Origin of the sequence: Cystobacter fuscus (assembly GCF_044360685.1) — a bacterium.
GTDB lineage: Bacteria > Myxococcota > Myxococcia > Myxococcales > Myxococcaceae > Cystobacter > Cystobacter fuscus_C.
In genome coordinates this window covers 3,048,398-3,105,796 of record NZ_CP043491.1, presented here as the reverse complement: position 1 = coordinate 3,105,796, position 57,399 = coordinate 3,048,398, and the positions used below count along the sequence as shown (strand labels likewise).

Annotated in this window: 46 protein-coding genes (1 of these 46 running past the window's edge); 28 read left to right on the top strand and 18 right to left on the bottom strand. The window is 68.0% G+C overall.

Annotated elements, in window-relative coordinates:
- Both F0U63_RS12820 and F0U63_RS12815 read left to right on the top strand, forming a co-directional pair.
- Positions 1 to 144, top strand: partial view of a M28 family peptidase gene (locus F0U63_RS12820; protein ID WP_395846177.1) — the 3' end only. 1,572 nt of this gene lie to the left of the window's left edge; the window shows 144 of its 1,716 coding nt (coding positions 1,573-1,716); the start codon falls outside the window, past its left edge; it ends in the stop codon at positions 142 to 144.
- A 375-nt stretch (positions 145 to 519) separates the two neighbouring features.
- Positions 520 to 1,839, top strand: a complete 1,320-nt coding sequence (locus F0U63_RS12815; protein ID WP_395846176.1) for a twin-arginine translocation signal domain-containing protein — start codon at positions 520 to 522, stop codon at positions 1,837 to 1,839.
- A 384-nt stretch (positions 1,840 to 2,223) separates the two neighbouring features.
- Here F0U63_RS12815 and F0U63_RS12810 read toward each other — a convergent pair whose 3' ends face one another.
- Entirely contained in the window at positions 2,224 to 2,700 is a 477-nt protein-coding gene (locus F0U63_RS12810) for a MarR family winged helix-turn-helix transcriptional regulator (RefSeq protein ID WP_395846175.1), read from the bottom strand.
- A 198-nt stretch (positions 2,701 to 2,898) separates the two neighbouring features.
- On the opposite strand from F0U63_RS12810, the gene F0U63_RS12805 reads away from it, so the two are divergent.
- A complete protein-coding gene (locus F0U63_RS12805) occupies positions 2,899 to 3,648 on the top strand; it encodes an SDR family NAD(P)-dependent oxidoreductase (protein ID WP_395846174.1) in 750 nt (249 codons plus the stop codon).
- A gap of 136 nt (positions 3,649 to 3,784) precedes the next feature.
- Positions 3,785 to 4,402, top strand: a complete 618-nt coding sequence (locus F0U63_RS12800; protein ID WP_395846173.1) for a GyrI-like domain-containing protein — start codon at positions 3,785 to 3,787, stop codon at positions 4,400 to 4,402.
- On the opposite strand, the gene F0U63_RS12795 is transcribed toward F0U63_RS12800, so the two are convergent.
- Positions 4,338 to 4,640, bottom strand: a complete 303-nt coding sequence (locus F0U63_RS12795) for a LysR family transcriptional regulator (protein ID WP_395846172.1) — start codon at positions 4,638 to 4,640, stop codon at positions 4,338 to 4,340. The genes F0U63_RS12800 and F0U63_RS12795 overlap by 65 nt on opposite strands.
- Positions 4,641 to 4,754: 114 nt before the next feature.
- On the opposite strand from F0U63_RS12795, the gene F0U63_RS12790 reads away from it, so the two are divergent.
- The 3 genes from F0U63_RS12790 (at position 4,755) to F0U63_RS12780 (ending at position 6,881) form a co-directional block, all read left to right on the top strand.
- Positions 4,755 to 5,372, top strand: coding sequence for an FMN-dependent NADH-azoreductase (locus tag F0U63_RS12790; protein WP_395846171.1), 618 nt, complete (start codon positions 4,755 to 4,757; stop codon positions 5,370 to 5,372).
- Between the two features lie 100 nt (positions 5,373 to 5,472).
- Entirely contained in the window at positions 5,473 to 6,381 is a 909-nt protein-coding gene (locus tag F0U63_RS12785) for a protocatechuate 3,4-dioxygenase (RefSeq protein WP_395846170.1), read from the top strand.
- 149 nt (positions 6,382 to 6,530) lie between these two features.
- On the top strand, positions 6,531 to 6,881 hold the full coding sequence (locus tag F0U63_RS12780) for a hypothetical protein (protein ID WP_395846169.1): 351 nt from the start codon (positions 6,531 to 6,533) through the stop codon (positions 6,879 to 6,881).
- Positions 6,882 to 6,968: 87 nt separating this feature from the next.
- Here F0U63_RS12780 and F0U63_RS12775 read toward each other — a convergent pair whose 3' ends face one another.
- The 3 genes from F0U63_RS12775 to F0U63_RS12765 form a co-directional block, all read right to left on the bottom strand.
- On the bottom strand, positions 6,969 to 8,648 hold the full coding sequence (locus F0U63_RS12775) for a hypothetical protein (RefSeq protein WP_395846168.1): 1,680 nt from the start codon (positions 8,646 to 8,648) through the stop codon (positions 6,969 to 6,971).
- Positions 8,649 to 8,750: 102 nt separating this feature from the next.
- Complete coding sequence (locus F0U63_RS12770) at positions 8,751 to 9,923, bottom strand: tetratricopeptide repeat protein (protein ID WP_395846167.1); 1,173 nt, start codon at positions 9,921 to 9,923, stop codon at positions 8,751 to 8,753.
- Between the two features lie 30 nt (positions 9,924 to 9,953).
- A complete protein-coding gene (locus F0U63_RS12765) occupies positions 9,954 to 10,685 on the bottom strand; it encodes a hypothetical protein (RefSeq protein WP_395846166.1) in 732 nt (243 codons plus the stop codon).
- A gap of 415 nt (positions 10,686 to 11,100) precedes the next feature.
- Here F0U63_RS12765 and F0U63_RS12760 point away from each other — a divergent pair, with 415 nt between their 5' ends.
- Together F0U63_RS12760 and F0U63_RS12755 are read left to right on the top strand one after the other, a co-directional pair.
- The gene (locus tag F0U63_RS12760) at positions 11,101 to 11,280 is read left to right on the top strand and encodes a hypothetical protein (protein WP_395846165.1); all 180 of its coding nucleotides are present in this window, start codon (positions 11,101 to 11,103) and stop codon (positions 11,278 to 11,280) included.
- Between the two features lie 163 nt (positions 11,281 to 11,443).
- The gene (locus F0U63_RS12755; RefSeq protein ID WP_395846164.1) at positions 11,444 to 11,914 is read left to right on the top strand and encodes an SAM-dependent methyltransferase; all 471 of its coding nucleotides are present in this window, start codon (positions 11,444 to 11,446) and stop codon (positions 11,912 to 11,914) included.
- Positions 11,915 to 12,116: 202 nt separating this feature from the next.
- Here F0U63_RS12755 and F0U63_RS12750 read toward each other — a convergent pair whose 3' ends face one another.
- From F0U63_RS12750 to F0U63_RS12725, 6 genes are all read right to left on the bottom strand, one after another.
- Entirely contained in the window at positions 12,117 to 12,638 is a 522-nt protein-coding gene (locus F0U63_RS12750; protein ID WP_395846163.1) for an SRPBCC family protein, read from the bottom strand.
- Between the two features lie 195 nt (positions 12,639 to 12,833).
- On the bottom strand, positions 12,834 to 13,337 hold the full coding sequence (locus tag F0U63_RS12745) for a DUF2243 domain-containing protein (protein WP_395846162.1): 504 nt from the start codon (positions 13,335 to 13,337) through the stop codon (positions 12,834 to 12,836).
- The gene (locus F0U63_RS12740) at positions 13,327 to 13,515 is read right to left on the bottom strand and encodes a hypothetical protein (RefSeq protein WP_395846161.1); all 189 of its coding nucleotides are present in this window, start codon (positions 13,513 to 13,515) and stop codon (positions 13,327 to 13,329) included. The genes F0U63_RS12745 and F0U63_RS12740 overlap by 11 nt, the downstream gene beginning before the upstream one ends.
- 125 nt (positions 13,516 to 13,640) lie before the next feature.
- On the bottom strand, positions 13,641 to 16,004 hold the full coding sequence (gene pbpC, locus F0U63_RS12735) for a penicillin-binding protein 1C (protein ID WP_395846160.1): 2,364 nt from the start codon (positions 16,002 to 16,004) through the stop codon (positions 13,641 to 13,643).
- A complete protein-coding gene (locus F0U63_RS12730; RefSeq protein WP_395846159.1) occupies positions 16,004 to 21,706 on the bottom strand; it encodes an MG2 domain-containing protein in 5,703 nt (1,900 codons plus the stop codon). Before F0U63_RS12730 ends, pbpC begins: the two co-directional genes overlap by 1 nt.
- A gap of 237 nt (positions 21,707 to 21,943) precedes the next feature.
- On the bottom strand, positions 21,944 to 22,924 hold the full coding sequence (locus F0U63_RS12725) for a GlxA family transcriptional regulator (RefSeq protein ID WP_395846158.1): 981 nt from the start codon (positions 22,922 to 22,924) through the stop codon (positions 21,944 to 21,946).
- 131 nt (positions 22,925 to 23,055) lie between these two features.
- Between F0U63_RS12725 and F0U63_RS12720 the strand changes: the two genes are divergently transcribed.
- From F0U63_RS12720 to F0U63_RS12695, 6 genes are all read left to right on the top strand, one after another.
- Positions 23,056 to 23,775 (top strand): RNA methyltransferase, encoded by a 720-nt coding sequence (locus tag F0U63_RS12720; RefSeq protein WP_395846157.1) that lies wholly within the window; start codon positions 23,056 to 23,058, stop codon positions 23,773 to 23,775.
- A 146-nt stretch (positions 23,776 to 23,921) separates the two neighbouring features.
- Complete coding sequence (locus F0U63_RS12715) at positions 23,922 to 24,134, top strand: hypothetical protein (RefSeq protein ID WP_395846156.1); 213 nt, start codon at positions 23,922 to 23,924, stop codon at positions 24,132 to 24,134.
- Positions 24,135 to 24,178: 44 nt separating this feature from the next.
- Complete coding sequence (locus tag F0U63_RS12710) at positions 24,179 to 24,994, top strand: pseudouridine synthase (protein ID WP_395846155.1); 816 nt, start codon at positions 24,179 to 24,181, stop codon at positions 24,992 to 24,994.
- Positions 24,995 to 25,272: 278 nt separating this feature from the next.
- Complete coding sequence (fusA, locus tag F0U63_RS12705) at positions 25,273 to 27,387, top strand: elongation factor G (protein WP_395846154.1); 2,115 nt, start codon at positions 25,273 to 25,275, stop codon at positions 27,385 to 27,387.
- A gap of 151 nt (positions 27,388 to 27,538) precedes the next feature.
- Positions 27,539 to 29,005, top strand: coding sequence for a DEAD/DEAH box helicase (locus tag F0U63_RS12700; RefSeq protein WP_395846153.1), 1,467 nt, complete (start codon positions 27,539 to 27,541; stop codon positions 29,003 to 29,005).
- Between the two features lie 40 nt (positions 29,006 to 29,045).
- Positions 29,046 to 30,974 (top strand): ABC-F family ATP-binding cassette domain-containing protein, encoded by a 1,929-nt coding sequence (locus F0U63_RS12695; protein WP_395846152.1) that lies wholly within the window; start codon positions 29,046 to 29,048, stop codon positions 30,972 to 30,974.
- A gap of 594 nt (positions 30,975 to 31,568) precedes the next feature.
- Here F0U63_RS12695 and F0U63_RS12690 read toward each other — a convergent pair.
- The gene (locus F0U63_RS12690; protein WP_395846151.1) at positions 31,569 to 32,963 is read right to left on the bottom strand and encodes a serine/threonine protein kinase; all 1,395 of its coding nucleotides are present in this window, start codon (positions 32,961 to 32,963) and stop codon (positions 31,569 to 31,571) included.
- Positions 32,964 to 33,117: 154 nt separating this feature from the next.
- Here F0U63_RS12690 and F0U63_RS12685 point away from each other — a divergent pair, with 154 nt between their 5' ends.
- Positions 33,118 to 33,516: a hypothetical protein gene (locus tag F0U63_RS12685; RefSeq protein ID WP_395846150.1), complete on the top strand. Its 399-nt coding sequence runs from the start codon at positions 33,118 to 33,120 to the stop codon at positions 33,514 to 33,516.
- A 194-nt stretch (positions 33,517 to 33,710) separates the two neighbouring features.
- On the opposite strand, the gene F0U63_RS12680 is transcribed toward F0U63_RS12685, so the two are convergent.
- Both F0U63_RS12680 and mak read right to left on the bottom strand, forming a co-directional pair.
- The gene (locus F0U63_RS12680) at positions 33,711 to 34,163 is read right to left on the bottom strand and encodes a hypothetical protein (RefSeq protein WP_395846149.1); all 453 of its coding nucleotides are present in this window, start codon (positions 34,161 to 34,163) and stop codon (positions 33,711 to 33,713) included.
- Positions 34,164 to 34,361: 198 nt separating this feature from the next.
- Positions 34,362 to 35,276, bottom strand: coding sequence for a fructokinase (gene mak, locus F0U63_RS12675; protein ID WP_395846148.1), 915 nt, complete (start codon positions 35,274 to 35,276; stop codon positions 34,362 to 34,364).
- A 234-nt stretch (positions 35,277 to 35,510) separates the two neighbouring features.
- On the opposite strand from mak, the gene F0U63_RS12670 reads away from it, so the two are divergent.
- The 4 genes from F0U63_RS12670 to F0U63_RS12655 all read left to right on the top strand — a co-directional run bounded on the left by F0U63_RS12670 (position 35,511) and on the right by F0U63_RS12655 (position 40,492).
- Positions 35,511 to 36,449 (top strand): efflux RND transporter periplasmic adaptor subunit, encoded by a 939-nt coding sequence (locus F0U63_RS12670; protein ID WP_395846147.1) that lies wholly within the window; start codon positions 35,511 to 35,513, stop codon positions 36,447 to 36,449.
- Between the two features lie 2 nt (positions 36,450 to 36,451).
- A complete protein-coding gene (locus tag F0U63_RS12665) occupies positions 36,452 to 37,399 on the top strand; it encodes an efflux RND transporter periplasmic adaptor subunit (protein ID WP_395846146.1) in 948 nt (315 codons plus the stop codon).
- Positions 37,389 to 39,617, top strand: coding sequence for a peptidase domain-containing ABC transporter (locus F0U63_RS12660; RefSeq protein WP_395846145.1), 2,229 nt, complete (start codon positions 37,389 to 37,391; stop codon positions 39,615 to 39,617). The genes F0U63_RS12665 and F0U63_RS12660 overlap by 11 nt, the downstream gene beginning before the upstream one ends.
- A 113-nt stretch (positions 39,618 to 39,730) precedes the next feature.
- On the top strand, positions 39,731 to 40,492 hold the full coding sequence (locus F0U63_RS12655; RefSeq protein WP_395846144.1) for an SDR family oxidoreductase: 762 nt from the start codon (positions 39,731 to 39,733) through the stop codon (positions 40,490 to 40,492).
- A gap of 50 nt (positions 40,493 to 40,542) precedes the next feature.
- Here F0U63_RS12655 and F0U63_RS12650 read toward each other — a convergent pair whose 3' ends face one another.
- Positions 40,543 to 40,761, bottom strand: coding sequence for a hypothetical protein (locus tag F0U63_RS12650; RefSeq protein ID WP_395846143.1), 219 nt, complete (start codon positions 40,759 to 40,761; stop codon positions 40,543 to 40,545).
- A gap of 287 nt (positions 40,762 to 41,048) precedes the next feature.
- Here F0U63_RS12650 and F0U63_RS12645 point away from each other — a divergent pair, with 287 nt between their 5' ends.
- From F0U63_RS12645 to F0U63_RS12635, 3 genes are read left to right on the top strand one after another with little or no spacing between them, the layout of a single operon-like run.
- Positions 41,049 to 43,364, top strand: coding sequence for a family 2 encapsulin nanocompartment cargo protein terpene cyclase (locus F0U63_RS12645; protein WP_395846142.1), 2,316 nt, complete (start codon positions 41,049 to 41,051; stop codon positions 43,362 to 43,364).
- Positions 43,365 to 43,367: 3 nt separating this feature from the next.
- Positions 43,368 to 44,777, top strand: coding sequence for a family 2B encapsulin nanocompartment shell protein (locus F0U63_RS12640; protein ID WP_395846141.1), 1,410 nt, complete (start codon positions 43,368 to 43,370; stop codon positions 44,775 to 44,777).
- Between the two features lie 41 nt (positions 44,778 to 44,818).
- Entirely contained in the window at positions 44,819 to 46,228 is a 1,410-nt protein-coding gene (locus tag F0U63_RS12635) for a family 2B encapsulin nanocompartment shell protein (RefSeq protein WP_395846140.1), read from the top strand.
- A gap of 64 nt (positions 46,229 to 46,292) precedes the next feature.
- On the opposite strand, the gene F0U63_RS12630 is transcribed toward F0U63_RS12635, so the two are convergent.
- Positions 46,293 to 46,841 (bottom strand): TetR/AcrR family transcriptional regulator, encoded by a 549-nt coding sequence (locus tag F0U63_RS12630; RefSeq protein WP_395846139.1) that lies wholly within the window; start codon positions 46,839 to 46,841, stop codon positions 46,293 to 46,295.
- Positions 46,842 to 47,092: 251 nt separating this feature from the next.
- Between F0U63_RS12630 and F0U63_RS12625 the strand changes: the two genes are divergently transcribed.
- The 3 genes from F0U63_RS12625 to F0U63_RS12615 all read left to right on the top strand — a co-directional run bounded on the left by F0U63_RS12625 (position 47,093) and on the right by F0U63_RS12615 (position 51,540).
- Positions 47,093 to 48,403: a glycosyltransferase gene (locus tag F0U63_RS12625; protein ID WP_395846138.1), complete on the top strand. Its 1,311-nt coding sequence runs from the start codon at positions 47,093 to 47,095 to the stop codon at positions 48,401 to 48,403.
- Between the two features lie 24 nt (positions 48,404 to 48,427).
- Positions 48,428 to 50,167, top strand: coding sequence for an MDR family MFS transporter (locus F0U63_RS12620; protein WP_395846137.1), 1,740 nt, complete (start codon positions 48,428 to 48,430; stop codon positions 50,165 to 50,167).
- A gap of 71 nt (positions 50,168 to 50,238) precedes the next feature.
- Positions 50,239 to 51,540, top strand: a complete 1,302-nt coding sequence (locus F0U63_RS12615; protein ID WP_395846136.1) for a UDP-glucose dehydrogenase family protein — start codon at positions 50,239 to 50,241, stop codon at positions 51,538 to 51,540.
- A gap of 12 nt (positions 51,541 to 51,552) precedes the next feature.
- Here F0U63_RS12615 and F0U63_RS12610 read toward each other — a convergent pair whose 3' ends face one another.
- Positions 51,553 to 52,560 (bottom strand): hypothetical protein, encoded by a 1,008-nt coding sequence (locus F0U63_RS12610; protein ID WP_395846135.1) that lies wholly within the window; start codon positions 52,558 to 52,560, stop codon positions 51,553 to 51,555.
- 318 nt (positions 52,561 to 52,878) lie between these two features.
- Here F0U63_RS12610 and F0U63_RS12605 point away from each other — a divergent pair, with 318 nt between their 5' ends.
- The gene (locus F0U63_RS12605) at positions 52,879 to 54,501 is read left to right on the top strand and encodes an ABC-F family ATP-binding cassette domain-containing protein (protein ID WP_395846134.1); all 1,623 of its coding nucleotides are present in this window, start codon (positions 52,879 to 52,881) and stop codon (positions 54,499 to 54,501) included.
- Between the two features lie 27 nt (positions 54,502 to 54,528).
- On the opposite strand, the gene F0U63_RS12600 is transcribed toward F0U63_RS12605, so the two are convergent.
- On the bottom strand, positions 54,529 to 55,899 hold the full coding sequence (locus F0U63_RS12600; protein WP_395846133.1) for an FAD-binding oxidoreductase: 1,371 nt from the start codon (positions 55,897 to 55,899) through the stop codon (positions 54,529 to 54,531).
- Positions 55,900 to 55,943: 44 nt separating this feature from the next.
- On the opposite strand from F0U63_RS12600, the gene hflX reads away from it, so the two are divergent.
- On the top strand, positions 55,944 to 57,380 hold the full coding sequence (hflX, locus tag F0U63_RS12595; RefSeq protein ID WP_395846132.1) for a GTPase HflX: 1,437 nt from the start codon (positions 55,944 to 55,946) through the stop codon (positions 57,378 to 57,380).
- Positions 57,381 to 57,399: the final 19 nt, after the last annotated feature.

Sequence of the window (57,399 nt, the reverse complement as noted above, 5' to 3'; positions counted from 1 at the left end):
CTCTCCGCACCGGCATACCTGTACGACGCGGTCGACACGCTCGACAAGGTGGCGCAGGACCAGTTACAACCGACGGCCATCCTGGCGGCTGATCTGCTGGATAGCCTCGACACCATCCCGAGAGACAAGCTCGGTCGCGACTAGCTTTGTACCCGGGCGCAGGTAGACCTCACCAACAGAACGCGTGTTACCTCTTTGACATCACGATTGTTCTGTTGAGCAATCTCATCCGAAATGGCATGAAGCGTAAGCGCTCGCGCTGCCTGTTCAGTCGCCCGGGCGATCCAGGAAGGCAGTACGTCCAACTCGTACGTGATCGGCCAGAAGCTGGTCAACGAATGCGCTCCCTCATCTAACGGCTCCGAGGGCGAGTGGACTCAACCCGCCTTGCGGTGGTTGGGCAAAGCCGGACACGAACCGGCTTTGCCCGAATTGCTCGCGCCGCTACGGCACCTTGACACCGTACCGCGCGAGAAGCTTGGTCGCGACGAGTAATTCACCTCTTAACCGGAGATAGTCATGGAGAATCAGAGCTTAAAAAGCCGGCGTGAATTTCTCAGAATGTCCGGGACGGCGGCGCTTGCTGGCGCGGCAGGCAGCTTGCTATTCGGCTGTGCCAGTAAATCTACTCCTGTTTCTAGCCAACTCGCACCATTGCCAATAGCCGCCAAGGCCGGAGGTAAGAACGTGCGCACCGTTCGAGGGCTGATGGCTGCGGAACACCTGGGAATCACAGACATGCACGAGCATGTACTGCGAGACAAAATCATGGGTACCGCAGAAGCACTGATGACGTTCGACGCCGAGACCCTGAAGAAGCTGGCACCACTTTCCGACCCGGATGAGGTCCCGGAACGCTTCTTCCCGGAGAAAGGCAACCCCATATCCCTGCAAAACAGATACTACCTGACGCATTACTACGCCAACGCCAAAGACCAGTTCCTGCTCGACGAAAAGATGATGCTCGGAGAGCTCCGTGACTACGCCGCGTTGGGAGGCAAGTCCATTCTGGACTGCAGTCCAACCTACGAGCGCGGCACGCCTACAACGGTACGCAGGATGTCGGCGGAGACCGGGGTCAACATCATCATGAGTACAGGAATCAATTCCAACATGATGCTGCCGGCGAAATTCAAGAAGATGAACGTCAAAGAACTGACGAACTTCTTCGAAAAGGAAATATTCGTCGGAATCGACGACACCGATGTTTGCTGCGGCAACATCAAGCTGCTGGCCGATAGTATCCACTATGGAACAAAAGCAACGGAGGATCAGCCGCTTCTACATGGTTTGGAAGCAGCCGCCAGTGTGTGTCGTAACTCTGGTGTCCCGGTCACCGTGCACGCCTTCATGCTCGGAGACAAGACCTTCGAAGAGTTCTTGGAGATAGCAATCAAGTTCGGCATGCCCAAGGACAAGATGGTTCTGTCGCACTTTTCCAGCAACTTGTTCCCATTGATGTACAAGACTCTCATGAAGAATCCCGAATTATTCGCGCCCAAGTTCGACATGGGGTACTGGGCGATGGATCGGGGCTTCGTGCTGTCGTTCGACCTGTTCGGCGCTGGTGCTGCATGGGCCGAAACGCGAGAGGGAATGGTTCCCGAATACGATCCTATCTCCCTCGCCGCCATTTACCAGTATGTGAAGGCTGGCTACGGCGACCGGCTAGTCATAGGAACCGATCTTTGGATGCGCAGCCAAAGCCGAAAAAACGGCGGGGCAGGCATTGCTCACATGCTCAACTTCGTAGTCCCGATGCTCCTTGAGAATGGCCTTACCCAGAAAGAAGTGGATCAGATTCTGATTCACACCCCAGCGCGACTGCTTGCGTGCTGATGTAAGCGGCCACCCCTCACGAGGGGTGGCTTGCTAGATCTGGGGAAGGTGTCAAAGGACTCGTACAGCTATTACTTCGTTACGTCCAGGTGCATCCAGGGACGGCTGCTGCTGCGCCCCAGCGCGGAGGTGAACGAGGTGGTAGTGGGGAGGTTGGTGGACTGGAGTGGAGGATTCTGGGAGCGGCGCTACTCAGCGGAGCCAGTGCTGGACGACACGGCGCTAGTGGAGCGGTTGCACTACGTCCTGGCCCATGGGGTGAAAGAGGGCCTGGTGGAGAGAAGTGCCGAGTGGCCGGGACTCACGTGTCTACCGCAACTGCTGGGGCAGGCTCAGAGTCCAGGAAAAAGGGTGAGCGCGCCACCTCGACGGGGCGCGTCGACGTCATTCCTCGAGGTCGGACTCCCGCCCGTCCTTCTTGTCGATGTTGTCGAGAACCGCCTCCGCCACATCGGCCAGGACGTCCAGTTGCCGTGGGCTGAGCACGTCGAAGAACACCTCCCGGATGTCCTGAAGGTGGCGCGGGGCCGCGGCCTGGATGATCTCGCGCCCCGCCTCGGTGAGAGCGACCACGCTCCCGCGGCTATCGTCTTGGCAGGCCTGCCGCTCGATGAGGCCGCGGGTGGCCATTCGCGACACCTGATGGATGAGCCGCGTTTTCTCCCAGCGCAGCAGATCGCGCAGCTCGAACACTCGGAGCCGGCCGTCGGGTTGTTGGAAGAGCCCGAACAAGACCGCGAAATCGGCCCAGGAGAGCCCGCTGTCCTGCATGAGCTGTCGGCTGATGTGACGGCGCAGGTCGTCCTGCATCCTGAGCAGCCCCGACCATGCGCGTCGCTCACGTTCGTCAAGCTCCTTCATTCAGGTTGCCCTCCACTGTTGCCGCGCCCACGCGCATGAGCGCCTCGAGATTCACGATACGCGGGCCCCACCGATGGCGACGGGCCTCCGATGCCTCGCGAGCTGCGCGAACCACGCCGTGCACTTTTGACAAGCGGATACGAGTGACAAAGCATATAACCAGGAGGGTGACATATCACCTATCAGAAAGGAAACACCATGGGAAAGGTAGAAGGGCGCACGGCCATCGTCACGGGCGGAGGCAAGGGGATGGGCGCGGCCACGGTGCGCCTCCTCGCCGCGGAGGGCGCCAACGTGATCGCGGCCGATGTCGACATCGCGAGCGCCGAGAAGCTCGCCAGCGAACTCGGCCCGAAGGTGACCGCCGCCACTCTCGACGTCAGGTCGCCGGAGTCCTGGTCAGCCGTGGTCGACGGCGCCGAACGGCGCTTCGGTACGGTCGACATCCTCGTCAACAACGCCGGGATCGCCGACCCTGGCGAGCTGAAGGACTGGGATCTCGCACGGATGCAGCGGATGCTGGACGTCAACCTCATCGGTGTGTTCAACGGTGTTCAGGCCGTCGCACCGGGAATGCGGAAGCTCAAGCGGGGTTCGATCGTCAACATCGGCTCGGTGGGCGGATTCCAGGGCATCCCGCGGATGTCCGGCTACGTCGTCGCCAAATGGGGCGTCCGCGGACTCACGAAGACCGCGGCGCTGGAACTCGGCCCCTACGGGATTCGCGTCAACGCGGTGCACCCCGGGCAGACCAGGACGCCCATGACCGCCGACGTCGTGTTCGACACCAGCGGCATCGCCCTCGGCCGTGTCGGTGAGCCCGAGGACATCGCGCGCGCCGTGCTCTTCTTCGCTTCCGACGACTCCAGTTTCGTCACCGGTGCGGAGCTCGCCGTCGACGGCGGTCAGCTCGCGGGCCCGGCTGACTACTCAGGGCTGCCCAGGTAGTGGACGCTCTGCCCATGAGGTGCACACCCATCGTTCCCGGCCTGGGGCCGGCGTCTACTCGAGGCCGACGATGAAGCGATCGAGCTCCACCTCGTCGGCCTCGTCGAGCAAGCCGTCGGCATCGCGAGGCTCCGACATGTCCGAGCAGAAGATCGATTTCAAGAAGACGCTCGATTCCTATCAGGCGAAGCGCGGTGTCTACCGGATCGTCGACGTTCCACCGACGCAGTACCTCATGGTGGACGGTCACGGAGACCCGAACACCGCACAGCAGTACACCGACGCGATCTCCGCGCTATACCCGGTCGCGTACAAACTCAAATTCGCGAGCAAGCAGCAGCTCGGGCGCGACTACGTTGTGATGCCGCTCGAAGCGCTGTGGTGGTCAGACGACATGGCATCTTTCACCTCCTCGCGCGACAAGTCCAAGTGGGACTGGACCGCGATGATCATGGTGCCGGACTGGATCACGCCCGAGATGTTCGACGCCGCTGTCGCCAAGGTCGCCGCTGGAGATCGGCCGGCGAGCCTCGACAAGGTGCGTCTCGAAACACTCGACGAGGGGCGATGCGTACAGACGTTGCACGTCGGCGCGTTCGACGATGAGGCGCCGGTGCTCGAGAAGATGCATCACGAGTTCATCCCGGGTGAGGGGCTCACGATGACCGGCAAGCACCACGAGATCTACCTCAGCGACTTCCGCAAGGTCGAGCCGGCGAAGCTGCGCACGATCCTGAGGCAGCCGGTCGCGTAGGGGTCGGCGGCATCCGCCCGTCAGCCGTGGGCGAGCTGCCGCAGCCAGACCACAACGCCAGCCCGAGGGACAGCATCGGCCTACAGTAGCCGTCCCACTGTTGCTCCTCGAGCGTCGCCACGGTCTGGCTGCTCGCCGATTGCACCCGGCTGAGGTGGCGGCCGGCCGCGGAAAAGCTGCCCGTGTCGGCGATCGTCACGAGGACGCGCAGTTGATCCAGGGAGGGGTTGCTCAGCATGGTCCATCATCCACGCCGATGGAGATCATCATGATTTAATCACTCCCGCTAGGGAGAGGCGGCGCGTAGCTTCATGCCGTCCTTCCGCATTGCCCCCCTCGCAGGAGAACCCTCATGCCCAAGCTTCTTGTCGTCGAAACCAGCCCGCGCGGCGACCATTCGATTTCACGCCACATGACCCGCCGCTTCGTCTCCCAATGGCGGGCCGCGCATCCGGGCGGCGAAGTGCTCGTGCGGGATCTCCAGGAGACCGAGCTCCCGTTCGTCACCGCGCCCTGGCTCCAGGCCTATTTCACGCCGCCCGAGCAGCACTCACCGGCGATGAAGGAAGCGCTCCGGCTGTCGGACACGCTCGTCGCGGAGTTGCTTGGCGCCGACCACCTCGTCATCGCCACGCCGGTCTACAACTACAACGTGCCGGCGGCCTTGAAGGCGTGGGTGGATCACATCGTGCGCAAGGGATTGACGCTGGGCCACGACGGGCAGGGCCTCGTCACGGGCAAGCGGGCGACGGTCCTGCTCGCCTCGGGCGGTGTGTATACCGAAGGGTCGCCGATCCGGGAGCGCGACATCGCGACGCGGTATCTGCACCTGATCCTGAACGTGATTGGCATCACCGACGTGACGATCGTCGCGGGCGGGGGCGCGAAGGGGGTCGACATGGGCAAGGAGACGATGGACGGGTTCCTGGCCAGGCTTGAGCCCGACATCGCGCGTGCCGCGTCGAACTGACGCGGCCTCCCTCCTTCCCGAGGGGACGAACAGAGCATGTGGTCTTGATGTCTCGTCTGGCATTGAGCAAGACCATGTCAGACTTCACTGGAGGTTTCCGATGAGCACGATGACGAAGAGAATGACGCGCCGGGGGCTGCTCGGCGCGATGGGCATGGCCATGGTGGTGGCGCCCCTTCCCCGACTCCTGGCATGGGCGAAGCCCTCCCTGAAACGGGGGAGCGGGGGCTGGGCCACCGGAGGTACCGCCGCGATGACCGGGGCCGGCTCCTACCCCAATCCCTTCTCCTTGCCGCGAGGAGAGGTGTGCGCGCTGACGTGCGAGCAGGTCGTGGGCCCCTGCTATGGGAGCACACGGGTGCGCAAGGACATCAGCGAGGGGCAGGCGGGACTGCCCGTGCGGCTCGCGTTCCAGGTCCTGGATGAGGCCTGTCAGCCGGTGCCAGGTGTCAGCGTGGACATCTGGCATGCCGGACCCAAGGGGACGTACTCGGGCGAGGATCAGCATGCGATCTGCAACGCGGAGGACAAGCAGGCGCGTGCCGCGCATTGGTTCCGCGGAGTGCAGACGACCAACGAGGAGGGCCGGGTGGATTTCAATACGTGCTTTCCTGGCTGGTACCCGACCCGGGCCGTGCACATCCACTTCACCCTCAAGGTCGCGGGCACCGAGAGCGTGACCTCCCAGCTCTATTTCGAGGACTCGCTCAACGACGACATCCTGGGCACCCAGGCGCTCTACAACACGCGCGGCGCACGCGACACGCGCAACGCCGACGACAAGGTGACGGCACCCGACAGGAAGAAGGACTTCCTGCTGCAGACCCGGAAGATGCCGGATGGTGCGCTGCTGGCCTGGAAGACATTCATCGTCCGCTCCTCGACCGGCACTCCCCTGTGCAATGCCAACAGCGAGTACATCCGGGCGATGCTCCAGTCGGGAGTCGACCCCGCGAACCCGAACACCTTTCCCGCCGGCGTGCTCCCACCGGCGGGGCACGGACGCTAGACCCGCGCGAGCGCGGGATCCGGCAGCTCCACCTGGAAGGTAGCGCCTCCGACCGGCGTGTCCTCCACGGAGCTCCGGCCTCGCCGGTCGGCTGGCGGGGGAGCACCCGTTGGGGAGCGTGCACCGGCTCGTGTAGACTCCGCTCCACGATGTCCGAGAACACCACGGAAGAACTGGCCGGAGACGCCGACTCCGAGAAGCAGGACCCGAAGCAGCGTGTGCTGGTGCATCGGGTGCTGTTGGGCGTGGTCCTCCTGTTGGCGGGGATCGCTTCGTTCCCGATGTTCCGGTCCTCGGGCGGCGCCACGATCGACCTGAATGGGGTGGGCTTGGCGCTTATGTGGTGCAGCGTCGCGGCGTACGTGGGAATCTCCAGCCTCGGCCTCCGCCGCGAGAGCATGTCCGGCCTCCTCAAGATGCACGGACTGGCGTTGGTGCTCGCGGTCCCCGCGGGGATCGTCCTGATCTTTCTGAAGGTCTTTCTGCTGGGCGCGTTCTAAGTAGGTGACCAAAAGTTCCTTTACACAAAGGGCTCATTCCCAGAGGGGAATGGGCCCTGTAGGTGTCGAAAACTTCTGGCGACATACTCAGGGCTGGGGCGTCGCCAGGTCGGGCAGCATGGGCACGCGGCGCGCGCCGGGGCCGTTGGGCGTGGCGGCGCTGTTGTTCGTCACCCGCCGCAGCAGCGAGCGCAGCTTCGCCGCGTCCTTGCGGAGGTTGGCCGCGAAGGTCGAGGGCGCCGTCGGCTCCACGTAGAAGGTCACCGCCCCCACTGTCGCGTCCGTCACGTAGGCGCCGTGGTCTTGGAGCGCCTGCGCCACCATCTTCCCGTCCGCCGTCAGCCCCTGCGCGTTGATGTCCACGGAGGGCGGAATGGCGAAGTACGCCCCCATGGGGACGTTGCCCTTGTAGTTCCACTCGCTGTTCCAGTCCTGCTCGGTGGCGGGCCAGACGTAGCCCTTCGCGGTGCCGTAGCCCTTGGAGTCGTAGCCGCTGGATCCGCCGCTGTAATAGAGCTGCGCGCGGTCCACCGCCAGGGCGATGGCGTGCTGAATCTTCCCCGTGTACTTCGGGTGCGTGGGCGTCGTCTCCCACGCACGGATGAGACCACCCACCGCGGCGCCGCCGTAGGCGCGCACGCCGTTCTGCGGACCCAGGCCACTGCCGTAGAGGTCAATCTTGTGGTGGCGCCCCACGGTGTACGCCGTGGTCGACTGGCGCGTGGTGGCCCAGGCCTCGTCGATGTACGTCCGCGAGGGGTTGACCACGTGCATGTGCTTGTCGCTGCCGTTGGCGATGGTCGCGGTGGCGGGCACGTTGTAGGTGCCGTTGCGCGACGAGTCGTTGGAGTCCGACACCGTCGCCCACGGGTCGGTGGTGGACGCGAAGCTGATGGGGTGCGAGTACTCGTTCCAGTTGGCCCAGGCGTTGATGGTCCGGTTGTCGAACCAGGTGGCGAGGAAGTCGCGCGTCGCCGGGTCCGTGGTGCTCGCGTACACCGCTTCCTGGCCGATGGGCAGGTTCCACACCGAGTTCGAGGTGAAGGGCTGCAGCGTGGCGTCACGCGTGCCCTGCGTGTAGACCTTGAACTCGTCGAAGCGCGCGAGGTTGTCCTGGCTCGCGAGCAGGCCGACGCGGGTGGCGTACTGGTGCGAGGCGTCGTTGACTCCGCCCTTGTGCACGCCGTTGATGTACACGTCGATGCGGGTGCCGGACGCGCGCACCTCGAGCACGTCCCCCGCGACGGGCGCCTGCTCAATCTGCAGCGGGAAGTACTGCGTGTAGCCCTCGTACTTCGTGAGGAAGTACTTCCCCGCGCCGAGGTCCGTCGCCAGCTTCCAGCAGTTGCCGCGGTCGACGTGGCGGAAGGTGAGGCCGGAGAACTCGCCCAGCGCGGCCAGCGTCACCATCACCCGGACGTTCGCGCTGCCGGGCACCGTGGCGTAGTGGTCCATCCAGGTGCCGTCGTCCTTGGAGAGGTACGCGCGGCCCGACATGATGCCCCAGGCGCTGCCCCAATAGGGATTCGGGGTCCACGCGTGCACGCCCTGCTCAAGGCTGTACAGGCGGGAGTCGTGGTTGGCCCGAGTGAACGAGTCATACAGGTTGGCGTCCGAGGCGCCCTGCTCCTGGGTCACCACGGGCGCCCCCCGCGTGTCGTCCAGGGGCGGCTCGCCACAAGCCGACCCCAGCCACAGCATGGGGAACAACGCCGGGAGGAGGACGGCACGCGCCGCCCGCTGAGTACGTCCAGAAGTGCTCTTCATCGCTTCTCCTTGTTGCCACGACTGGGAACTCCAGTGCGGCCGACAAGAGTACAGGCGAAGAGTGTAATTCAGGAAATATCAGAATTCAATGAAGTTTCAATTTCACGGCCGGGCGCCCAACCGTCGCAGCAGTTGCTGGGCCTGCACGCGCACCGCGTGATCCGCGCTCGTGCTGGCCTTGCTCGCGTGCCGCTGGGCAGCCCCCTTGTCGCTATCCAGCAGGGCGATGGCGTGGTTGAGGTGGAGGCCGGGATGCTCGGGGTGCGCGGCCAGGGCGCGCGCCAGGATGCCGCGGGCGCGCTCCGCTCCTCCCTTCATCCGGAAGTAGAGGGTGGCCAGGTCGTTCACCGCGTCCACGTCCGTGGGCGCCTGCCGCACCACGTCCTCCAGCAACGTCTGGGCGGCGGGCAGGTCCTCGAGCTGCTCGCAGGCCTGGGCCAGTGCTCGCCGGGCCTCGAGGGACTCCGGGACCTGCTGGCAGAGTTCCTCCAGCACCGCGCGCGCCTGGACGAACTCGGCGCTGGCGAGCAGTGCCACTCCGTGCATGTACAGGTAGTCCGCATGCCCGGGCACCCGCAGCCGCAGGTCAATGGCCTTCTGTGCCGCCGCCGGAAAGTCCCCCGCGAGCATGCACAACCGGTAGAAGTCCTCGTGAGGGACGGGATCGTCCGGTGACAGCTTGCACGCCAGACGCACCAGGTTGAGGGCCTGGCCCAGCTCGCCCTTCAGGGTGTGGGCCCGCGACAGCAGCAGCACGGGCAGGCGCTTGTCGGAGCTGAGCTTCGTGGCACGGCCGAGCAGCTCGATCGCCTCGTCGATGCGCTCCTGGCGCAAGGCCAGCCGGCCCAGCTCGAACAGGGCGAAGGCATTGTCGGGCCAGCGCTGGAGTCCCGCCCGAAAGGCCGCCTCGGCGCCGGCCTCGTCCCCTCGCTCCAGCAGGAAGTGACCCAGGTTGTAGTGCTCGAAGAAGCCCGCCGTGGGCTCGGCGGCGATGGCCTCGAGCCGCTCACCGGCCGCCGCGTCCCCCGCGGACGCCTGGAGGACGGCGAGGTGGCTGCGGGCCTCCAGGTGCTCCGGGCACAACTGGACCAGACGCCGCAGGTGGGGCTCGGCCCCGGCGGCATCGCCCTGGGCCAGATGGGTCCGAGCGAGCCCCAGCAGGCACGCCTCATCGTCCGGCTGGGCCCACAGCCCTCGATGGAAGGCGCGAACCGCGTCCTCCAAGCGTCCCACCTTCAGACAACGCAGCCCTTCGGTTGCCGCATCGGATGCCATCTCGGACTCCTGGCCAGAAGGCGGTGGGGTTCAGTGGGCGAGATCCCAGGTGGCCCGAACGATGTTGCTCGTGTACGCCCGGCCATCCAACTCCATGCCGACGCCCGCGCCGACAGCCGCGAACGCCTTGGCCTTGAAGTGGGTCAGCGAGCCTTCCAGGGAGGCCGCGGCCCCCACGCCCACGCCCATGTTGATCTTGATGTCGCTGCCCAGCACCTTGTTGTCGTTGACGGCCACCTTGATGGTGCCGGCCAGGGTGCCCCGGGCGCCCGCGAACCCCTCGCCCCCGGCGTTGAAGGACGGGTTCTTCGGAGTGAGATTGAGCCGGAGCCGGAGCTCGCCATCGGCGCCCACCTTGGTCTCGGCCCCCAGCTTCACCTTCATGTCGATGCGATCATCGCCGTGCGTGACGGTGAAGGTGCGGCTCACCTCCGTGCCCGCCCTGATCGCGTTGGCATCGATCTTCAACTTCAAGTCGGCGACCAACCCGTCGTGGCTGCGGTGCACCTTGGCGCCGCCCTCGACCTTCAAGTAGGAGCCGGTGGTGTTCGCGGTCACCCGCGTGCCGTTGTGCGAGGTGTGCTTGAAGACATCCTTGCTCTTGGTGTCGCCCAGCTCGCGCTGGCCCTTCTTGTCGGCCAGCACGGTGGGGGTGTGCGCCGCGTCGGGACGGCCGTGCTCGGGAGTCTTCCGGGTCGGGGGGGTGTGAACGGGGCGCGACCCGCCGCGACCAGTGCCGTGAACATTGGATCCGAAGCTCATACCTGGTGTCCCCTGGAAATCGTGGCGAGTCGACTGCTCGTGCCGGGATTGTCGCCACGGGAAAGGCGAAGTTGCCCCGCCAGGACCGTCTTCGCATCATTCTCGATTCTCGAAAAATGAGGCCAGGGCAAGGTAGGCCGACATCTGCTCATTGGCTCGCTTCTTCAACTCCAGAGAGAGCACCTGCAGCTCCGCGCTCGGGCGACCCCTGCCAGCGGCCATCCTCGGCCCCTCGGCTCCTGCCCTCCCCCTCCACATGGCCCCCGTCCCTCTCTCGTGCGGCCGGGAACAAGAGGCACACCGATTCCAGGCGTCACGGTAGCGTACCAGGAGTGGGAGGCCACCTGTGATTTCAAGCTTGAAGAGTAGAAACGCGCTCTCCGCTATCAATGCCGTCTTGGTCTTGGCGAGGAGCATGGCCTATGAGGGGAGGAGTGGTGATGTCGCCGCGGTGCTGGACGTTGCGGAGTACCTGCCGATGCTGATGCTGGAGCCAGCCGATCGAACGGAGGAATTTCGTAACCAGCTGGCCGATCTGGCTCAGCGCTACCCGGCATTCGCGCTCGCCCTCGCCCGTTTCGATTCGACAGAGTGAGCTGCACGCAGACCACGCGTTGTTCCCGGGTGAGCCTGCCCCAGTTTCGTGGGGCGGTCTCCCTCGGCGGCGACCGCAGGCCCGTTGGGCCGGGTATCATCCCGATGCGGCCTCGGCCACTGCCGGCCATGTGCCGCGCCATCATCCAGACAAGGAGACGATCATGGACTACACATTGCGCGCCATCGGACATGTCCAGGCCGCGCGCACCGAAGCCGAGGACGATGACTGGGGCGATTCCGAAGCCTGCATCGCGCTGGCGCCGGAATTCGGGCCCGAGGCCTTGCGGGGCCTGACCGAATTCTCGCACGTGGAAATCCTCTACCTGTTCCATCGCGTCGAGCCCGGCCGCGTAGTGTATGGCGCGCGCCATCCACGCAACAATCCGGACTGGCCCGAGGTCGGCATCTTTGCCCAGCGCGGCAAGAACCGGCCCAACCGCATCGGCACCACAATCTGCCGCCTGCTGCGTACGGAAGGCACCCGGCTGTGGGTCGGCGAACTGGACGCGATCGATGGCACGCCGGTGCTGGACATCAAGCCGGTCATGGCGGAGTTCCTCCCGCGCAGCCCTCTGCGCCAGCCTTCCTGGTCCGTCGAGCTGATGGCGGACTACTGGCGCACGCCGGACTGAACGATCCCGGCAGTGCCCATAGCCGGCGCAGCGCGCTTGCCGTCCGCCGGCAACCCCTTGCGTGTGAGGTGTGCCCAGCACAGCTGGCGCAGCCCCGCGTCCACCCACTCGTAAGCGCTCCACCTGTCGGTGGTGAGCAAGCCCGCGAAGTCCGCGCCGCTGTGCGCTTGTCCAAGCATCGATCGAGGTGGAGACGGGGCCGTCATGAACCGCCCCGTATAGCTACCTGTTGGGCAATGCGGCTGTTCCATGTGTTGAGGGCCTCGGTGAGGTATGCGTTCCCGTCGACCGAGCCGGCAAGCTTCCATTCGTCGATGGATTCTTCGTTGCGCAGGAGTGTGCCGTTGGCCATCGGGATCAATTCCCACACATGGACGGCGCCATCCGTGCCATTCCAGATGAGCCGGCGTTCGGGTTCCACGACGACGAGACGAGACTCCACCACCTGCTCTGGGGGCTCCCAGAAGATCACCGAACCGGGGGCGAGGGGCCCTTCGAGCCGCGCCGAGGCAAACTCGGGCATCCAGTCGGTCCAGCGGTCGATCCCGGTCAATACCGACCAGATCGCCTTCGGCGGCGCGTGGATGAGCAGTTCGGTGCGCGCGACGGTCGCGGCGTTCGGATTGATCTCCGTCCGGATGTTGGACATGCCCTGACATTGGACATGAGAAATCGCGAGGATGGCGAGAAGAAAGAGCCTGGCGGTGTCAGCAATTCTGTTCATTGGCATCTCCGTTGATGAGACGAAGATGGGCCACGCGGGGCTGGCACAGAATCAAAATTAACGTACAGCGGCTGTACGGTTTTTTATGGGCACGACGATCTCGTGGGACGAGCCGCGCATGTCTCTCGCCGTATTGGATGGAGTTCGCGCTGGCCTGGTGTCCGTCCCCGTGCGGCCCGTCGATGCGGCCGGCCCTCAAAGCACGGGCGGGACGACGCCTCGTGGCAGGGTGTCGTCACGCCCCGCACGCACGAGCGCACCACCCCCCACGATGAGCAGGGCCCCGAAGAGCAGGAAACCGATGTCCCAGGCCAACTGCCCCTCCCCGGGGTGCACGTGGTGGATGCCGAGCAACTGATGGTCGATGAGCCCCTCCACCACGTTGAACGCGCCCCAGCCGATGGACAGCGAGCCCAGGAAGGTGCGCGTCGACCAGGGCACCTCGGGGCGCTGGCCCGCGCGCCACAACAGGCCCAGGCCAATCGCCGTCATCAGCCAGGTGAAGGCGTGGAACAGACCGTCCCAGAACATGTTGATCTTCATCGGCACCAGCTCCGTGGGCGGCAGCCGCGACGAGAGCATGTTGTGCCACTGGAGGATCTGGTGCAGGAGGATTCCGTCCACGAAGCCGCCCATCCCCGTGCCGAGCAACACGCCCGCCGAGATGAGCGCTCCTTGATGCCGTGCCTCACCCGCCATGGTCTTCTCCTTGCCGTTCCACCAGGCCCACGCGGTACAGGAGCGCGCTGAGAAAGCCGATGAGCAGGAAGGGCACGCACACCATCACCAGCGCGTCCACGAACCCGACCTCGACAATCGCGCGCCGCACCACCCGGCTGGTGGGGCAATCCGGACAGGCGGACGCAGCCGTCGTCACCGCGAAGCTCCCCCAGGCCACGAGGAGAGGAAGTGAGCGGAGTCTCATGCCACCAAGTTAGAGCCTCCGCACCTCGAAGCTCCGGCGAACTGGAGCCGAACGTCGGGGAGTGTCCAGTCGCGGGCCTAACGCCGCTCGCGCACCTTCAGGATCCGTCGGGCACTGAGCCCTCGATCATCCGAGACGACAATCTCATGCGTCCCTTCGGAGGGCGCCCACCACACCCGCTCGTCCGCTCGCGCCGAGGTCAGGAACTCCCCGTCCACGAACCACGCCAGCTCCCGCGCCTCCTCCGACTCGGCCTCCAGCGGCACTTCCTGTTGATCCGCCGGGAGGCCGGGAATCAATAGCGTCACCTGCCCCGCCCCGGGCGAGATGATCTCCGGGGCACGCCGCGCACCACCGGGCTCGCACCCGGGCGCGAAGGCGGGAGGCTGGGGCAACAGCCGGTGCTGCTCGTCGAGCCACCGCCGGATGCTCGCGGGCCAGGAGAGAAACACCCGCATCTCGGTGCGCCGCCCGGCCCGGCACGCGGGGCTCACCGCCAGCCCCGTGGCCACCTCCACCTCCACCTGCTGGTGATAGGGACAGACCGCCGTGGGCACGTGGCTGCGCTCGGCGTACACGAGCTTGCGCTGGGTACAGGCCTCGGTGGGCAGATGGCCCGACCAGGCGCAGACCTCCACCTGGGTGAGGTCCGGGGGAACCACCATGTCAGGGTCCTCGGTGCGGCCCCGGGGCGCGAGCCCCTCGAGGATGTCGAACAGCAGCGGCCCCGACGCCTCCGCGCCCACCAGGTGCACACTGGGCGAGTTGTCGAAGTTGCCCGTCCACACCACCGCGGTGTGCCGTGGCCCGGAGCCGGCCGCCCACGCATCGCGGTGGCCGAAGCTCGTCCCCGTCTTCCAGTGCACCTGGGACGGCAGCCCCGTGAGCTGGCGCCGCGCCGGGAAGTCCGGCCGGTCCCTCAAGGACAGCGCCCGCCGGGTGAGCCACGCCGCCCCGCGAGAAAAGAGCTCCTGGGCCGCCCCGGACTCGTCCTCCGCCAGCACCTTCAGGGGCCGTGCCCGCCCGTCCTCGGCGAGCGCCAGGTAGAGGCCCGCAACCTCCAGGGGCGTGAGCTCGATGCCGCCCACCGACGCGGACAGGCCGTAATGCCCCGGCTCCGGGTTCAGGCTCGTCACGCCCGCGAGCCGCAGCGTGCCGAGGAAGCGCTCCACCCCGAGCTGCTGCAACAGCTTCACGAAGGGCAGGTTGAGCGACTGCGACAGCGCGCTCTCCAGCCGCACGAGCCCCTGGAACTTCCCATCGAAGTTGCGCGGCGCGTAGGTGCCATACGCGGCCGGGATGTCGGCCACGCGCTGCTCCGGCCCGGCCAGTCCCTCGTCGATGGCCAGGGCATAGATGAAGGGCTTGAGCGCCGAGCCGGGTGAGCGCGCCGTCGCGAAGCCTGGAATCTGTCCGCCATGCGCGGTGTCGAAGAAGTCGAGGCTGCCCACCAGGGCGACCACCTCGGCGCGCTCCCGGTCCACCACCACCGCCGCGCCGTTGTGGATGGCCTGGGAGCGAAGCCCGGGCGCGGCCTCGCGCATCACCCGCTCCGTCAGCCGCTGCGCTCCCGTGTCCAACGTCGTGCGCAGCACGAGCTGTCCCGGCCGCTGGGCGCGCAACCACGCCGCCGCATGGGGCGCCTCCCGGGGAAAGGGCATGAGCCGCGACGGCAGGGGCGTGGCGCGCACCTCCGCCAGCACGGCCTCGGGCGTCACCCGCGCCTCGGGCGGCCCGAGCGGCAGTGCCCCGGCGTCGAGCAACCGGCTCGCCACCGAGTCCCGCGCCGCCTGGAGCCGCGCCACGTTCGCCGGCGAGGGAAACCGCCGGTTGGGGTTCTGCGGCACCGCCAGGAGCGTGGCCATCTCCGCCGCGCTCAGGTGGGTGGCCCGGTGGCCGAAGTACGCCAGCGCCGCCGCCTCCACCCCTTCCATGTTGCGCCCATAGGGCACGAACTGCAGATAGGCCGCGAGGATCTCCCGCTTGGACAGCCGCAGCTCGAGCTGGGCGGCGCGCAGGGACTCGACGAGCTTGGACGCGAAGGTGCGTGGCCGGGGCTCGAGCACCCGCACCAGTTGCAGGGTCAACGTGGAGGCGCCGGACACCCGCCGCCCCCGGAGCACGTTCGTCATCGCCGCGCGCACCACCGCCAGGGGATCCACCCCGGGGTGCCACGCGAAGCGTTTGTCCTCCAGCGCCAGCAGGGCCTGGACGTAGGCCGGATCCACCTCGTCCAGCACCGTGGGCACGCGCCAGCGCTGGTCCGGCGCCAGGAAGACGTGCGCCACCGTGCCGTCCCGGTACTCCACCACCACCGAGTGCTGCTCGAGCAGGCGCGCGGGCAGCGGCACCCACCACGCCGCGGCGAGCGCGGCGAGCAGGAGGGACAGCACGGCGAGGGCCCCCTGGAGGGCCCTCTTCCTGGAGAGCCGCGGAGCCATCAGAGCAGGAAGTCCGCCCAGGGTCCGGAGATGCGCACCGAGCCACCCGCCTCGCGCGCCCAGATGCGGGGGTCGTACATCGCCTCCGCCTCCACGGGGGGCAGCGTGAACGCGCCGGACGTCACCGCGCGCACCGCGTACACCACCGTCTTCGACTCGCCCGCGTTCAGGGCGCCGAACACCTCCACGCGGTCATCCCGGAGGTTCACGTAGTCCGCGGCCCACTGGTTGTCCGCGGAGGCCCACTCCACCGAGCCTCCCCGTCCCAGCCGCGCGTTCTCGATCTCCCAGCCCGCGGGCAGCCGATCCACCAGGGCGATGTTCTGGATGCGCTCGCCCGAGTTGTTCTTGATGATCACCTCCACGTAGACGAGGTCCGCCAGGTTCATCTGGCCGCCCTTCACGTCGAGCACGTCGCCCGCGAGGTTGCGGTACTGACGCGTGAGCGACAGCCCCTGGCCCCCGGTGCGGTACACGCCGTCCGCGCGCACGCCGTCGCTGGCGAGCACCAGGTACAGCTTGCCCTCGCCCTTCTCCGGGACCTTGAGCGTGAGGCCCTTGCGCTCGCTCGCGCGCACCAGCGCCCACGTCCGGTCGCTCGCGCGCTGCTTGGTGCCCACCTGGGGCGCCAGCTCCTTGCCCTCCGCGGTGAGCACCGGCGGCGAGAACGAGGAGGCCGCGCCCGCCACGCGCTTGCCCAGGCCGGTGATGCCCCAGACCAGTTCCTGCGTGGTGTAGTACTCGCTGCGCTCGTGCTGGAGCGCCTCGGCCACGCGCTGCGCGAGCGGCTCGCCGGCGGCGTCATTGCCGAACAGATCCTGGAACGTGCTCAGCATGAGGCCGCGCCGGCGCCGGTCCGAGTAGAAGGACCAGGAGTTCCACCGCTCCTCGCTCAGGGCCGAGACGTCCGGGTTGCGCAGGTCCTTCTCGTAGCGACGATCTCCAGCCAGGTACAGCGCGGCCTTGAGGAGGTAGTCCTGCTCGGCGCGCTGGTTGGCGCTGTAGAACTTCCGGTTGCCCAGCTCGTCGATGAGCTTCTGCACGCGCGCCTTCTGGCCCTTGCCCGCGAGCGCCAGCACGTATTGCACGTAGGCCTCCGAGCCATCGTCATAGCCGTAGTGGTTGAGCCGCTCGGGGTGCTTGGCGGCTTCCGTCATCCACTTGATCGCGTCATCGAGCCGGTCCTGCGGCACCTCGTACTTGCGCTTCTGCGCGTCCAGCAGCATGTGCGTGGCGTAGGCCGTGCCCCAGGCGACGGGCTCGGACTGGCCCGGCCAGTAGGCGAAGCCGCCCGAGGACGTCTGCATGGAGAAGACGCGCCGGATGCCCGAGAGCACCATGTCCTCCACCTTGGCGTTGGCCGTGAGGCTCGGGTCCACGCTGTCGACGAACTCGGAGACATAGAGCAGCGGCCGGGTGGAGGACGTCGTCTGCTCGATGCAGCCGTAGGGGTACTGCACGAGGTAGGACAGGTGCTGGAAGGACTGGGCGTAGGGGTTGGTGGTCACCCAGAACGTGGAGCGCTCGCTCGTGGGCAGCCAGCCCTGGAGCAGGGGCGCGAGGTCCGTCGTGCCCGCCGCCAGCTCCACGCGCTGCACCTTGCGCTCACGCGGACCCGAGGGGAGGAAGGGCACGTCGAGCTGCTCGAACGAGGTGTGCCCGCCACCCTCTGCCGTCACCTTGAGGCGCGCGGCGCCTACCGCTTGCACCGCCTTGCCCTGGAAGACGAACGTGCCCGCCTTGCCGTTCTCCAGCCGCATCCGGCCCTCGCTCTTGCCGAGCAGTTGCAGGGGCGAGGGTTGCGCGCCGGCGGGCATGGCCATGCCGGGCACCGGGAGGTTCTCCGCGGACAGGGACACCTTCACGTCCTGCGCCTTGCCGGACAGGTTGGTGACGAAGACGGGGATTTGGATCTCATCCCCCTGGCTGAGGAAGCGCGGCAGCGTGGTCTGGAGCACGAGCGGATCGCGCACGAGCACCTGCTTGCTGGCGTGACCGATGCGCTTGGGGCCGCTCGTCACCACCATGACGCGCACCGCGCCGCGGTACTGGGGCAACTGGAAGGGGACGCGCAGCTTGCCGGAGGCCGGCACCGGCAGCACGCCACTCCACAGGGCCACGGGCTTGACGGGCTGCACCCGGCCCGAGGCACCCCCGTCGCCGTCACCGCCCGTGGAGCGGCTGGCGCCCGCGGGAGGAATGAGCAGCGTCCACCCGAGCGTCTCGTACGTCTGCACGCCCAGCGCGCGCTTCTTGAACAGCTCGGTGATCGGATCCGGGCTCTCGAAGCGCGTGAGCGAGAGGATGCCCTCGTCCACCACCGCCACGGTGGCGAAGGTGCCGGGCTCCACCGCGCCCAGCTCCAGCTCCACCGGCAGGGAGTCATTGGAGCGCACCTCGCCGGGGACCTTCAGGGTGACGGCCTGGGTGAAGTCCACCGGCGTCACCTTCACGCTGGCCACGCCGAAGGCGCGGTCCGGCATGAAGGCCTGGGCGGACTCCAGATGGGGGTCCTTCACCAGGAAGGCGCTGATGTACACGTTGGGCGCGAAGGCCGAGGGCGTGAAGCTCCACGTCGTCTCGCCCGGCTCCACGGCCTTCCACTCGGCGGCCTGCACGCCGTCGGTCTCGGCGGTGAAGAGGATGCGGCCGCGGTAGGGCACCTTCACCTTCACGGCGAGCGCCTCGCCCACCCTGGCCGCATCGGGCAGTTCCAGCGCGAGCGAGGTGGGCCGGGCCGGACGCGGCGTCTGATCCACCCGCGAGGCCCCGCCCCACCAGGCATAGCGGCCCTGTCCTTCCAGCTGGAGATCCGTCTGCGCGGCGCCGGAGCGCACGCGCACCACGTAGCCCGCGGAGTCCGTGGAGGGCGTCACCTGGAAGGTGAACTTGCCGCCCTCGAGCTTCACGGGGGTGCGGCCCTCGCGCACGGCGCGCAGGTGGCGCTGGTAGCGCTCCTCGCCCGACTGCTCGTCGTAGAAGTAGCCGTACTCCTCGTCCAGCCGCAGGTACTCCACGTCGAGCGGCTTGATCTGCTGGCCATACGGCGCGCCCTGCCAGTCCACCACCACGCCGGTGACGGTGAAGGGCTGGCCGGCGCGCACCTTCTGCACGTTGGCCTGGAGGCCCACGTAATAGGCCTCGGGGTGCACGGGCACGCTGGCCGAGCCCACCGTGGAGCGGCCACTGCCGGCCTCGAAGACGCTCGCCAGGGCCACGAGTTGCGCGGGGCCCTTGAAGCCACCCGCGGACTGCTGCGCCGGGCAGCGCACGAGCACCTGCCCCTTGTCATCCAGCTCTCCCTTCACCTGCCCGAGCACGCTGCCCTTGGCCTCGGACTCCTCCGGACGCCACACGCCATAGGCGTACTGGCCGTTCTCCTTGGGGCGGAAGACGGACGGCTCCAGGCGGCACGTCACCTCCACGGGGCTGCCCGCGGCCGAGCCGCCGAAGAGGTAGGCGGCCTGCACCGTCACCGGCACCTCCTGGCCCTGCACGTACCCGGGCTTGTCCGCCTGGGCCGTCACCTTCATGCGCTCGGGGACGAACTCCTCCACGTTGAGGCCATAGGTGGCCACCTGCTTGTCGCCCACGCTGAGCACCACGCGGTAGGCGCCCGTGTCCTGGTAGGCCTCGAAGGGCACGTCCAGCGACACCAGACCCGCCTCGTTCGTCTTGAGCGTCAGCTTGCGCAAGTCCCTCTCACGCGGATCCACCACCTTGAGCTCCACGGGCACGCCCGCCGGGGGCGCCACGTCCTCCTGGTTGCGCAGCACCGCGACGACGTGGGCGGTGTCACCCGGGCGGTACACGCCCCGGTCCGAGTACAGCGCGGCGCGGTAGGGCTGCTGCGCGCGGTACGGCTCGCCCTGCACGTCCGAGTTGGCGATGTCCGTCTGGAGCTCGCTGTACTTGAGGTAGGTGAACTCCTCGCCCTTGCGCGCGAACAGGGCGAAGGGCTCGGCGGTGTCCACGGGGTCCACCGGCACCGAGAGCTTGCAGCCCTCCGCGCCCCCGGTGGTGCAGCGGGCCACGACCTGGCCACTCTTCTTCACGAGCGACACCTCGACGCCCGACAGCGGCTCGGTGTTCTCCATGCCGAGCGCCCACGCCCACACTTCCTCCTTGGCGTTGGAGCCCTTGGGGGCCAGGCCACGCTTGGCCACGAGGCTCAGGTCCGTGAGGAGGATGCGAGAGGCGGCGGACTTGGAGCCGCCCGAGGCGGTGATCTCCACGAGCCCGCGGGTGGAGGCGGGCACGAGCGAGCCCACGTCCAGCCAGGTGGTGGCCAGGGTGTCCTGGGGGCCCTGCACGGGCAACGACTTGCGCGCGATGACGTTGGAGGTGCGCTCGTTGGCGGCCTCGCGCTCGTCATCGCTCATCCAGAAGAGGAGGTTCTCCTGGGGGACGTGGCGCACCACGAGCTCCACCGCGTCCAGGTTGAGGTGGTTGAGGGGGAGGTTGCGCCAGGCGGAGCGCGGCAGGTAGCGGCCGGTGGAGCCGAAGCTCAGCTGGGCGCTGCGCGCGGAGATGGAGAAGGACTTCTCGTAGGTGGACAGCAGCGTGCCGCCCGCGTTCGAGGTGGCGCCCGCGTCGATCGTCATCGCGTAGGTGCCGCGCTTGAAGTCGCCGAGGATGCGGAAGCCAAAGCGCGAGGGCGACACGGAGAAGGCCACGGGCGGGCTGAAGTGGATGGTGTCCGCGGCCGAGTCCTCGTCGAGGCTGCAGCGATCGCCCGTGTTGCCGTAGTAGTAGTACTCCTCCTCGCCCTCCTCCTCGCTGGGCGCGTCATCGCCGGCGCGCTCGCGGCAGCGCACCTCGATGTAGTGCCCGGTGGAGCCCTCCTGGACATAGGCGTTGGTGATGTCCAGGCGCTTGCCCACGTGCAGCGTGAACGAGCCGGTGCCCGCGGCGGCGGGAGCGCTCTTGGAGCCCGAGGGCAAGAGGCCCGCCTTGAGGGAGAAGCCCACCTCGGCGCCGGGGCGGAGGCTCGCGCCGCCGAGGGTGGCGGTGACGGTGTGGGGGTTGTTGGGCTGGGAGCGCAGCTTCACGTCGGACAGGGCCTTGCCGTCCACGGAGAAGGAGGCGAGGCGGCGCACGTTGGCCACGTCCACGGGGCCGGAGAAGACGAGGTCCACCTCCACCTTGCCCTTGCGCGCATCCACCTGCCGGGGCGCCAGGCGCAGGAAGGCGAAGGCGGGAGTGGTGAAGGTGCGGCTCCACTTCCCGGCGGTGGGGGGCTTGATGACGGTGCCGTCCTGCAGCTCCAGCGCGTCGAGGGAGACGGTATAGGAGGTGTTGAAGGCGAGCGGCTTCTGGGGGGTGAAGACGAGCGTGGAGGGGCCCTTGAAGCTGAGCAGGCCCGGCGCGTCGGGCGAGACGGTGACGACGGTGCCCTTGCGGACCTCCTGGTCATCGGGCCGCACGGCGCGGGGGAATTCGATCACCACCTCGCGCGGAAGCATGCCCTGGGGGCCCAGCTCATAGAGGGTGGGCAGGAGGGACTGCGCGGTGGGCGCGGAGCCGGACGGGGAGGCCGGGCCTGGGGCGGGAGCGCCGGGAGCGGGGCTCGTCGCGGGGGACGGGGCCTGGGGCTCGTCCTTCTTGCAGGCGGAGAGCGTGCTCACGAGCAGCGCCGCCAGCAACCAGCGCGATCTGCCCGCGCGGGGTGGAAGAGGCTTGGGGACGGACTGCGGATTCATGGTTTCTCCGAGAGGGGTGCGGCGAGTGATTCACGCGGCATGCCAGGGGGGCCACGTGGGGGGAGCTGAGAAGGATGGGAGGGAAGAACGGGAGCCCGAGCGCGTCCCCTGCGCGGCCGGGCGCCCACACGGTGGCCAGCGAGCCACGGACGCTTCCGGGAGCCACGCTGGACGGGTGAGACCTGGGGGCAACCCTAGGAGGGCCCCTGGGGGGCGGTCAATGACGCCCCCTTGGCGTCACCCCACGGCCCGCCGCGCGGTGGGGCCTGGCTCCAAGGAACGCGCCGCCCGCCGGAGGGCCTGGGGAGGCTGTCCGAACAGCCGGATGAAGGCCCGGCGCATGCGCTCCGGATCCGAGAAGCCCACCGCCTGGGCGATCCGCTCGATGGGCTCCAGCGTGGTCTCGATCAGCGCCCGGGCCGCCTCGGCGCGCAGCCGCTCCACGGCCTTGGCCGGAGTCTGTCCCGTCTCGGCGAGGAACGTCCGGCCGAACTGGCGGGGACTCAGGCCCGCCTCCCTCGCGAGCCGCTCCACGCCCAGAGGCTCATGCAGGTGCTCGCGGGCGAAGGCCAGCGCGTGGCGGATCCGATCCGAGGGAGGCTCGAGCTCCAGCAGCGTCGAGAACTGCGACTGCCCTCCCGGCCGCCGATGGTAGACCACCAGCTCGCGCGCCATGGCGCGTGAGGCCTCGATGCCGCAATCCTCCTCGAGCAGCGCGAGCGAGAGATCGATGCCCGCGCTGGCTCCGGCCGAGGTCCAGATCGACTGATCCCGGATGAAGATGCGATCCTCCTCGACCCGGACGCGGGGGAAGCGGCGCTGCAACTGCGCCGCGAAGCGCCAGTGGGTGGTCGCGCGCCGGCCCTCCAGCAGACCCGAGGCGGCGAGCACGAAAGCCCCGACGCAGATGCTCGCGACCCGCCGGCAGGCCCCCGCCGCCCGCCGCACGAGCCCGAGCAGCTCGGGCGACTCCATCGCCGCCCAGGTGCCCGGCCCTCCGACGACGACGAGCGTGTCGAACACGGCCTCCCCCAGGGGCCGCGTCATGACCTCCAGGCCCGAGGAACTCGCCACGAGCCCTCCCCTCGCGGACACCATGTGCAGCCGGTAGGGGCTCGGGATCAGCGCGGGGGTGAGCGGCTCGAAGACCGCCGTCGGCCCAGCGAGATCGAGGTTCAAGAACCCGGGGAAGGTCAGGAAGGCGATGTCTCGGACCATGGCGGAAATCGAGGGTTCTGCGTCCTTTCCGTCACGAGCCTAAAGGAAGACAGTCCATCCGTGCGTCCTGAAGCGCGCCATCCAACGGGGGAGGGCATGCATTGGAGGGCATGCATTAAGGTGCGCGGCCCATGTCCCTGCCCATCCGGCTGGTGTTGATGCGCCCGCGCAACGCGGAGAACCTGGGGGCCGCGGCGCGGGCCCTGAAGAACTGCGGCCTCGCCGAGTGGACCTGGGTGAACCCCGAGGCGGAGGACCTCGCCCCCGCGCGCCGGCTCGCCGTGCACGCCGAGGACGTGCTGGAGGGCTCGGGCCGGGCGGACTCGCTCGACGCGGCGGTGGCGGACTGCGTGTGGGTGGTGGGCACCAGCTCGCGCAAGGTGGAGGGCAAGCGGCGCCTGTCCCCGCGCGCCGTGGGCGAGGAGCTGGTGCGGCGCGCCGCCCAGGGCCCCGTGGCGCTCGTCTTCGGGGACGAGCGCAGTGGCCTCACCAACGCCGAGGTCGAGCGCTGCCACGACCTGTCCGCCGTGCCCACCGCGCCCGAGCAGCCCTCCATCAACCTCGCCCAGGCGGTGCTGCTCTACGCCTATGAAATCCGCATGGCCACGCTCGCGGCCGCGCCGCCGCCGCCCGCGCCCCTGCCCGTGGCGGCCACGGACACCGAGCTGACCCAGGTGGAGTCCGCCCTGGAGGCGGCGCTCGTCTCCGGCGGGTTCCTCGTGGACGCGCACCCCCGGGGCCGCCCCGCCCTGCGCGAGCTGTTCGCGCCCCTGCGCCGCTCCCGCCTCACCCATAAGGAGGCGCGGCTGTGGCTCGCCGCCCTGCACACCCTGGCCAAGCGGCTGCGCTAGCCCAGGCGGCCAGGCATCCGCCGTGAGGCCCCCTCCCCTACCCTCCGGCGAGAGGTGCCCGCCTGGAGCGCTCCGCTCGGCGTGGCCCCCGCTTCCGCCCGCGTCCCTACATTGAGGGGACATTCCATCGCGGAAAGGAGCGAACCATGAGTCACCAGCCCGATGAACGCAGGGCCGTGAGGAACGGACCCCAGGACGCCTCGGAGAACGCCCCCACGAAGGACGCGGCCTCGTGGGGCTATCATCCGCACACGCCCCAGTCCGCGGAGGGACTCGACGGCGAGGAGCGCAAGGTTCCCCAGGGCGAGCCGGGGCCCACACCGGGCTCGGCCGAGGGTGAGGACTTCGACGAGGAGTAGTCCTCGCGGCACCGAGGCACCACCGCTACAGTGGCCCGCTCGCCATGTCCCGAAAGCCCCCGCCCCGCCGCACCGCACCGTCGCTCGCCAAGAACGCCAACCCGGGGCGCTGGGAGGGCAAGGCCAAGCCGGACTGGCTGGCACGCGCCATCGCCCGCGCGGGGGTGATGCCCCAGGACGAGGCGCAGGAGGCCATCCAGGCGGGCCGGGTGACGGTGAATGGCCGGGTGGTCAAACAGCCCCTGGCCCCCGTGCCCCCGGGGGCCACGGTGCGTGTGGACGGCGCGGCCCTGCCCACGGCGGCGCCCACCCGGGTGCTCGCCTTCCACAAGCCCGCGGAGCTGCTCACCTCCACCGTGGGCCAGCACCGCGTGGGCACCGTCTACGAGGTGCTCCTGCCCCAACTGCCGCCGGACCTGGCCCGCTTCACCTGGCACGCGGTGGGGCGGCTGGACCGGGGCACCACGGGGCTGCTCCTCTTCACCAATGACGAGAAGCTCGTGGCGCACGTGACGTCCCCCGACACGCGCCTGCCCAAGCGCTACGTGGCCACCGTCTTCAGCGAGGCGGACGAGGAGAAGGTGGAGCCCCTGCGCCAGGGCCTGAAGCTGGAGGATGGGCCGGTGCGCCCGGCGACGGTGCGGCTGCGCGACGCGCACACCGTGGAGGTGACCGTCACCGAGGGCCGCAACCACCAGGTCAAGCGGATGCTCGGCTCGGTGGGACTGCCCGTGCGCGCCCTGCACCGCGAGGCCGTGGGTGGGGTGGAGCTGGACGTGGCCGAGAGTGGCTTCCGGCTGCTCACCGACGCGGAGATCGCCGAGGGCCTCCTCTACCCGCCGCCCCAGGCCCCGGGGTAGCACACCAGCTCCCGCCGCCCCGCTCGTCCTCTGGACGGCCTCGGATACGGGGGTGGAACGCCCGAAGTTTTCCCGTCACCCGGCCGTTACACCCCCCGATGTAGGCATCCCGCCTCCACCATCTACTCACCCCTGGGGGGCTTCCCCTGGAGCCCGAGAGGGAGTAGACGGCTGCCCGGCTCCATGCCGAATTGGCTGGAAACTCAAAGCTTCGGGAAGTAAGGGCGCCCCCTGCCCTGTTCCCGCTGGACTTTCAATCAGCAGAAGGACCGACTCACGTGGCCTCCCAAGTTCCCATCGAAAAGGTTCGCAACATCGGTATCTCCGCCCACATCGACTCGGGCAAGACGACGCTCTCCGAGCGCATCCTCTTCTACACGGGCCGCATCCACGAGATTCACGAGGTTCGTGGCAAGGACGGCGTGGGCGCGAAGATGGACTCGATGGACCTGGAGCGTGAGAAGGGCATCACGATCCAGTCCGCCGCCACCTACGCCATGTGGGGCGAGTACAACATCAACCTGATCGACACCCCGGGACACGTCGACTTCACCATCGAGGTGGAGCGCGCCCTGCGCGTGCTCGACGGCGCCATCCTGGTGCTCTGCTCGGTGTCCGGCGTTCAGTCCCAGTCCATCACGGTGGACCGGCAGATGAAGCGCTACAAGGTTCCGCGCATCGCGTTCGTCAACAAGATGGACCGCGCCGGCGCCAACTATCAGCGCGTGGCCGCCCAGCTGAAGGAGAAGCTCAACCACCACCCGGTGCGTCTGCAGCTTCCCATCGGCGCCGAGGACCGCTTCCAGGGCCTCGTCGACCTCATCCAGATGAAGGCCTTCTACTTCGACGGTGAGTCCGGCGAGAACATCCGCGAGGAAGAGATCCCCGCCGAGCTGCTCGAGCAGGCCAAGGCGGACCGCCAGGAGATGATCGAGAAGGTCGCCGAGGTCGACGACGCGCTCGGTGAGCTCTTCCTGTCCGACAGCGCCATCAGCAACGAGCAGATCATGGCCGCGGTGCGCCGCGCCACCATCGGGCTCAAGATGACGCCGGTCATGTGCGGCTCGGCGTACAAGAACAAGGGCGTGCAGCTCCTGCTCAACGCCATCTGCTCCTTCCTGCCCAACCCCTCCGAGGTCACCAACGAGGCGCTGGACCAGAAGAACAACGAGGCGAAGGTCATCCTCGAGTCCACCCCGGACAAGCCCTTCGTGGGCCTGGCGTTCAAGCTGGAAGACGGCCGCTACGGTCAGCTGACCTACATGCGCGTCTACCAGGGCAAGGTGAGCAAGGGTGACTTCATCGTCAACCAGGCCAACCAGAAGAAGGTCAAGGTCCCGCGCATCGTGCGCATGCACTCCAACGAGATGAACGACATCAACGAAGGACAGGCCGGTGACATCATCGCCCTGTTCGGCGTGGAGTGCGCCTCGGGCGACACGTTCACCGACGGCACCGTGCAGTACACGATGACGTCCATGTTCGTGCCCGACGCGGTCATCTCGCTCGCGGTGTCCCCGAAGAACCGCGACGCCCAGGCCAACTTCTCCAAGGCCCTCAACCGCTTCACCAAGGAAGACCCCACCTTCCGCGTGAACCGCGACGAGGAGTCCGGTCAGACCATCATCCGCGGCATGGGTGAGCTGCACCTGGAGATCTACATCGAGCGCATGAAGCGCGAGTACAACTGCGAGGTGGTGGCCGGTAAGCCCCAGGTGGCCTACCGCGAGACCATCTCCCAGAAGGGCGAGTTCGCCTACACGCACAAGAAGCAGACCGGTGGTTCGGGTCAGTTCGCGCGCGTGTGCGGCTACGTCGAGCCCCTGCCCTCCGACGCGGTGCAGCAGTACGAGTTCGTGGATGACATCGTGGGCGGCTCCATCCCCCGCGAGTTCATCCCCGCGTGCGACAAGGGCTTCGCCGAGGCCGTGAAGAAGGGCTCGCTCATCGGCTTCCCCGTCGTGGGCATCCGCGTCGTCATCAACGACGGTGCCTTCCACGCGGTGGACTCGTCCGAAATGGCGTTCAAGACCGCCGCCATCATGGGCTTCCGCGAGGGTTACGCGGCCGCCAAGCCCATCATCCTCGAGCCGATGATGAAGGTGGAAGTGCAGGCCCCCGAGGACTTCCAGGGCTCGGTGGTCGGTCAGATCAACCAGCGCCGTGGCACCATCCTCGAGTCCGGTACGGCCGAGGGTTACGTGACGGTGGTGGCCGAGGTGCCGCTGAACACCATGTTCGGCTACTCCACGGACCTGCGCTCCGCCACCCAGGGCAAGGGCGAGTTCACCATGGAGTTCTCCAAGTACACGCCGGTGCCCCGCAACGAGGCCGAGGCCCTCATGGCCGCGTACAAGGAAAAGCTGGCGGCCGAGCAGGCCGCGCGCAAGTAATACTCCGCGCGCCATGGCCTGACATCCCAGGCTGTTGAAGGAAGGCGCCTCCCCCGGAGGCGCCTTCTTTGTTTTTTCCCGGGTCCGGCGCTCGCACCGCCTGGTTCTGCCCGGACCCACCGGGGACCTTTTCCCCCACTCTCGAGAATCCATGACTTTTGAAGATCTGAAGCTCGCCGAACCCCTGCTGCGCGCCGTGAAGGAAGAGGGCTACAACACGCCCACCCCCATCCAGCAGCAAGCCATCCCCCACGTGCTCGAGGGCAAGGACGTCCTCGGCTGCGCGCAGACGGGCACTGGCAAGACGGCGGCGTTCACCCTGCCCATCCTCCAGCGGCTCTCCGTGGGCCGCCCTACCCCGCCCGCGCGCGGCCGTCCCATCCGCGCGCTCGTGCTCAGCCCCACGCGGGAGCTCGCCGCGCAGATCGGCGACAGCGTGCGCGCCTACGGCCGCTATACCGGCCTCACCTCCGCCGTCATCTTCGGCGGCGTGGGCCAGAACGCCCAGGAGCAGACGCTGCGCCAGGGCGTGGACATCCTCGTGGCCACTCCCGGCCGCCTGCTGGATCTCATGAACCAGGGCTTCGTGTCCTACAAGGCGCTCGAGGTGTTCGTCCTCGACGAGGCGGACCGGATGCTCGACATGGGCTTCATCCATGACGTCAAGCGCGTCATCGCCGCGCTGCCCCGGCCCCGCCAGACGCTGTTCTTCTCGGCCACCATGCCCCCGGAGATCCAGGGCCTGGCCAACAGCATCCTGGTCAAGCCCGTGCGCGTGGAGGTGGCCCCGGTGTCCACCACGGCGGAGACCATCGATCAGCGGCTGTACTTCGTGGAGAAGGAGCAGAAGCGCGGCCTGCTCGTGCACCTGCTCAACAGCGATCAGGGCATCCAGCGCGCGCTCGTCTTCACGCGCACCAAGCACGGCGCCAACCGCGTCGCGCGGCACCTGGAGTCCGCGGGCATCGGCGCCGAGCCCATCCACGGCAACAAGAGCCAGAACGCGCGCGAGCGGGCGCTGGCGGCCTTCAAGTCTGGCGCGTGCCGGGTGCTGGTGGCCACGGACATCGCCGCGCGGGGCATCGACATCGACGGGATCTCGCACGTCATCAACTTCGACCTGCCCAACATCCCCGAGACGTACGTGCACCGCATCGGCCGCACGGGCCGCGCGGGCGCCGCCGGCATCGCCCTGTCCTTCTGCGACAGCGAGGAGCGCGCGTACCTGAAGGACATCGAGCGCACCATCCGCCGGCGCGTGCCGGTGGTGGAGGCCGGGGTGCACCGCTCCGCCCTGGTGTCCCCGCCCGAGTCGGACGAGCGTCCGCCCCGGCGCGACTCCCCTCCCCGCCAGCAGGCCCGGCCCGTGTCGTCGGGAGGCGGCGCGCGCCCCAACAACCCGCCCCGGGGTGAGCGCGGCGCGGACAACCGCAATGGCGGCGGCCGGGGTGGCCGCCGGGGGGGTCGAGGCGGCGGTGGCGGCGGTGGCCGGAGCCAGGAGACGCGTTCTCCCATGCGCAACGACCGGCCCCAGCAGGCCCAGCCGGAGCAGCGCCCGGTGACGCCCGCCGCGCCTTCCGCCACTTCTCAGCGGCCACGCCCCTCCAAGTGGTTGTAGAAGCACCCGCGACGAAAACCCCTCTGCACCCGAGACACCCGTGACCCTGCTCCGCGCCGCCGACGTCCAACTGTCCTTCGGCAGCCGTACCGTCTTCGAGGGGCTCACCTTCACCATCGAGGAGGGTGAGCGGGTGGGCCTCATCGGGGTGAACGGCTCCGGCAAGTCCTCGCTGATGAAGATCCTGGCGGGGGCGGCACGCGCGGACGCGGGGGAGCTGCAGCTGCGCCGCGGCTCGCGCGTCACCTACCTGCCGCAGGAGCCCGAGTTCGCCCCAGGCGCCACGGTGGCCTCGGAGCTGAGCGTGGCACAGGGGCCACTGAAGGAGGCCCTGGCCACCCAGGCCGAGCTCACCCGGCGCCTGGAGTCCGCGCCCGCCGAGGCGCACGAGAAGCTCATGGAGCAGCTCGCCGCGGTGTCGGACCGCATCGAGCAGCTGGGCGGCTGGGACACGGAGCACCACGCCAAGACGCTGCTGGACCGGCTCGGCGTGAAGGATTGGGACAGGCCGGTGGCGGAGCTGTCCGGAGGACTGCGCAAGCGCGTGGCCATCGCCCGGGCGCTGCTCACGCGGCCGGACCTGCTGATGCTGGACGAGCCCACCAACCATCTGGACGCGGACACGGTGGACTGGCTCGAGGACGAGCTGGACAAGCTGCCCGGCGCCCTGCTGCTGGTGACGCACGACCGCTACTTCCTCGACGGGCTGGTGGATCGCATCGTGGAGATCCAACCCGGCGCGGGCCTCACCTCGTACCCGGGCAACTACGAAGCGTACGTGGAGCAGAAGCTGGTGGCGCAGGAGCAGGCGAGCCTGGCGCAGCACAAGCGCGAGCGGTGGATCGCCCAGGAAGTGGCGTGGCTGCGCAAGGGTCCCGAGGCGCGGCGAACCAAGAGCAAGGCGCGCATCGAGCGGGCGCGCAAGCTGATGGAGGAGAAGGGCTTCCAGCGGCCCAAGGTGGCGGGCCTGCAGGTGATGCAGGCGCCCCGGCTGGGACACACCGTCATCGAGGCCGAGGACGTGCGGAAGTCCTACGGCGAGCGCAACGTGCTGCGGGGCGTGAACCTGCTCCTGCAGCGGGGCGAGCGCGTGGGGCTGGTGGGGCCCAACGGCGTGGGCAAGACGACCTTCCTCCGGGTGCTGCTCGGCGAGCTGCCGCCGGACGCGGGCAAGGTGGTCATCGGGAAGAACACGAAGGTGGCGTACTACGATCAGACGCGCGCCTCGTTGGATCCCGAGCAGACGGTGTACGAGGCGGCCTCGACGCGAGGGGACGACTGGGTGGAGCTGGGAGACCAGCGCGTGGCGCTGCGCGACTACCTGGACGACCTGCTCTTCCCGGTGCCCATGCAGCGCATGAAGGTGAAGGCGCTGTCGGGAGGCGAGCGCAACCGGCTCTTGCTCGCGCGGCTGTTCCTGGAAGGCGCCAACGTGCTGGTGCTGGACGAGCCGACGAACGACCTGGACATCGTCACGCTCAACATCCTCGAGGGGCTGCTGCTCAACTTCACCGGCAGCGTGCTGCTGGTGACGCACGACCGGTACTTCCTCGACAAGGTGGCCACCTCCATCCTCGCCTTCGAGGGGGATGGGAAGGTGACGCGCTACGAGGGCAACTTCGGGATGTACCGGCGGCTCAAGGAGCAGCAGCAGGCGAAGCTGGCCGCCGCGGCGCCCGCCCCCGCCGCGAAGAAGCCCGAGCCCGCCCAGGCGGCGGAGCCGAAGCAGGCGCGCAAGCCGGGGAAGCTCTCGTACAAGGAGCAGCGCGAGCTGGATGGGATGGAGGCGGCCATCGAGGCGGCCGAGACGCGCAAGGGCGAGCTGGAGGCGCAACTGCTGGACCCAGCCGTCTACTCGAGCGCGACGAAGGCGGCCGGGGTGCAGAAGGAACTGGAGGCGACGGCGGCCGAGGTGGATCGCCTCTACGGCCGCTGGCAGGAGTTGCAGGACATGGTCGCGGGCGGCTGAGCCCGGAGAGTCCATGGGTTATAAAACAGACCCATGAGCCTCCCCGTTGGCATCGTGATCGGACTGGCCGTGTGCCTCGCGTCCTGTTCGTCCAACAACGCTCCCGCCCCTGAACAAGCGCCCGCGTCCCCATCTCTCCCGGCCAATCCACGACGGTTGTACGGGATGGTGGATGGCTCGGGCGTCGCGCCGTCAACCACATTCCTCATGGATGACGAATCCAAGGAAGTCGAAATCACGGCTCGCGACGTCGAGAGATCTCGGAAGGTCAGCGCCGTCCTGAGCGAATGCAGGGTCAAAGGACAGAGAGCGGATGGTGGCTTCTGTCCGAGATTTTGTACTTGGGACCATGGACCCAATCCCTGCAAGAAGGGAGAAGTGTGCGTGGAGGGGGTGCACCCAAAACGACTCGGGTTCCTTTGGGGGTGTTACGCTCTTTGTACGGACGGGAAGTGCTCGGGAGACGACTCCTGTATGACGGCCCCCAGAGATTCGGTCTGGATGAATCCACCACAAGACTGGAGTGTCTGTGTACCGAAGGGCGCCCGGATGGAGAACTTGCCGTAGCGCGAATGGCTCCGTTCTGGATTTGTCCTACCTGGCATCGGGCACCCCGGCATCCACGCTGGTCGGAACAGGGCGGGAGGACTTCGGCACTGGCAAGAGGCATTGGCCTTTGTACGAGACGGTCTGCCGTGGGCATTCTGGAGGCCGTTGCCTAAGAGAAAGCCAGCACGCACCGGACAGCTCCACTTCAAGTCCCTCCGTGCAGGGGGCCAGCTTCTGATTCCTTGCTGGCAGCGGAGCCTGCTCGAACTGGGACGGTGCTGGGTCGACCCGCACATCCGTGACCCACTCCTCATCTGGAGCAAGGACACTCGGCCCGACTGGCGGAACTCGCGCGGTGGGCAGTAGAAGCAGCAACACCGCCGCTGCAAGCATGAGACTGCTGAACCAGAGACTCCGCCGCTCCATCTGCACGGGAGCAGGAGGCGGAGCAGTCCAGGAGGGCTTAGGTCTTGGGGGCCGGAGAATATGACGCTCGGGAGTGCCCCCTTCATGAGCCGGCGGCACCTCTTCCCACTCGAAGATGCTCGCATCCCACGACGAATCCTCACTGGAGAGCGCCGCGACCAGCGCCGCGTCGAGCGCCGCGCCACTCGGATAGCGCTCCGCTGGGTTTTTCGCCAACAGCCGCACAATCACATCACTCAGAGCCCGAGGCAACCGGGGGTTGACGAGCACGGGCGCCAGCGGCTGCACGTGGACGATGGCCAACTGCAACATGTCCAATGGCAACCACTCGGAGAAGGGGTAATGACCGGTGGTGGCTCGGTAAAGACAGATACCCAGGGCATACAGATCATCCGTGGGTTGAAAGGCATAGTGTGTTCCGGGTCGCTCGGAGCTGCGCCACAGAAAGCTCACCGCCTCGGGGCTGAGCTGAAACAGGGTCGCCGGAGGCAGGGGGCCAGTGGTGAGGGGAACCGCGCCCTCGTACCAGGCCACGCCGAAGTCGAGCAGCACTGGTTGCCCATCCGACTCCCGAATGAGGATGTGTTCGGGCTTGAGGTCGCGGTGAAGAACTCCTCGCTCATGCAGCTCGCCCAGGGTGCGAGCCACCGTGGCGCCCGCGGTGGCGAGTTGGCGAAAGGTGGTGCCGTCCTTCTCCGCCCACACGTCCAGGGCAAGGCCAGGCACCCAATCCATGACGAAGCCCAGCCAGCCCTTTCGGGGGTGAGGCCAGCGGGCACAACCGTGGAACCGCACCACATGGGGATGCGCCGCCCGGGTCATCATCAGCGCCACCTCGCGCTCGGCCCGACCGTCGTGGGCATACAATGCGAGCTTGAGTGCATAGAAGTCGCCGGGGTGGTCGATGTCCTCCACGCGGTAGACGGCGCCCTGGCCGCCGACGCCCAGTTGCTCCACCACGCGCCAGCGGCCCACTTGTGTGCCTGGTGCCAAGGCATCCGGGAACAGCCTCATCTCTCCAGGACTCGTGGACACCCTCGCACCTCCACATGGGCCCGACAGCCAGAACGAGACCCTATACCACGAGATCAGAGCGGAGGTAACCTCGGATGTAGGACCGTGTCATCAAGGAGAGATGACACGAAAGGTCATGTTCCCATGAACTACAATGAACTACAATCCCAACTTCGACGTTGACGCCGTCCTCGAGCTTCTACGTGGCGTGAACGAAAAGTATCAAGAGGGTTCGCCCGAGGACGAAGCGATTCGAATCGCCGCGGTCGCCCTCTTCTACGTTCGCGAGACTCAAAAGCTCGATGATTACCGGGAGTTCTTCCGCTCGTTCTACACTCCCGCCATCGACTACATCGAAGTCTCGCGGACATTCACGACGCGGGAAGAAGCAGACACCTGGATTGCCAGTGGCGAGGCCCGGGAAGGCGACCGCGTCAGCATCGCGGGCCAGGGCTTTCGCGTCATCCCCGAGCGAAAGGGGCAGGGATTACGATTCCTCCGCTCTCCCCTGCCCGAGGAATTGATGAAGAAGTTTCCTCCGAACTCACCGTAGGTGTCGCGCCTGACTCCACACCACGGGCAGGCGCAACACGGATTCATCCAAGGCGTCTACTTCTTGGGGGGCGCGTTGTCCCGGCCTCCGCCCGAGGGATAGCCTGTCGTGCTCGGCCAGCCGGCACCGCCCGTGGAGCCGCCACCACTGACAGGTAGGGCCAACCTGACAGCCCCAACCGGGGGATCAGCAGCTCAGAAGTTGCGCACACCTTCCAGCAGGATCTCTCCATACGGACCCTGGTAGGTGACGTAGTAGGACGACGGATAGGACACGGGCTTCGCGACCCATACCGAGAAGCCATTGTTGACGTTCGCGCACGAGCCAGCGTTGACAACATCATAACGAGACACGGACTGACGAACCTCGAGAACAGTCAGCCGGGTACCGACGCCGGGCGGCCCACCATGATAGACGGCGACCTGCGTCGAAGGCACACCGTAGTCGGCCAGGCCCGGACGAACACATGCCCATCCATGAAAGCCCAGCGTCGTCGTTGGCCCGAAGATGGGACCCGGATACGTGTGAACATCAATGGAGTCGACCCACCCACGCTGGGCTGCATTCGGATCCCAGGCAAACGACTGCTGGGAGCCGAGGAGAACGACCGCGCCAACACTGCCCGCGAGAAAACCCTTGAGAGTCATGCGCCACCATTTCCTTTATTCGACACACACGAGGAGTCACATCGACAGCACTCGCAGCATGCATGACCTTCTGGCGCGCCGTCTACCCTCCATTTGCTTTTGAATGGTCTGTCGGGTGCGGCCCCTGTTTCCACGTGTGCATACCAGGCAAGCGCTTATGCGAGTGTTTGAGTCCTCTTCCATCAGCCGGGGCGAGGCCTACGCGCCAACCGCCTCCCCGGGCCGCCACAGCCAGGCCGCTCCGCGCACGCCGCTCGAATCGCCGTGCAGCGCGGGGCGCAGGGGTGTGTCGACCTCTCCACCAAAAACCCAGCGCGGCAACTGCTCCGGCACCAACCGGTACAGGGCCGCGACATTGGACATGCCCCCGCCGAGCACGATGACGTCCGGGTCCAGGATGTCGATGACGTGGGCGAGGCCGCGCGCCAGCCGGTCCGCGTAGCGCTCGAGCGTGGTGAGCGCGACGGGCTCACCGGCCTCGGCGCGCGCGGCGATGTCCGGCCCCCGGAGGCGCGTTCCCGTGAGCCGCTCGAAGTCATTCTCGAAGCCCGTGCCGGACACCCACGTCTCGAGGCAGCCCCGCTTGCCGCAATAGCACTCCGGGCCGGGCGTCTCCTCCGGCGTCGCCCAGGGCAGCGGGTTGTGGCCCCACTCGCCCCCCACGCCGTTGCGGCCCTCGTGAGGGCGCCCTCCGAGCGCCACGCCCGCCCCCGTCCCCGTGCCCAGGATGGCGGCGAATACCACCGCCTGGCCAGAGGCGGCCCCGTCGCTCGCCTCGGACACCGCCAGACAGTTGGCGTCGTTGGCCAGCCGGACGGGACGGCCCAGCACCCGGACGAGGTCCTGGTCCAGGGGGCGCCCGTTCAGCCACACCGAGTTGGCGTTCTTCACCCGCCCCGTGCGCGAGGAGAGGGTGCCCGGAATGCCCACGCCCACGCTGCCGCGCTGGCCCGTCTGCTGCTCCAGGCGCGCGCACAGCCCGGCGATGGTCTGGAGAATCCCCTCGTAATCGTCACGCGGCGTGGGCACGCGGAGGCGCCCCAGCTCGCGCCCATCGTCGGCGAGGGCGAGGGCCTCGATCTTCGTTCCGCCGAGGTCGATGCCAATGCGCACGTCCTGTCTCCCGGAGCAGGTGGAAGCCACGACTTCGAGGCGGCTCTCTTATCACCCACGGAGGAGCGCGGGAGGGTGAGGGAGGGCTCCTTTCTGGCGCGTGACGAGCAGGCCCGCTCGTCAGCCCTCGAGGGATTCACGCCGGAAATCGTCACAACGCCTCCGGGCCGCCTCTTTCCGGAAGGAACCTGTCACGGGAGGCACGGAATGCGTCGTTGGGTGTGGAGGGTGGCCGTGAGCTCGGGACTGGTTTGCCTGGGGAGCGTGGGGGCCGTGGCGCCCGCCCTCGCGAGTCCCAGCACGAGAGGGAACGGCCCGCCGCCCGCCCGGGTGGTGGACGGTGGAGCCGCTTCCCGCTCGGGCCCCCAGGAGCCCTGCCTGGGCGTCGTCATTCCCAAGGACTCCGTGGACGTGAGCTCCCGCTTCGACTCGCGGCTGGAGCGGGTGGACGTCGAGGTCGGCCAGTCCGTCCGGGAGGGACAGGTGCTCGCCCGGCTCGACATGCGCTCACTCCAGCAGGAGCTGGCCGCCGCCCAGGCCACCCTCCAGGGTTCGCGTGCCGAGGAACACGCCGCCGCGCTCGCCCTCTCCGCGGCACGTGCCAGGAAGGAGCGCTACTTCACTCCGCGCTCGCTGCAACTGGGCGTCTACTCGCGGGAGGAGCTGGACAAGGTGAGCTACGAGGAGAGCACCGCCGCCGCCAGCTTGCAGGCGGCCCGGGCCCAGACGCTCCAGCGCCAGGCCCAGGTGACCGAGCTGAAACAGCACCTCGATGACGCCACGCTCGTGGCGCCCTTCGCTGGCGTGGTGGCGGCCCGGCTCGTCGGCCCTGGCACGCGCCTGGCCGCGGGGCAGCCCGTGCTGCGGTTGCTCGGCACGGGTGAGTGGAAGGTGCGCTTCGCCGTGGCCGAGGAGCAGGCGGGCGGGTTCCAGCCGGGCACCCCCGTGGAGCTGAAGGTGCTCCAACGGGACCTCTCCCTCCAGGGTGTCGTGGAGAACATCGCCCCCGAGGTGGATGCCGCGGCCCGCCTGGTCTTCGCCACCGCCACCTTCAGCCAGCCACCGCCCCGCGAGGTCTCCACGGGCATGGTCGTCCATGTCCAACCGAGCCCCCAGTCACGGCCCGGAGAGAAGAACACGGAGGGCTTCGTGCCAACGGGAGCCACACCCTAGCCATGCAAGCCACCCGGCCCACTCGCATCTTCCGTGAAGAAGCCCTGCGCCATCACGAGGGGACGCAGGAAGCGGGAGACCTCCTGCGCATCTCCCCCAGATGGACCCGATGGACGTACTGGGTGCTGGTCGCCCTGGTCGCCGCCGCGGCCCTCTACTCGCTGCTCGGCACCCTCCCCGAGTACGCCTCCGGCCCCGCCATGGTGAAGGTCGAGGGCCGGAGCGAACTCACCGTCGAGGCGCCGGGCATCGTCGCCTCGGTGGACGTACAGCCCGGACAACGGGTGGAGGCGGGCCAACCCCTGGTGAGCTTCCTCTCACGGGAGGAGACGGCCACGCTGGAGCGCATCCAGCGTGAGTTCGAATTGCAGCTCGTCCGGGTGCTCCAGAACCCCGCGGACGAGGCCGCGCGTCAGACGCTCACCTCGCTGCGCGCCGAGCGCGAGCTGGCACGAGCGCGTCAGCAGGCCCGCACGCTGCGAGCGCCCCAGGCCGGTATCGTGAGCAACCTGAAGGTCCGCGAGGGCCAGTATGTCAACCCGGGACAGAGCGTCGTCTCCGTCATGGGTGACGAGGTCCGCGTGACGATGGTGGCGCTGCTGCCCGGTGGCTACCGGCCGAGGCTCGAGCCGGGCAAGCCGCTGCGCGTGGAGCTCAACGGCTTCAGCCACGAGTACCAGACGTTCACCATCCAGTCCGTGGGAGACCAGATCGTCGGCCCCAACGAGGTGCGCCGCTACCTGGGCGCGGACAGCGGGGATGCCCTGTCCCTCACGGGCCCCCTGGTGGTGGTGCGGGCACAGGCTCCGGCGTCCACGTTCCGCATCAAGGGAAGAACCTTCAACTACTTCGACGGGATGCTGGCCCAGGCCGATGCCCGGGTGAACACCGAACGCATCCTCGTCACGCTGATTCCAGGTCTGAAGGGAGCACTGGGACATGAGGACTGAAGCCGCCCGGCATCCGGGTCTCACCGAGCGCTTTCCCGCGTTCCGCAACCTCCACGTGAAGGGCCGCGAGCGCCGCATCCCGCTCGTGCGCCAGCTCTCGGAGACCGAGTGTGGCATCGCCTCGCTCGCCATGGTGCTTGGCTACCACGGCAAGCCCGTGCGCCTGGAGGAGGTCCGGCAGGCGATGGGCGCGGCGCGCGACGGAGTCTCCGCGCTGGACATCGTGCGCACGGCCCAGAGCTTCGGGCTGCGAGGACGTGGCGTCTCCGTGGACGAGGACGCGCTGACGTACCTGCCTCCCGGCACCATCCTCCACTGGCAGTTCTCGCACTTCGTCGTCTTCGAGAAGCTGGGGCGGGACGGCGTCCACCTGCTCGACCCCGGCTACGGCCGGCGCAAGGTGTCCCTGGAGCGCTTCCGCCAGTCCTTCACCGGGGTGGCGCTGCTGTTCGAGCCGGGCGAGCACTTCGAGACGGGCAAGAAGCCGCGTCCCCGCTCCGCCGCGCGCTACGCGCTGCAGGTGCTCCAGCACTCGCACCTCCTCCAGCGCATCATCGTCGTCTCGCTCATCCTGCAGCTCTTCGCGCTGGCGGTGCCGGCGCTGACGGGGCTGATCATCGATCGCGTGGTGCCCCAGGGGGACACCCACCTGCTGCTGGTGGTGGGCCTGGGCTTCCTCGCCCTGGCGGGCTTCCAGCTGCTCACCTCGCTCATCCGCGGCCACCTGCTGCTCGAGCTGCGCACGCGCATGGACTCGAACATGACGCTGGGCTTCATGGAGCACCTGGTGGGTCTGCCCTACGCGTTCTTCCAGGTACGCGCGGCGGGCGATCTGCTGCAGCGGCTCAACAGCAATGCCACGGTGCGGGAGATCCTCTCCTCCAGCACGCTCTCCACCCTCCTGGATGGCGCCCTGGTGATCCTCTACTTCCTGGTGCTGTTCGTGGTGAGCCCGCTCATGGCGTTCATCGTGCTGGGGCTGAGCGGGTTGCAGATCCTCGTCCTCCTGCTGTCCATGCGGCGCCAGCGCGCGTTGATGTCGGAGAGCCTGGAGGTCGAGGCGAAGCACCAGAGCTACGAGGTCGAGATGCTCATCGGCATCCAGACGCTGAAGGCGTTCGGCGTGGAGAACCAGGCGGTGCAGCGCTTCTCGGAGAACTTCGTCAGCGTGCTCAACGTGTCGCTGAAGCAGGGCCAGCTGACGGCCTGGGTGGACGCGCTCACGGGAACGCTGCGGCTGGTGGCGCCGCTGGTGCTGCTCACCGTCGGCTCCCTCCTGGTGCTGGGGGGGAAGATGTCGCTGGGCACCATGATGGGGCTCAACGTGCTCGCCGGGGCACTGCTGGTGCCGCTGGGCAACCTGGTCACCGCGGGCTCGCAACTGCAACTGCTGCGCAGCTACATCGAGCGCATCGACGACGTGCTGGACACGGCACCCGAGCAGGATCCGTCCAAGCCCGGCCGCGAGGTGAAACTCAAGGGGGGCATCGAGCTGGACCGGGTGTCCTTCCGCTACTCGACCATGTCCCCGCTCGTGGTGCAGGACGTGTCGGTGCGCATCGAGCCCGGCCAGTGCGTGGCGATCGTCGGCCGCTCGGGCGCCGGGAAGACGACGCTGGCCAACCTGCTGCTCGGCCTGTATCTGCCCACCTCGGGGCGCATCCTCCTCGATGGGGAGGAGCTGACGGAGTTGGATCTGCACTCGGTGCGCAGCCAGGTGGGCGTGGTGCCCCAGGAGCCGACCTTCTTCGGTTCCACCCTGCGAGCCAACATCGCCATCCGAGACCCGGCCGCCCCGCTGGAGCCCGTCATCGAGGCGGCCCGGCTGGCCCAACTCCACGACGACATCCTGGGCATGCCCATGGGTTATGACACGCCCCTGATGGATCGCGGCGCATCGCTCTCCGGTGGCCAGCGGCAACGGGTGGCACTGGCCCGGGCGCTGATGCGGAGACCGGCGGTCCTCCTGCTGGACGAGGCCACCAGTGCCCTCGACGCCATCACCGAGAGCCGGGTGCAACAGTCCCTCGCCTCGCTCCAGTGCACCCGCGTCATCATCGCCCACCGGCTGAGCACCGTGGTGGATGCGGATCTCATCCTGGTCATGGACGAAGGCCGCCTGGTGGAGGCGGGCGGGCACCAGGAGCTGCTCCTGCGGGGCGGCATCTACGCGGAGCTGGTGCGCGCCCAGATGCGCAACGACAAGCGCGTGGAGTGAACCTACCCGTGAGCGAAGCTGTAAAGATAAAGGGTGAGAATCGAGCTTCGCCGCCGGGCGGCGCGGGATAGAGTGCGCGCGCATTCCGTCATTCAACCCATGGGGAGTCCCGCATGAGTCGTTCACTTTCCGGCCAGGTCGCCCTGGTCACCGGCGCGGCCGCCGGCATCGGCCGCGCCACGGCCCTGGCCTTCGCCCGAGAGGGCCTCAAGGTGGTGGTCTCCGATGTCGACGTGGCCGGCGGTGAGGGCACCGTCGCGCAGATCCGCGCGGCTGGCGGCGAGGCCCGCTTCATCCGCTGCGACGTCACCCGGGAGGCCGAGGTCCGCGCGTTGATCGAGGGAACCCAGGCCGCCTACGGGCGTCTGGACTACGCCTTCAACAACGCCGGCATCGACATCGAGAAGACCAAGCTGGCGGATGCCCAGGAGTCCGAGTTCGACGCCATCATGGGCGTGAACGTCAAGGGCGTCTGGCTGTGTATGAAGTATGAAATTCCCCTGATGCTCGCGCAGGGGGGCGGCGCGATCGTCAATACGGCGTCCATCGCGGGCCTGGGCGCGGCACCGAAGATGGGCATCTACTCCGCGTCCAAGCACGCGGTGATCGGTCTGACCAAATCCGCGGCGGTCGAGTACGCGAAGAAGAACGTGCGCATCAACGCGGTCTGCCCGGCGGTGATCGACACCGACATGTATCGCCGCGCCATCGAGGCCGAGCCGCGCAAGGCCGAGTACGCCAAGGCCGTGCATCCGATTGGCCGGGTGGGCAAGGTGGAGGAGATCGCCGGGGCGGTGCTCTACCTGTGCAGTGACAGCGCGGGCTTCACCACCGGCATCGCCATGCCGGTGGACGGCGGCGCCACGGCCGTCTGAGGCCGCCAGGGAGCCCCTGCCGCCGCGCTCCCTGGCCCCTGCCCTTCCACCTACTCCTGGGAGGGATTGAAACAGGCCCTGATCTGCGTGCAGGACCCCGCGCCCCGGCGCGTGCAGTCCAGGGTACTCGAGCACGGCGAGCAATCCACCGTGCAATACCCCGAGACAAACTCGGAGTCCTGCGACGTCCACGTCGAAGCCAAGGCGCCCACGCCAGTCGCCATCAACAGGGTCACGACGAGGGATGCGCTCTTCACCATCTTCTTCATGCCGCCTCCTGGGGGTTCGCGGGTCTCGAGACCCGGGTGCCATCGTACATGATGGCGGCGGGCTGGTTGCGACAAAGTCCCCAGCCCTGCCCTCGCCCAGCTCCCGGCGAGCCCTGAAGATCCGACACCGGCTGACGTGTCAGTTGACACGCCCGCGAACATGTCAGCCCGGCGCCAGGCTCTCTCCACGAGTCACCTGACACCCACCGGATCAAATCGGAGTTCAAGAATTTGTGGCCTCGTGTCCTCCACCCTACAGTCGTTGTATGTCAAACAGGGGGCAGCACATGGCTGAAACAAACGCGAAACAACCCTTTGAGCTGCCCGCGTTCTATATCCCCTGGCCCGCACGTCTGAATCCCAACCTCGAGGGAGCCCGGACGCATTCCAAGGCCTGGGCACGAGCGATGGGCATCCTGGACCCTCCCAAGGAAGAGGCCAAACCGGAGATCTGGACCGAGGCGAAGTTCGATGCCCATGACTACGCCCTGCTCTGCGCGTATACCCATCCGGAAGCGCCAGGCCCGGAACTCGACCTGGTGACAGACTGGTACGTCTGGGTTTTCTTCTTCGACGATCACTTCCTCGAGGTCTACAAACGCCCCCAGGATCAGGCGGGCGCGAAGAAGTACCTCGACCGGCTGCCCCTGTTCATGCCGGTGGACCTCTCGGCCCCTCCGCCAGAGCCAACCAACGCGGTGGAGCGGGGTCTGTTGGATCTCTGGAACCGGACGGTCCCCACCAAATCACCCGAGTGGCGCAAGCGCTTCTTCGAGAGCACCAAGGCCCTGCTCGAGGAGTCGACGTGGGAGTTGTCCAACATCAGCGAGCACCGCGTCTCCAACCCCATCGAATACATCGAGATGCGCCGCAAGGTGGGAGGCGCGCCCTGGTCGGCGGATCTCGTGGAGCACGCCGTCTTCGTCGAGGTTCCCGCCCGGATCGCGGACACCCGGCCCATGCGTGTGCTCAAGGACACGTTCGCGGATGGCGTGCACCTGCGCAACGATCTCTTCTCCTACGAGCGGGAGATCCTCGAGGAAGGCGAGCTGTCCAATTGCGTCCTGGTGATGGAGCGCTTTCTCGACATCGATACACAGCGCGCCGCCAATCTGACCAATGACATCCTGACGTCCCGGCTCCAGCAGTTCGAGAACACCGCCGTGACGGAGCTGCCCTCCCTGTTCGAGGAGTACGCCCTGACCCCGGACGAGCGGGCCAGCGTGCTCCTCTATATCCGGGGACTTCAGGACTGGCAGTCCGGCGGCCACGAGTGGCACATGCGCTCGAGCCGCTACATGAACCGTGGCGCCGAAGGTTCGGCGGCGGGAGCCTTTCCGCTCGGCCCGAGGGGCCTGGGGACCTCGGCGGCACGGCTGGCGAGGTTGCCCGGCACCCTGGGATTGGGACGGTTCAAGAGCTTCACCCACGTGCCCTACAAGCCCGTGGGTCCGGTGACGCTGCCCTCTTTCTACATGCCGTTCACGACGAGCGTGAACCCCCACCTGGATGCCGCGCGGCGGGACTCCAAGGAATGGGCTCGCCGGATGGGGATGCTGGATTCCCTGCCCGGCCTTCCCGGTGTCTATATCTGGGATGATCACAAGTTCGACGTCGCGGACGTGGCCCTCTGCGGAGCCTTGATCCATCCGGCGGCATCTGGACCCGAGCTCAACCTGACGGCGGGCTGGCTCGTCTGGGGAACCTACGCCGACGACTACTTCCCGGCGCTCTACGGCCACACCCGGGACATGGCGGGCGCGAAGGTCTTCAACGCCCGGTTGAAGGCGTTCATGCCGGACGATCCCTCCACCCTGACCACGGTTCCCACCAACCCGGTGGAGCGAGGTCTGGCCGACCTGTGGGCGCGGACGACCGGCCCCATGACCCCGAACGCGCGGAATCTCTTGCGCCAGGCCCTCCAGGACATGACCGGGAGCTGGCTGTGGGAACTCGCCAACCAGATGCAGAACCGCATCCCGGATCCGGTCGACTACGTGGAGATGCGCCGGAAGACGTTTGGCGCGGATCTCACCATGAACCTCTCCCGGCTGTCCCTGGGCGATGAACTCCCCTCCGAGGTGTTCTACTCCCGGCCGATACGGGGACTCGAGAACTCGGTCGCCGACTACGCCTGCCTGACCAACGACGTCTTCTCCTATCAAAAGGAGCTCGAGTTCGAGGGCGAGCTCAACAACGGCGTGCTCGTCATCCAGCGCTTCCTCGACCTCGACAAGGCGGGAGCCGTCGAGGTCGTCAACAAGCTGATGACGGCCCGGATGCAGCAGTTCGAGCACACCGTCTCCATGGAATTGCCGGCCCTCGCCGACAACTTCGGCCTGGACGCGAGCGCCCGGGAGAAGCTGCGCGGCTACGTCAAGAGAATGCAGCAGTACATGGCCGGCGTGCTCCGTTGGCACCAGGCCGTGGACCGCTACAAGGAATTCGAATTGAAGAACACCCGGAAGCCCGGTCAGCCCTCCCTTCGCCCCACCGGCCTGGGGATGTCCGCCGCGCGCATCGCCTCGCTGTTCAGCGCGGCCCGGTCCAGCTTCGACAAACGTGAAAAAGACGCTGTTCTCCAGCCTGAGAGGAAGAGGTAGGCCATGACGAATCCAGTGAAGCCCGGTGATGAGGAAAAGCAGCAGCTGAGCCTCGCGACGATCGCGGCTCGCCAGCTGACGACGACGACCAAGTCCGTTCCGCAGATGCAGGGGATCTCGTCCCGGTGGCTGCTGAAGCTGCTGCCGTGGGTGCAGGTCTCGGGCGGCACGTTCCGCCTCAACCGCCGCATGAGCTACACCGTGGGCGACGGCCGGGTGACCTTCATCAACACCGGTGCGAAGGTCCAGGTCATTCCCCAGGAGCTCCGTGAGCTGCCGTTGCTGCGCGGCTTCGAGGACAACGAGGTGCTGACCGCCCTGGCCAACCGCTTCGAGCAGAAGGAGTTCAGGCCCGGTGAGGTGATCACCGAGGCCGGCAAGGAAGCCGACTCCATCTGCCTCATCGCCCACGGCAAGGTGAACAAGATCGGCAAGGGCAAGTACGGCGATGACACCGTGCTCGAGACGCTGGCGGATGGCGACCACTACAGCTACGAGGTGCTGCTGGAGTCGCAGGACTACTGGCAGTTCACGACCAGGGCCGTCACCGCCTGCACGGTGTTGATCCTCAAGCAGTCCGACTTCGAGTCGGTGGTCGCCCTGTCTCCGTCGCTCCAGAAGCACATCGAGGGCTTCAAGGCCCTGATGAGGAAGAAGACGGACAAGACGGGCGAGGCCGCCATCGAGCTGGCCGCGGGCCACCACGGCGAGCCGACGCTTCCCGGGACGTTCGTCGACTACGAGACCCATCCTCGTGAGTACGAGCTGAGCGTGGCCCAGACCGTGCTCCAGATCCATACGCGTGTCGCCGATCTGTTCAACGACCCGATGAACCAGACCGAGCAGCAATTGCGTCTGACCGTCGAGGCGCTCAAGGAGCGCAAGGAACACGAACTCCTCAACAACCGGGAGTTCGGACTGCTGCACAACGCGGATCTCAAGCAGCGCATCCACACCCGCAGCGGGCCTCCGACGCCCGACGACATGGACGAGCTGCTGGCGACGGTGTGGAAGGAGCCCTCGTTCTTCCTGGCCCACCCGCGTGCCATCGCCGCGTTCGGGCAGGAGTGCAGCCGCCGGGGCATCTACCCGACCAGCATCGACGTGGGCGGCAACATGGTCCCCGCCTGGCGTGGCATCCCCATGTTCACGAGCAACAAGATCCCCATCAGCGAGACGCGGACCAGCTCCATCCTCCTGATGCGCGCGGGTGAGAAGAACCAGGGCGTCATCGGCCTGCATCAGGCGGGCATCCCGGACGAGATCGAGCCCAGCTTCAATGTCCGGTTCATGGGCATCAACGAGAAGGCGATCATCTCCTACCTCGTCAGCACCTACTTCTCCGCGGCCGTGCTCGTCCCCGACGCGCTGGGCATCCTGGAGAGCGTCGAGATCGGCCGCGCCCACGAGTAGGCGACTCATCCACAGCTCAGACACGATCCAAGGGACACCTCATGGCGAACACGACGAATCCAGCGAGCAGTGGAGACCTGGAGAAGCAGCAGTTGAGTCTGGCGACGGCCGCGGCCCGCCAGTTGACGACGACGACCAAGTCACAGCCACAGATGGAGGAAATCACTCCCCGGTGGCTGCTGCGGATACTGCCCTGGGTCGAGGTGTCCGGCGTGTATCGCGTCAACCGCCGGTTGACCTATACGGCGGGTGACGACCGCCTCGAATTCACCAACATCGGCGCCAAGGTGGAGCTCCATCCCCAGGAGCTGAACAAGCTGCCGCTGCTGCGCGGCTTCGAGGACGTCGACAACCTGGTGCTGAGGGCCCTGGCGAACCAGTTCGTCCAGAAGGAGTTCAAGGCCGGTGAGCTCATCGTCCAGGCGGGCCAGCCCGCCGAGCATGTGATCCTGCTCGCCCATGGCAAGGCCCACAAGCTGGGCGTGGGCAAGTATGGCGATCAGGTCATCCTCGATTCGCTGGCCGACGGCGATCACTTCGGGGATCAGGCCGTGGTGGAGTCGAACGACCGGTGGCCCTTCACGGTCAAGGCGCTCACCCCCTGCATCGTGATGATGCTGCCGCAGCGGCTGTTCGAGGGGGTGATCGCCCAGTCCCCCGCGCTGCACACGCACGTCGAGCGCTACAAGGCGCGCTTGAGGAAGCCCCAGGACAAGCAGGGGCAGGCCGCCATCGAGCTGTCCGCGGGCCACCACGGCGAGCCGACGCTTCCCCAGACGTTCGTCGACTACGAGATCAAGCCCCGCGAGTACGAGCTGAGCGTGGCCCAGACCATCCTCCGGGTGCATACCCGCGTGTCGGATCTGTTCAACGATCCGATGAACCAGGTGGCGGAACAGCTCCGGTTGACCGTCGAGGCCATCCGCGAGCGGCAAGAATACGAGATGATCAACAACCGGGAGTTCGGGCTGCTGCACAACGCCGACCTCAAGCAGCGCATCAATCCGCGCACCGGGCCTCCCACTCCGGACGATCTGGACGAGCTGATCAGCCGGCGCAGGAAGTCTCGCTACCTCCTGGCCCACCCGCGCACCATCGCCGCGTTCAGCCAGGAGTGCAACCGCCGCGGCATCTACCCGACCTGCGTCGAGGTGCAGGGCAGACCGGTCATCGGCTGGCGCGGTGTTCCCCTCCTGCCCTGCGACAAGATTCCCATCACCAAGGAGCGCACCAGCTCCATCATCGTGATGCGCACGGGCGCGGACGATCAAGGCGTCGTCGGCCTGCACGAGACCGGCATCCCGGACGAGATCCAACCTGGCCTCTCGGCCCGGCGCATGGAGGTCAACGACAAGGCGATTACCTCCTACCTCGTCAGCGCCTACTACTCGGTGGCCCCGCTCGTCCCCGACGCGCTCGGAGTCCTCGAGAACGTCCAGCTCGGGCGCTGACCGCTCCCGTCGAGCGGACGCGGGAGCCCTCCCGCGTCCGCCCCCACGTCTCCTGACGCGTCCCTCACTTCCTCCTGTCGGGCGACAGTGCGCCCAGCAGCAGCAGATCGGCCAACTGCACGAGAAAGCCCTCATCGACGTCCTGGCGCTCCATGAAGAGCCGATGCTGGAGCGCCCCCGCGAGGGTCTTGAAGAGCAGCATGCTGTCGAAGCCAGGCGCGAACTCGCCCCGCGCCCTCGCGGCCTCGATGACGGGCAGCGGCAAGGCATTCATCGATTCACGCAGCCCATGGGCGATGTCCGTGAACTCCGGGTTGCGCTCCTCGGCGATGAGGATGCGCCGGAGCGCCTGCCCTTCCGCTGAACCCATGACCATGGCCATGTGGCGCCCGGTCTCGATCAGATCGCCCCGGAGCGAGCCCGTGTTCGGAGGGACGACCCGCTCGGCGGTGACCGACCGGAGCGCCACCGCCACCAGCTCCTGCTTCGTCGGCCAGCGCCGGTAGATGGTGGTCTTGTTGACCCCCGCGCGCGCGGCCACGTCCTCGATCCGCAGCGCCCCGTAGCCAACGGAGGCAAGCTCCTCGAGCGTGGCCTCGAGGATGCCTCGCACCACCGGCTCTCCGCGCACGAGAATCCGCTTTTTGCAAGCTTTTCGTTTTGCTCCCACTTGACCACTCACCCGGCGACCACTGCACCACACCGCTCCACCTCCGGCAACCCTGGTTTCCAAGAGATTGGGACATCGCAACTTCCTGTTGCGATGCGTTGGCGGGGACTCTATATCCATCGCAACTGGAAGTTGCGGTTTATCGCGCGCAACGCGCGATTCCTCCCTCCCCCTGACTCCAAGACGGAACGAGCATGACCTCGACGACTGATGCTTCCCGAAAGCCCGCGACGTTCCTGCTGACGAGCACGACCGCGCCGGGACACTTCCTGCGTGTCCTCGATCTCGCGCAGCAGCTCACCTCCCGGGGCCACCGGGTGCTGTTCAAGGCGAAGGCCAACATGGCGGCCGAGGTGAAGGCCGCTGGCGCGGAACTCCTGCCCTACGAGCACATTATTGATCTCCAGGACTTCGCGACGCTCACCCCCCACGCCAGCCTGCCGGCCTGGATGCCGACGATTCCGTTCGGCTTCGCGCACGTCCGCCGCCTCATCCTGGCGAACAACGTCCAGCTCGCGATGGAGCTCGAGCCCGTCCTGCGGCGGGAGCAGGTGGACTGCGTGGTCTACGACTTCTTCGAGGTCGGCGCGGCCTGGGCCGCGGAGCGCGCCGGCATCCCCTCCGTGAGCGCCGGAAACATGGGCAGCACCGTCAACCGGGACGAGCTGCCGCTGATGTTCACCGTGCAGCCGAAGATGCGGCACGTCAGCCGGATCCCCGCGCTGGCGCACGGGTTGCTCGGCCAGTTGTTCTCCCTGCGTGAGCCCAGGGCGAAGCTCGGACTGCCCCCCTATACCGGCCGGGCAGCGGACATGGTCCAGGGAATGATCTCCCCCCGACTCCACATCGTCATGGGTCCCCAGGGCCTGGCCGGGGACATCCCGCTGAGAGACCGCCAGCTCTTCGCCGGGCCGACGACCTTCAACGTGCCCTCCAAGAACCAACAGCCGCGGGAGGCGGTGCGCATGGAGCCCGGCACGGTGGTCATCAGCACGACGACGACCCCCGGGGACAATGGCCTGTTCCGGCGCGTGCTGGAGGCCGTCGCGCCGATGAACGTCCCCGTGCTCGCCACGTCCGCGGGCGCCCAGGACATCCCCTCCGGACTTGGCTCTCATATCCGCATCGAGCGCTACGTCCCCCACGACGAGGTGTTCCCCCAGGCCCGTGCGCTCGTCACCCACGGCGGTTGGGGCACGGTGGGGCGCGCGCTGACCTACGGGCTGCCCCTGCTGGTCATTCCCCTCTTCGGCGACCAGCTGTTGAACGCGGCGCTGGTGGAGCGCGCGGGGGTCGGGCGCTACCTGCCCCTGGACAAGGCGACGCCCGAGACGATCCGCGCCGAACTCCAGAAGCTCCTGGCGGACGAGGGCATCCGCAACCGCATGAAGAAGATCTCCACGGACATCAAGCAACTCAAGAGCGAGCAGGTCGCCGCCCAGGCGCTCGAGAAGATCGCCTACGAGGGCAAGGTGGACGTCAAGGCCCGCGCCACCGCGGCCTAGCGATTCCCCCGGAGACAAGCACCCATGAGCACCCTGACCGCCGCCCCCCCCGTGACGATGCCCGGCGAGCGCATCGACTACGCGAGCACACTCACCCCCCGCACCAAGGCGCTCGTCCTGGCCGGCGTGATGCTGGCCCTGTTCCTGGCCGCGCTCGATCAAACGATCGTCACCACGGCCCTGCCGCGCATCGTCTCCGAGCTCCAGGGCATGGAGTTCTTCGCGTGGACCTCGACGTCCTACCTGCTCGCCAGCACCACCCTGATACCCATCTACGGCAAGCTCTCGGACAGCCTCGGCCGGAAGACCATCATCCTCGCGGGCATCGCCATCTTCCTCGTGGGCTCGGTGTTGTGCGGCCTGGCGGGCTCCATGCTCGAGCTGGTGGTGTACCGGGGCATCCAGGGCATGGGGGCGGCGGCCATCACCTCCACCGCCTTCGCCGTCCCGGCGGACCTGTTCGTTCCCTCCGAACGGGCCCGTTACCAGGGCATCTTCGGCACGGTGTTCGCCGTGTCCAGCATCGTCGGCCCGCTGCTCGGGGGCACGCTCACGGACACGGTGGGCTGGCGCTGGGTGTTCTTCATCAACCTGCCGCTGGGTGCCATCGCGGTCGCGTTCATCTGGCTCAAGATGCCGCGCCTGCACAGTGGCGTGGCCAGCAAGGTGGATTGGCTCGGCGCCCTGCTGCTCATCGTCGCGACGGTGCCCTTCCTGCTCACGCTCCGGGGAGATCGGCCGCTCGCGGCGTGGCTGTCGCCCGGGGTGCTCGGGATGCTCGCCCTGTCGCTCGTGGGGCTCGTGCTGTTCATCGTCGTGGAGCGGCGTACCCCGCATGCCATCATCCCGTTCACGCTGTTCCACAACCGCGTGTTCTCGATGGTGAGCCTGGCGTCGGTGTGCAACGGCGCGGCGTTCTTCTCCGCCCTGCTCTTCCTGTCGATCCTCGCCGTCAATGGACTGGGGGCCACGGCGAGGGAGGCGGGCATCGCGATGATGCCACTCACCGCCGCCGTGGTGCCGACGTCGATCGTGACGGCGCGCTGGGTGAGCCGCACGGGACGCTACAAGGTGGTCATCGTGAGCGGCTTCGTGTTGATGTGCCTGAGCCTGTTCCTGCTCAGCCGGCTCACGGCGGAGAGCACCCTCTGGGACATTGGCGTGTGCACCTTCATCTTCGGCTGCGGCATGGGCCCCCTGCAGCCGATGCTCACCCTGTCCGTCCAGAACGCCGTGGAGCTCCACCAGGTGGGCACCGCCACGGCCGGGCGGCAGTTCTTCCAGCAGCTCGGGCAGGCCCTGGGCAGCGCCGTCTTCGGCCTCATCCTCACCGCCTCGGTGACGCATTCGCTCACGGACTCGCTCCGGCCCGTGCGTGAGCAGGTCCCCGCGGCCCTGCAGCAGCGGTTCGATGCCTGGTTCGACACGGAGCGCATCCGCAAGGGCGGCGGCACGCAGGAGGACTCCGCCCAGGGCCAGGGCCCGGCGGGTGGAGGCCTCACGGCCGAGGTGCAGGCCCGTTATGACGCCCTCCGGCGCGAGCCTGGCGCCAACCAGGCGGCCCTCGAGCAGGAGGAAGCACGGATGCTCGAGGCCGTCCACGCCGGAGAGCGCGCGGTCCGCGCCTCGTTCGTCCAGGGCGTGACCCACGTCTTCGGCTGGTCGCTGCTCGTGGGCCTGTTCGCGCTGCTGCTCGCCGTGTTCACCCGGGAGATTCCCCTGCGCAAGACGAACCGTCCCGCGACGCCGGTCGCGAGCGAGTAGCGCCTCTTCCGTCTCTTCAACCCCACGCGCGGACGGGAAGCCGCCACGCGCTCAGCAGCAAAGGAAGTCATATGAAACTCGCAGTCATTGGAACGGGTTATGTCGGTCTCGTGGCCGGCGTGGGGTTCGCCGACGTCGGCAATGACGTCGCTTGCGTCGACGTGGACGCGGCCAAGATCGCGCGCCTCGAGCGCGGCGAGGTTCCCATCTACGAGCCGGGGCTCGACACCCTCATCACCACCAACGTCAAGGCCGGGCGCCTGACCTTCTCGACGAACATCGCCGCCGCGATCCGCGCCGCCGAGGTCGTCATCATCGCCGTGGGCACGCCGCCCCAGGCGGATGGCTCCGCCAACCTGTCCGCCGTCTTCGCGGTCGCCGAGACGATCGGCCAGAACATGAACGGCTTCAAGGTGGTGGTCACCAAGAGCACCGTGCCGGTGGGCACCGCCGATCGCATCGAGCAGATCATCGGCCGCTACACGGATCAGCTCTTCGGCGTCGCGTCGAACCCCGAGTTCCTCAAGGAGGGGGCGGCGATCCACGACTTCATGAAGCCCGACCGCGTGGTGCTCGGCTCGAACAGTGCGCGCGCGCTCGAGGTGCTGCGCGAGCTGTACACCCCGCTCGTGCGCTCGAGCGAGGGCATCCACACGATGGACGCGCGCTCGGCCGAGCTGACCAAGTACGCGGCCAATGCCATGCTCGCCACGCGCATCTCGTTCATGAACGACCTGGCCGTGCTCAGCGAGAAGCTGGGCGCGGACATCGAGCAGGTACGCAAGGCGGTGGGCGCGGATCCCCGCGTGGGACCCAAGTTCCTCTACCCGGGCGCGGGCTTCGGTGGCTCGTGCTTCCCCAAGGACATCGCGGCCCTGCAGCAGATCGCCAAGGGCGTGGGGCACGAGCTCGAGGTGGTGCGCGCGGTCGAGTCCGTGAACCACCGGCAGAAGCGGCTGCTGTTCGAGAAGCTCCGCCGCCACCTGGACGGCGCGCTCAAGGGCCGGACGGTGGCGGTGTGGGGGCTCGCCTTCAAGCCCAGGACGGACGACATCCGCGAGTCCCCCGCGCTCGTGCTGATCCACGATCTGCTCGAGGCGGGTGCCCAGGTGCGCGTGCATGATCCGGTGGCCATGGACAACGTGCGCGCACAGCTCGGCGACCGCATCACGTATTGCCAGGACATGTACGAGGCCGCCGAGGGCGCCGACGCCGCCGTGCTCGTCACCGAGTGGCAGGACTACCGGCAGCCGGACTTCGCTCGCCTCAAGGGCCTCATGCGCGCCCCCGTGCTCCTCGATGGCCGCAACATCTGGGAGCCCCAGGAGCCGCGCTCCTTCGGCTTCTGGTACAGCGCCATCGGACGGCCGTAGCCGCGGAACACGTCAGTGCAAGGTCTCCAGGACGCGATCCTGCTCCCGTCGAATCTCCTGGACCTTCTCCACCGTCTCCTTCGCCTCGTTGATGAGCTTCGACGGCGGCGTGAGCTGGGGGGGAAGCCCCGGGAGTTCCTTGGCGAGCTCGGGCGGGAGCGCCTCCTTCGGGGGCGGCGCGGGGGCCTGGGGCTTGGAGGCGGGCTTCACGGTGACCTCGCCCCGCACCCTCGCGGCCCGGGAGCGGTAGCGCTCGGGGATGTCGTCCACCGAGTTCACGACCCGCGTCGTCCCCCGTTCATCCACGTACCGGTACAGACCCTCCTCGGCCACGAAGGCGCGCGCTTCCTCGGCCGGCCGAGGAAACCCGGCGCCGTCGAAGCCCAACCGGAACGTCTTCCCATCCACGGTCTCGAACTCGATCGCCCGCCCGTCGTCGGTGTACTTCGGGGGTGTTCCCGGCAGGCCCACCGTCCCCTTCACCCAGGCGAGGCTGGAGAAGGGCTCGCGCCGGACCTCCGGAGCGCTCACGGCGGTCCCAGCCCGGAGGAACTTCAGCCGCAGCCCCTGCTCATAGAGCGTGACCAGCTCCAGCCCCCGCCAGTCCTGTCCGACGAGCCCGGGCAGGGAGTCGAGCACGATCAGGCGCTGGCCATCCGGGGAGACGAACTTGAGTTGCTCCCGGGTCGCCACGCAGGTGTCCCACTTCCACATCACCTCGGTCCGCTCGAACGGAGTGGACACCGTCGAGCTGGTCGTGCACCGCGAGTCCTTCCCACCGAGAGCCCGCGTCTGCCGCACCTCCGCGCGTCCATCCGCGGAAAGGGCGGTCCACGACAGCTCGGGCTTTTCCTCCGCCAGGCCGGGAGTGTCCTTGCCCTCCGCCGCGGGCAGGGAGCCGGGCGCCGCCTCCGGGCCGCCATCGAGCGACAGCTCGATCACGTCCGCCGGAGCCACGGGCTCGGGCGAGCGCTGACAGCCCACGAAGACCAACACCACCGCCAGACACTTCCCTCGCACACTGCCCCCTTCGAAGACCAGGGAGCGTACCCGAACAGCAGCCTGGGACGGGGAGCAACCCGGCGAATCCAGGCCCGGCTCCCTGGCCGTGCGCGGAGGGAGGAGCCTTGTCCAGGGGGAGTACTTCGCCTTCCCGGGTGTTGAGGGCATCGCACCCGCGTCATCGCGGGCTCCCGTGTGGGGAAATTCCGGGCCCGGTGGCCTGGGCCCCACGGGGAAGGGCCAGACCCCCTGATAACCTCTGGACGAAACCCCTCCGGGTCTGGGAGAGGGGCGGGAGCAGATGAGGAGGGCTTCTTCGCCCCTCCCCGAGGTCTCATGATTCGTCTCGACAACATCGGCAAGCAGCACGGCCAGCAGATCCTCTTCGTGGAGGCCTCCGCTCAGCTCAACAAGGGCGAGAAGGTGGGCCTGGTGGGCCCCAACGGCGCGGGCAAGTCCACCCTCTTCCGCATGGTCGTCCAGCGCGAGCACCCGGACGAGGGCCAGGTGTCCGTCGACCGGGGCGTCACCATCGGCTATTTCGACCAGGACGTGGGCGAGATGTCCGGCCAGAGCGCGGTGGCCGCGGTGATGGACGGCGCCGGGCCGGTGTCGGAGATCGCCACGGAGCTCAAGGCGCTGGAAGCGGCCATGGCGGACCCCGAGCGCATGGACGAGATGGACAAGCTCGTGGAGCGCTTTGGCGTCGTGCAGGGCCGCTACGAGGAGCTGGGCGGCTACGCGCTGGAGGGCAAGGCGCGGGAGATCCTCGCGGGCCTGGGCTTCAGCGAGGAGATGATGGACGGCGACGTGGGCGCGCTGTCGGGCGGTTGGAAGATGCGCGTGGCGCTCGCCCGCATCCTGCTCATGCGTCCGGACGTGATGCTGCTCGACGAGCCGAGCAACCACCTGGACATCGAGTCGCTCATCTGGCTGGAGAGCTTCCTCAAGAACTTCGAGGGCGCCCTGCTGATGACGAGCCACGACCGCGAGTTCATGAACCGCATCGTGACGAAGATCGTCGAGATCGACGGCGGCGAGCTGACCACGTACTCGGGCAACTACGACTTCTACGAGCAGCAGCGCGCGCAGAACGAGAAGCAGCAGCAGGCGCAGTTCGATCGCCAGCAGGCGATGCTCGCCAAGGAGCTGAAGTTCATCGAGCGCTTCAAGGCGCGCGCCTCGCACGCCGCCCAGGTGCAGAGCCGGGTGAAGAAGCTGGAGAAGATCGAGAAGGTGGAGCCGCCCAAGCGCCGCCAGACGCTGCTGTTCGACTTCCAGGCGCCGCCGCGCTCGGGTGACGACGTGGCGAAGCTCGAGCGCGTGGTGAAGGGCTACGGCAAGCGCCGCATCTACAACGGCCTGGACTTCCTCGTGCGCCGCGGCGAGCGCTGGTGCGTCATGGGCGTCAACGGCGCGGGCAAGTCCACCCTGCTCAAGCTCATCGCCGGGGACTCCAAGCCGGACGACGGCGCGGTGACGATCGGCGGCAGCGTGAAGATGGCCTACTTCGCCCAGCACGCCATGGAGATCCTCAAGCCCGAGCTGACCGTGTTCGACTCGCTGGTGGACAGGTTCCCCCGCGCGTCCCAGGGCTCGCTGCGCGCGCTCGCCGGGTGCTTCGGCTTCTCCGGGGAGGAGATCGAGAAGAAGTGCCGCGTGCTGTCCGGTGGAGAGAAGGCCCGGCTGGTGCTGGCGCAGATGCTCTACGATCCGCCCAACTTCCTGGTGCTGGACGAGCCCACCAACCACCTGGACATGGCCACCAAGCAGATGCTGATCACCGCGCTCGCCAACTACGAGGGCACCATGCTCTTCGTGAGCCACGATCGGCACTTCCTCGGGGCGCTGTCCAACCGGGTGCTGGAGCTGACGCCCGAGGGCCCCCACCTGTACGGCGGCGGCTACACCGAGTACGTGGCGCGCACCGGCCACGAGGCCCCCGGCCTGCGCAGCTGAAGCACCCCCCTCCCCCGGCAACCCTCGTCAGAGGAGCTTGCCGGGGTTGAGGATGCCGAGCGGATCCATCGCGGCCTTGAGCGTGTGATGGAGCCGCGTGGTCTCGGCACCGAGCTGCCGGGCGAGGAAGGGGCGCTTGAGCAGGCCCACCCCATGCTCGCCGGTGATGGTGCCGCCCAGTTCGAGCACGGCGTGCAGGATGTCGTCGAACGCCGCCTGGGCCCGCGTCACCTCGTCCGCGTCGTTCCGGTCGAAGACGAGCGTGGGATGCATGTTCCCATCCCCCGCGTGGCCGAACGTGCCGATGATGACCCGGCGCTCCGCGGCGATGCGCTCGACCGCCGCGAGCAGCTCCGCCAGGCGCGACACGGGCACGCAGACGTCATCCAGCAGCGTCGTCCCCTGCTTTTCCAAGGCGAGGAAGGCGAAGCGGCGCGCGGCGAGCAGGGACTCGCCCTCGGCCTCGTCGGAGGACTGGATGACGAAGGTGGCACCGGCGGCCTCGCAGACGGCGGCCATGCGCGCGCACTCCGCCACGCCCTGCTCTCCCCCCGCGTCCGAGCGCGCCAGGAGCAGCGCCGCCGCGTCCATGTCCAATCCCAGCGGCATGTGGGCCTCCACGGCGCGCACGGTGGCGCGGTCCATCAACTCCAGGAGCGAGGGCCGGGTATCCGCCACGATGTCGATGACGGCCGCGCCCGCCGCGACGAGCGTGGGGAAGGAGGCCACCAGGGTCGTGGCCTTGGGCGGACGGGGGCGCAGCCGCAGCGTGGCCTCGGTGATGATGCCGAGCGTGCCCTCGGAGCCGACGAACAGGCGGGTGAGATCGTAGCCCGCCACGTTCTTCACCGTGCGGCCTCCGGTGCGCACGACGGAGCCATCCGCGAGCACCACCTCCAGCCCGAGCACGGCGTCTCCCGTCACGCCGTACTTCACGCAGCACAGGCCCCCCGCGTTGGTGGCGAGGTTGCCGCCCAGGGTGGAGAACTCCCAGCTCGCCGGGTCCGGCGCGTACCACAGCCCCACTTCCGCCGCGGCCGCCTTGAGCGCGCCATTGAGGACGCCGGGCTGGACGATGGCGAACAGGCTCTTCCGGTCCAGCTCCAGGATGCGGTTCATCCGCGTGAGCGAGAGGACGAGGCACCCGTCCACGGCGTTGGCGCCACCCGACAGGCCCGAGCCCGCCCCCCGGGCGACCACCGGGACGCGGTGGGCCGACGCCACCCGGAGCACCGCCTGCACCTCGGCCGTCGACGCGGGGCGTACGAGGGCACGCGCCACGCCCGCCGGGGCCCAATCGGCTTGATCCCTCCGGTGGGCCTCGAGCACATCGGCGTCGGTGACGAGTCCCTCGGGCGGCAGCACGGCCGCGAGCTGCTTCAACCAGTCCACGCTCATGGGCGCGACGCTACATCGTCCAGGCTCCGTGGTAGGAGGGAAGCATGTCGCCATCCACTCCGGAGCGCCCACTCGCCGTGTTGGTGGGCGTCCAGCTCCCCAACGTCTCGGACACCGAACACGCCGCCGACCTCGCCGAGCTCGGACGGCTGGTGCATACCCTCGGGTACGAGGTCGTCGCGACCGTGAGCCAGCGCCGCGACGGCGTCGCCGCGGGAACGGTCCTCGGAACCGGAAAGCTCGAGGAGCTGGCCCGGCTCACCGGAGGCCGCGGCACCGTGCCGTCGGGGGCACGGGCACGCAAGTCCAAGGCCCGCGAGCGGTGGGAAGCCGAAGCGGAAGAGGCGGCGGAGGCCACGGCCGAAGCTGCCCCAGTTGCGCCGCCAGAGACGGAGGCCGATGAGTCCGACGAGACCGATGAAGCCGCCGGGGACGAGGAAGCCGGGGAGGAGCGCGCCGGGCCGAGGCCCACCGTGGTGGTGGTCGACCATGAGCTGACGCCCAGCCAGCTCAGCAACCTCGAGCGGGCCACCGGTGCCCAGGTGCTCGACCGCACCGGCGTCATCGTGGACATCTTCCACCGCCACGCGCGCAGCCGCGAGGCGCGGATGCAGGTGGAGATCGCCCGGCTCAACTACCTCGCCCCGCGCATGCGCGAGTCGACGGGAAGCCGCGAGCGCCAGCAAGGCCGGGGCTCGGGTGATTCGGCGATGGAGCTCGATCGCCGCAGGATTCGCGACCGGCTCGCCGAGCTGCGCGCGGGGCTCGCGGCCATCCAGCACGACCAGGACAACCGGCGCTACGCCCGGAGGGACCAGCTCCGGGTGGCGCTCGTGGGCTACACCAACGCGGGCAAGTCCTCGCTCATGCGCGCCCTGACGGGCAGCGAGGTCCTGGTGGCCGACCAGCTCTTCGCCACGCTCGACACCACGGTGCGGGCGCTGAAACCGGAGACCCGGCCGCGGATCCTCGTCTCGGACACCGTGGGCTTCATCCAGAAGCTGCCGCACGATCTCGTGGCCTCCTTCCGCTCCACGCTCGACGAGGCGCTGGAGGCCTCACTGCTGCTCTACGTGGTGGATGCCTCCGACCCCACCTGGCCGTCCCAGCTCGAGGTCACCCGCTCGGTGCTCCGCGAGATTGGAGCGCAGAGCGTCCCGAGCCTGCTGTTGTTCAACAAGGCGGACCGGCTCTCCGCCGAGGCTCGCGAGGCCCTGCTCCAGGAACACCCCGAGGCACGCGTCCTCTCGGCGCACTCGCCCGACGACGTCGCGGCGCTGCGCCAGGGCATCCTGGAGTTCTTCGAACGCTCCATGATCGAGGCGGATCTGGTGATTCCCTACGCGCGCCAGGGACGCCTCAGCGAGGTCTACGAACACGCCCGGGTGCTCTCCGAGGCCTTCGACGAGAACGGCCGGACCCTGAGGATCCGCGCGCTCCCGGCGGCGATCGCCCGGCTCACCCACACCTTCGGGACGTGAGTCACGCGGCGATCCGGGC

Coding starts and splice junctions, on each gene's coding strand:
- F0U63_RS12815 (WP_395846176.1), top strand. CDS start 520: ATGGAGAATCAGAGCTTAAAAAGCCGGCGTGAATTTCTCAGAATGTCC.
- F0U63_RS12810 (WP_395846175.1), bottom strand. CDS start 2,700: ATGAAGGAGCTTGACGAACGTGAGCGACGCGCATGGTCGGGGCTGCTC.
- F0U63_RS12805 (WP_395846174.1), top strand. CDS start 2,899: ATGGGAAAGGTAGAAGGGCGCACGGCCATCGTCACGGGCGGAGGCAAG.
- F0U63_RS12800 (WP_395846173.1), top strand. CDS start 3,785: ATGTCCGAGCAGAAGATCGATTTCAAGAAGACGCTCGATTCCTATCAG.
- F0U63_RS12795 (WP_395846172.1), bottom strand. CDS start 4,640: ATGCTGAGCAACCCCTCCCTGGATCAACTGCGCGTCCTCGTGACGATC.
- F0U63_RS12790 (WP_395846171.1), top strand. CDS start 4,755: ATGCCCAAGCTTCTTGTCGTCGAAACCAGCCCGCGCGGCGACCATTCG.
- F0U63_RS12785 (WP_395846170.1), top strand. CDS start 5,473: ATGAGCACGATGACGAAGAGAATGACGCGCCGGGGGCTGCTCGGCGCG.
- F0U63_RS12780 (WP_395846169.1), top strand. CDS start 6,531: ATGTCCGAGAACACCACGGAAGAACTGGCCGGAGACGCCGACTCCGAG.
- F0U63_RS12775 (WP_395846168.1), bottom strand. CDS start 8,648: ATGAAGAGCACTTCTGGACGTACTCAGCGGGCGGCGCGTGCCGTCCTC.
- F0U63_RS12770 (WP_395846167.1), bottom strand. CDS start 9,923: ATGGCATCCGATGCGGCAACCGAAGGGCTGCGTTGTCTGAAGGTGGGA.
- F0U63_RS12765 (WP_395846166.1), bottom strand. CDS start 10,685: ATGAGCTTCGGATCCAATGTTCACGGCACTGGTCGCGGCGGGTCGCGC.
- F0U63_RS12760 (WP_395846165.1), top strand. CDS start 11,101: ATGGCCTATGAGGGGAGGAGTGGTGATGTCGCCGCGGTGCTGGACGTT.
- F0U63_RS12755 (WP_395846164.1), top strand. CDS start 11,444: ATGGACTACACATTGCGCGCCATCGGACATGTCCAGGCCGCGCGCACC.
- F0U63_RS12750 (WP_395846163.1), bottom strand. CDS start 12,638: ATGAACAGAATTGCTGACACCGCCAGGCTCTTTCTTCTCGCCATCCTC.
- F0U63_RS12745 (WP_395846162.1), bottom strand. CDS start 13,337: ATGGCGGGTGAGGCACGGCATCAAGGAGCGCTCATCTCGGCGGGCGTG.
- pbpC (WP_395846160.1), bottom strand. CDS start 16,004: ATGGCTCCGCGGCTCTCCAGGAAGAGGGCCCTCCAGGGGGCCCTCGCC.
- F0U63_RS12730 (WP_395846159.1), bottom strand. CDS start 21,706: ATGAATCCGCAGTCCGTCCCCAAGCCTCTTCCACCCCGCGCGGGCAGA.
- F0U63_RS12725 (WP_395846158.1), bottom strand. CDS start 22,924: ATGGTCCGAGACATCGCCTTCCTGACCTTCCCCGGGTTCTTGAACCTC.
- F0U63_RS12720 (WP_395846157.1), top strand. CDS start 23,056: ATGTCCCTGCCCATCCGGCTGGTGTTGATGCGCCCGCGCAACGCGGAG.
- F0U63_RS12715 (WP_395846156.1), top strand. CDS start 23,922: ATGAGTCACCAGCCCGATGAACGCAGGGCCGTGAGGAACGGACCCCAG.
- F0U63_RS12710 (WP_395846155.1), top strand. CDS start 24,179: ATGTCCCGAAAGCCCCCGCCCCGCCGCACCGCACCGTCGCTCGCCAAG.
- F0U63_RS12700 (WP_395846153.1), top strand. CDS start 27,539: ATGACTTTTGAAGATCTGAAGCTCGCCGAACCCCTGCTGCGCGCCGTG.
- F0U63_RS12690 (WP_395846151.1), bottom strand. CDS start 32,963: ATGAGGCTGTTCCCGGATGCCTTGGCACCAGGCACACAAGTGGGCCGC.
- F0U63_RS12685 (WP_395846150.1), top strand. CDS start 33,118: ATGAACTACAATCCCAACTTCGACGTTGACGCCGTCCTCGAGCTTCTA.
- F0U63_RS12680 (WP_395846149.1), bottom strand. CDS start 34,163: ATGACTCTCAAGGGTTTTCTCGCGGGCAGTGTTGGCGCGGTCGTTCTC.
- F0U63_RS12665 (WP_395846146.1), top strand. CDS start 36,452: ATGCAAGCCACCCGGCCCACTCGCATCTTCCGTGAAGAAGCCCTGCGC.
- F0U63_RS12660 (WP_395846145.1), top strand. CDS start 37,389: ATGAGGACTGAAGCCGCCCGGCATCCGGGTCTCACCGAGCGCTTTCCC.
- F0U63_RS12655 (WP_395846144.1), top strand. CDS start 39,731: ATGAGTCGTTCACTTTCCGGCCAGGTCGCCCTGGTCACCGGCGCGGCC.
- F0U63_RS12650 (WP_395846143.1), bottom strand. CDS start 40,761: ATGAAGAAGATGGTGAAGAGCGCATCCCTCGTCGTGACCCTGTTGATG.
- F0U63_RS12645 (WP_395846142.1), top strand. CDS start 41,049: ATGGCTGAAACAAACGCGAAACAACCCTTTGAGCTGCCCGCGTTCTAT.
- F0U63_RS12640 (WP_395846141.1), top strand. CDS start 43,368: ATGACGAATCCAGTGAAGCCCGGTGATGAGGAAAAGCAGCAGCTGAGC.
- F0U63_RS12635 (WP_395846140.1), top strand. CDS start 44,819: ATGGCGAACACGACGAATCCAGCGAGCAGTGGAGACCTGGAGAAGCAG.
- F0U63_RS12625 (WP_395846138.1), top strand. CDS start 47,093: ATGACCTCGACGACTGATGCTTCCCGAAAGCCCGCGACGTTCCTGCTG.
- F0U63_RS12620 (WP_395846137.1), top strand. CDS start 48,428: ATGAGCACCCTGACCGCCGCCCCCCCCGTGACGATGCCCGGCGAGCGC.
- F0U63_RS12615 (WP_395846136.1), top strand. CDS start 50,239: ATGAAACTCGCAGTCATTGGAACGGGTTATGTCGGTCTCGTGGCCGGC.
- F0U63_RS12605 (WP_395846134.1), top strand. CDS start 52,879: ATGATTCGTCTCGACAACATCGGCAAGCAGCACGGCCAGCAGATCCTC.
- F0U63_RS12600 (WP_395846133.1), bottom strand. CDS start 55,899: ATGAGCGTGGACTGGTTGAAGCAGCTCGCGGCCGTGCTGCCGCCCGAG.
- hflX (WP_395846132.1), top strand. CDS start 55,944: ATGTCGCCATCCACTCCGGAGCGCCCACTCGCCGTGTTGGTGGGCGTC.